Annotated in this window: 50 protein-coding genes, 2 tRNA genes and 1 riboswitch (1 of these 53 only partly in view); of the genes, 31 read left to right on the top strand and 21 right to left on the bottom strand. The window is 71.8% G+C overall.

Annotated features, from left to right (window positions below):
- Nucleotides 1-793: the 3' portion of an outer membrane protein assembly factor BamB family protein gene (locus tag BLV05_RS30140; RefSeq protein ID WP_152690998.1), read on the top strand. 1,427 nt of this gene lie to the left of the window's left edge; only the last 793 of its 2,220 coding nucleotides appear in the window; the start codon falls outside the window, past its left edge; its stop codon occupies nt 791-793.
- A gap of 3 nt (nt 794-796) precedes the next feature.
- Here BLV05_RS30140 and BLV05_RS30135 read toward each other — a convergent pair whose 3' ends face one another.
- Entirely contained in the window at nt 797-1,381 is a 585-nt protein-coding gene (locus BLV05_RS30135) for a helix-turn-helix domain-containing protein (protein WP_046771700.1), read from the bottom strand.
- Between the two features lie 66 nt (nt 1,382-1,447).
- Between BLV05_RS30135 and BLV05_RS30130 the strand changes: the two genes are divergently transcribed.
- Nucleotides 1,448-2,416, top strand: a complete 969-nt coding sequence (locus BLV05_RS30130; protein ID WP_046771701.1) for an NAD(P)/FAD-dependent oxidoreductase — start codon at nt 1,448-1,450, stop codon at nt 2,414-2,416.
- Here BLV05_RS30130 and BLV05_RS30125 read toward each other — a convergent pair.
- From BLV05_RS30125 to BLV05_RS30115, 3 genes are all read right to left on the bottom strand, one after another.
- Nucleotides 2,374-3,423 (bottom strand): iron-siderophore ABC transporter substrate-binding protein, encoded by a 1,050-nt coding sequence (locus tag BLV05_RS30125; protein WP_197683412.1) that lies wholly within the window; start codon nt 3,421-3,423, stop codon nt 2,374-2,376. The two genes, BLV05_RS30130 and BLV05_RS30125, sit on opposite strands and share 43 nt — an antisense overlap.
- Before the next feature lie 24 nt (nt 3,424-3,447).
- Nucleotides 3,448-4,152, bottom strand: a complete 705-nt coding sequence (locus tag BLV05_RS30120; protein ID WP_197683411.1) for a hypothetical protein — start codon at nt 4,150-4,152, stop codon at nt 3,448-3,450.
- Nucleotides 4,153-4,260: 108 nt separating this feature from the next.
- On the bottom strand, nt 4,261-4,965 hold the full coding sequence (locus tag BLV05_RS30115) for a phosphotransferase (RefSeq protein ID WP_046771703.1): 705 nt from the start codon (nt 4,963-4,965) through the stop codon (nt 4,261-4,263).
- 52 nt (nt 4,966-5,017) lie between these two features.
- On the opposite strand from BLV05_RS30115, the gene BLV05_RS30110 reads away from it, so the two are divergent.
- Nucleotides 5,018-5,479 (top strand): YdeI/OmpD-associated family protein, encoded by a 462-nt coding sequence (locus BLV05_RS30110; protein WP_160312807.1) that lies wholly within the window; start codon nt 5,018-5,020, stop codon nt 5,477-5,479.
- Between the two features lie 99 nt (nt 5,480-5,578).
- A complete protein-coding gene (locus tag BLV05_RS30105; protein ID WP_197683410.1) occupies nt 5,579-9,235 on the top strand; it encodes an outer membrane protein assembly factor BamB family protein in 3,657 nt (1,218 codons plus the stop codon).
- Nucleotides 9,236-9,739: 504 nt separating this feature from the next.
- Here BLV05_RS30105 and BLV05_RS30100 read toward each other — a convergent pair.
- Complete coding sequence (locus tag BLV05_RS30100; RefSeq protein WP_046771705.1) at nt 9,740-10,396, bottom strand: class I SAM-dependent DNA methyltransferase; 657 nt, start codon at nt 10,394-10,396, stop codon at nt 9,740-9,742.
- An 85-nt stretch (nt 10,397-10,481) separates the two neighbouring features.
- Between BLV05_RS30100 and BLV05_RS30095 the strand changes: the two genes are divergently transcribed.
- Nucleotides 10,482-10,706: a hypothetical protein gene (locus BLV05_RS30095; protein WP_046771706.1), complete on the top strand. Its 225-nt coding sequence runs from the start codon at nt 10,482-10,484 to the stop codon at nt 10,704-10,706.
- Nucleotides 10,707-10,708: 2 nt separating this feature from the next.
- Nucleotides 10,709-11,302: a Clp protease N-terminal domain-containing protein gene (locus tag BLV05_RS30090; protein WP_046771707.1), complete on the top strand. Its 594-nt coding sequence runs from the start codon at nt 10,709-10,711 to the stop codon at nt 11,300-11,302.
- On the opposite strand, the gene BLV05_RS30085 is transcribed toward BLV05_RS30090, so the two are convergent.
- Nucleotides 11,299-11,730 (bottom strand): nitroreductase family deazaflavin-dependent oxidoreductase, encoded by a 432-nt coding sequence (locus BLV05_RS30085; protein WP_046771708.1) that lies wholly within the window; start codon nt 11,728-11,730, stop codon nt 11,299-11,301. The two genes, BLV05_RS30090 and BLV05_RS30085, sit on opposite strands and share 4 nt — an antisense overlap.
- 18 nt (nt 11,731-11,748) lie before the next feature.
- Here BLV05_RS30085 and BLV05_RS30080 point away from each other — a divergent pair, with 18 nt between their 5' ends.
- Nucleotides 11,749-12,798 carry an alpha/beta hydrolase family protein gene (locus tag BLV05_RS30080; RefSeq protein ID WP_197683409.1) on the top strand — a complete coding sequence of 350 codons (1,050 nt, stop codon included), beginning with the start codon at nt 11,749-11,751 and terminating at the stop codon, nt 12,796-12,798.
- Here the strand turns inward: BLV05_RS30080 and BLV05_RS30075 are convergent.
- The gene (locus BLV05_RS30075) at nt 12,795-13,616 is read right to left on the bottom strand and encodes an alpha/beta fold hydrolase (protein ID WP_046771709.1); all 822 of its coding nucleotides are present in this window, start codon (nt 13,614-13,616) and stop codon (nt 12,795-12,797) included. The two genes, BLV05_RS30080 and BLV05_RS30075, sit on opposite strands and share 4 nt — an antisense overlap.
- A gap of 28 nt (nt 13,617-13,644) precedes the next feature.
- A riboswitch (TPP riboswitch) is annotated at nt 13,645-13,739 on the top strand.
- An 8-nt stretch (nt 13,740-13,747) separates the two neighbouring features.
- Here BLV05_RS30075 and thiD point away from each other — a divergent pair.
- The 4 genes from thiD to BLV05_RS30055 all read left to right on the top strand — a co-directional run bounded on the left by thiD (nt 13,748) and on the right by BLV05_RS30055 (nt 18,396).
- Nucleotides 13,748-14,560, top strand: a complete 813-nt coding sequence (gene thiD / locus BLV05_RS30070; RefSeq protein WP_046771710.1) for a bifunctional hydroxymethylpyrimidine kinase/phosphomethylpyrimidine kinase — start codon at nt 13,748-13,750, stop codon at nt 14,558-14,560.
- On the top strand, nt 14,557-15,252 hold the full coding sequence (locus tag BLV05_RS30065; protein WP_046771711.1) for a TenA family protein: 696 nt from the start codon (nt 14,557-14,559) through the stop codon (nt 15,250-15,252). Before thiD ends, BLV05_RS30065 begins: the two co-directional genes overlap by 4 nt.
- 136 nt (nt 15,253-15,388) lie before the next feature.
- On the top strand, nt 15,389-16,978 hold the full coding sequence (gene serA / locus BLV05_RS30060; RefSeq protein ID WP_046771712.1) for a phosphoglycerate dehydrogenase: 1,590 nt from the start codon (nt 15,389-15,391) through the stop codon (nt 16,976-16,978).
- Nucleotides 16,979-17,352: 374 nt separating this feature from the next.
- A complete protein-coding gene (locus tag BLV05_RS30055) occupies nt 17,353-18,396 on the top strand; it encodes a 3-isopropylmalate dehydrogenase (RefSeq protein WP_046771713.1) in 1,044 nt (347 codons plus the stop codon).
- 13 nt (nt 18,397-18,409) lie between these two features.
- Here the strand turns inward: BLV05_RS30055 and BLV05_RS30050 are convergent, their stop codons facing one another.
- Nucleotides 18,410-19,249 (bottom strand): alpha/beta hydrolase, encoded by an 840-nt coding sequence (locus BLV05_RS30050; protein ID WP_046771714.1) that lies wholly within the window; start codon nt 19,247-19,249, stop codon nt 18,410-18,412.
- Between the two features lie 175 nt (nt 19,250-19,424).
- Here BLV05_RS30050 and BLV05_RS30045 point away from each other — a divergent pair, with 175 nt between their 5' ends.
- The 4 genes from BLV05_RS30045 (at nt 19,425) to BLV05_RS30030 (ending at nt 25,453) form a co-directional block, all read left to right on the top strand.
- A complete protein-coding gene (locus BLV05_RS30045) occupies nt 19,425-21,308 on the top strand; it encodes a Xaa-Pro dipeptidyl-peptidase (RefSeq protein ID WP_052762970.1) in 1,884 nt (627 codons plus the stop codon).
- 147 nt (nt 21,309-21,455) lie between these two features.
- Entirely contained in the window at nt 21,456-23,357 is a 1,902-nt protein-coding gene (locus tag BLV05_RS30040) for a Xaa-Pro dipeptidyl-peptidase (RefSeq protein ID WP_197683408.1), read from the top strand.
- A gap of 158 nt (nt 23,358-23,515) precedes the next feature.
- Nucleotides 23,516-24,310 carry a glycerophosphodiester phosphodiesterase family protein gene (locus BLV05_RS30035; RefSeq protein WP_152690999.1) on the top strand — a complete coding sequence of 265 codons (795 nt, stop codon included), beginning with the start codon at nt 23,516-23,518 and terminating at the stop codon, nt 24,308-24,310.
- A gap of 48 nt (nt 24,311-24,358) precedes the next feature.
- Nucleotides 24,359-25,453, top strand: coding sequence for a branched-chain amino acid aminotransferase (locus tag BLV05_RS30030; RefSeq protein ID WP_046771718.1), 1,095 nt, complete (start codon nt 24,359-24,361; stop codon nt 25,451-25,453).
- A gap of 117 nt (nt 25,454-25,570) precedes the next feature.
- On the opposite strand, the gene BLV05_RS30025 is transcribed toward BLV05_RS30030, so the two are convergent.
- Entirely contained in the window at nt 25,571-25,891 is a 321-nt protein-coding gene (locus tag BLV05_RS30025) for an RNHCP domain-containing protein (protein WP_197683407.1), read from the bottom strand.
- Between the two features lie 589 nt (nt 25,892-26,480).
- Here BLV05_RS30025 and cimA point away from each other — a divergent pair.
- Entirely contained in the window at nt 26,481-28,070 is a 1,590-nt protein-coding gene (cimA, locus tag BLV05_RS30020) for a citramalate synthase (protein ID WP_046771720.1), read from the top strand.
- 16 nt (nt 28,071-28,086) lie between these two features.
- Here cimA and BLV05_RS36270 read toward each other — a convergent pair whose 3' ends face one another.
- From BLV05_RS36270 to BLV05_RS30000, 5 genes are all read right to left on the bottom strand, one after another.
- Entirely contained in the window at nt 28,087-28,242 is a 156-nt protein-coding gene (locus BLV05_RS36270; RefSeq protein ID WP_157524349.1) for a hypothetical protein, read from the bottom strand.
- A 163-nt stretch (nt 28,243-28,405) separates the two neighbouring features.
- Nucleotides 28,406-29,215: an alpha/beta fold hydrolase gene (locus tag BLV05_RS30015; RefSeq protein ID WP_046771721.1), complete on the bottom strand. Its 810-nt coding sequence runs from the start codon at nt 29,213-29,215 to the stop codon at nt 28,406-28,408.
- 43 nt (nt 29,216-29,258) lie between these two features.
- Complete coding sequence (locus BLV05_RS30010; RefSeq protein ID WP_046771722.1) at nt 29,259-29,777, bottom strand: SRPBCC domain-containing protein; 519 nt, start codon at nt 29,775-29,777, stop codon at nt 29,259-29,261.
- Complete coding sequence (locus tag BLV05_RS30005; protein ID WP_046771723.1) at nt 29,774-30,091, bottom strand: ArsR/SmtB family transcription factor; 318 nt, start codon at nt 30,089-30,091, stop codon at nt 29,774-29,776. Before BLV05_RS30005 ends, BLV05_RS30010 begins: the two co-directional genes overlap by 4 nt.
- Before the next feature lie 144 nt (nt 30,092-30,235).
- Nucleotides 30,236-31,237: a serine hydrolase domain-containing protein gene (locus BLV05_RS30000; protein WP_046771724.1), complete on the bottom strand. Its 1,002-nt coding sequence runs from the start codon at nt 31,235-31,237 to the stop codon at nt 30,236-30,238.
- 76 nt (nt 31,238-31,313) lie between these two features.
- Here BLV05_RS30000 and BLV05_RS29995 point away from each other — a divergent pair, with 76 nt between their 5' ends.
- Both BLV05_RS29995 and BLV05_RS29990 read left to right on the top strand, forming a co-directional pair.
- Nucleotides 31,314-31,838 (top strand): hypothetical protein, encoded by a 525-nt coding sequence (locus tag BLV05_RS29995; RefSeq protein ID WP_152691000.1) that lies wholly within the window; start codon nt 31,314-31,316, stop codon nt 31,836-31,838.
- Nucleotides 31,839-31,919: 81 nt separating this feature from the next.
- Complete coding sequence (locus BLV05_RS29990; protein ID WP_157524382.1) at nt 31,920-32,834, top strand: IS982 family transposase; 915 nt, start codon at nt 31,920-31,922, stop codon at nt 32,832-32,834.
- 18 nt (nt 32,835-32,852) lie between these two features.
- Here the strand turns inward: BLV05_RS29990 and BLV05_RS29985 are convergent, their stop codons facing one another.
- A complete protein-coding gene (locus BLV05_RS29985) occupies nt 32,853-35,375 on the bottom strand; it encodes a DEAD/DEAH box helicase (protein ID WP_197683818.1) in 2,523 nt (840 codons plus the stop codon).
- A complete protein-coding gene (locus BLV05_RS29980) occupies nt 35,341-36,030 on the bottom strand; it encodes a Pr6Pr family membrane protein (RefSeq protein WP_046772921.1) in 690 nt (229 codons plus the stop codon). The genes BLV05_RS29985 and BLV05_RS29980 overlap by 35 nt, the downstream gene beginning before the upstream one ends.
- Before the next feature lie 51 nt (nt 36,031-36,081).
- On the opposite strand from BLV05_RS29980, the gene BLV05_RS29975 reads away from it, so the two are divergent.
- Together BLV05_RS29975 and trxA are read left to right on the top strand one after the other, a co-directional pair.
- Nucleotides 36,082-37,128, top strand: a complete 1,047-nt coding sequence (locus tag BLV05_RS29975; protein WP_046772922.1) for a lipoate--protein ligase family protein — start codon at nt 36,082-36,084, stop codon at nt 37,126-37,128.
- A gap of 42 nt (nt 37,129-37,170) precedes the next feature.
- Complete coding sequence (trxA, locus tag BLV05_RS29970; protein ID WP_046772935.1) at nt 37,171-37,533, top strand: thioredoxin; 363 nt, start codon at nt 37,171-37,173, stop codon at nt 37,531-37,533.
- A 7-nt stretch (nt 37,534-37,540) separates the two neighbouring features.
- Here the strand turns inward: trxA and BLV05_RS29965 are convergent, their stop codons facing one another.
- Nucleotides 37,541-38,380, bottom strand: coding sequence for a hypothetical protein (locus tag BLV05_RS29965; RefSeq protein ID WP_046772923.1), 840 nt, complete (start codon nt 38,378-38,380; stop codon nt 37,541-37,543).
- Nucleotides 38,381-38,435: 55 nt separating this feature from the next.
- On the opposite strand from BLV05_RS29965, the gene BLV05_RS29960 reads away from it, so the two are divergent.
- From BLV05_RS29960 to gltX, 3 genes are all read left to right on the top strand, one after another.
- On the top strand, nt 38,436-38,963 hold the full coding sequence (locus tag BLV05_RS29960) for a hypothetical protein (RefSeq protein ID WP_052763197.1): 528 nt from the start codon (nt 38,436-38,438) through the stop codon (nt 38,961-38,963).
- Between the two features lie 228 nt (nt 38,964-39,191).
- Nucleotides 39,192-39,974: a fumarylacetoacetate hydrolase family protein gene (locus BLV05_RS29955; RefSeq protein ID WP_046772924.1), complete on the top strand. Its 783-nt coding sequence runs from the start codon at nt 39,192-39,194 to the stop codon at nt 39,972-39,974.
- 56 nt (nt 39,975-40,030) lie between these two features.
- Nucleotides 40,031-41,563, top strand: coding sequence for a glutamate--tRNA ligase (gene gltX / locus BLV05_RS29950; RefSeq protein ID WP_046772925.1), 1,533 nt, complete (start codon nt 40,031-40,033; stop codon nt 41,561-41,563).
- Nucleotides 41,564-41,977: 414 nt separating this feature from the next.
- Here the strand turns inward: gltX and BLV05_RS29945 are convergent, their stop codons facing one another.
- The 3 genes from BLV05_RS29945 to BLV05_RS29935 are packed head-to-tail and all read right to left on the bottom strand — an operon-like array spanning nt 41,978 to nt 43,418.
- Entirely contained in the window at nt 41,978-42,598 is a 621-nt protein-coding gene (locus tag BLV05_RS29945) for a dihydrofolate reductase family protein (RefSeq protein WP_046772926.1), read from the bottom strand.
- Nucleotides 42,598-43,074: an SRPBCC family protein gene (locus tag BLV05_RS29940; protein ID WP_046772927.1), complete on the bottom strand. Its 477-nt coding sequence runs from the start codon at nt 43,072-43,074 to the stop codon at nt 42,598-42,600. Before BLV05_RS29940 ends, BLV05_RS29945 begins: the two co-directional genes overlap by 1 nt.
- Nucleotides 43,074-43,418: an ArsR/SmtB family transcription factor gene (locus BLV05_RS29935; RefSeq protein ID WP_046772928.1), complete on the bottom strand. Its 345-nt coding sequence runs from the start codon at nt 43,416-43,418 to the stop codon at nt 43,074-43,076. Before BLV05_RS29935 ends, BLV05_RS29940 begins: the two co-directional genes overlap by 1 nt.
- Before the next feature lie 205 nt (nt 43,419-43,623).
- Here BLV05_RS29935 and BLV05_RS29930 point away from each other — a divergent pair, with 205 nt between their 5' ends.
- The 8 genes from BLV05_RS29930 to BLV05_RS29895 all read left to right on the top strand — a co-directional run bounded on the left by BLV05_RS29930 (nt 43,624) and on the right by BLV05_RS29895 (nt 55,688).
- Nucleotides 43,624-47,367, top strand: a complete 3,744-nt coding sequence (locus BLV05_RS29930) for a GH116 family glycosyl hydrolase (protein ID WP_046772929.1) — start codon at nt 43,624-43,626, stop codon at nt 47,365-47,367.
- Complete coding sequence (locus BLV05_RS29925) at nt 47,364-48,512, top strand: GTP-binding protein (protein ID WP_046772930.1); 1,149 nt, start codon at nt 47,364-47,366, stop codon at nt 48,510-48,512. The genes BLV05_RS29930 and BLV05_RS29925 overlap by 4 nt, the downstream gene beginning before the upstream one ends.
- Before the next feature lie 77 nt (nt 48,513-48,589).
- Nucleotides 48,590-50,104 carry a sugar ABC transporter ATP-binding protein gene (locus BLV05_RS29920; RefSeq protein ID WP_046772931.1) on the top strand — a complete coding sequence of 505 codons (1,515 nt, stop codon included), beginning with the start codon at nt 48,590-48,592 and terminating at the stop codon, nt 50,102-50,104.
- Entirely contained in the window at nt 50,101-51,135 is a 1,035-nt protein-coding gene (locus tag BLV05_RS29915; RefSeq protein ID WP_052763198.1) for an ABC transporter permease, read from the top strand. Before BLV05_RS29920 ends, BLV05_RS29915 begins: the two co-directional genes overlap by 4 nt.
- Before the next feature lie 20 nt (nt 51,136-51,155).
- Nucleotides 51,156-52,172 carry a substrate-binding domain-containing protein gene (locus BLV05_RS29910; RefSeq protein ID WP_046772932.1) on the top strand — a complete coding sequence of 339 codons (1,017 nt, stop codon included), beginning with the start codon at nt 51,156-51,158 and terminating at the stop codon, nt 52,170-52,172.
- A 7-nt stretch (nt 52,173-52,179) separates the two neighbouring features.
- Entirely contained in the window at nt 52,180-55,362 is a 3,183-nt protein-coding gene (locus BLV05_RS29905) for a glycoside hydrolase family 172 protein (protein ID WP_063932662.1), read from the top strand.
- Nucleotides 55,363-55,454: 92 nt separating this feature from the next.
- Nucleotides 55,455-55,526: transfer RNA gene (locus BLV05_RS29900), tRNA-Gln, on the top strand.
- 86 nt (nt 55,527-55,612) lie between these two features.
- Nucleotides 55,613-55,688, top strand: a tRNA-Glu gene (locus BLV05_RS29895).
- 12 nt (nt 55,689-55,700) lie between these two features.
- On the opposite strand, the gene BLV05_RS29890 is transcribed toward BLV05_RS29895, so the two are convergent.
- Entirely contained in the window at nt 55,701-56,921 is a 1,221-nt protein-coding gene (locus tag BLV05_RS29890; RefSeq protein ID WP_052763199.1) for a tyrosine-type recombinase/integrase, read from the bottom strand.
- Nucleotides 56,922-57,277 lie beyond the last annotated feature (356 nt).

Raw genomic sequence — 57,277 nt, 5'->3', positions numbered from 1 at the left:
CCGGCTGTCCGCGCTGTCGCTGTCGACCGGAGAGGAGCGGTGGAGCGTCGACGCCGGCGCGCCGGTGCTGTCCGCGCCGCTGGTGACGGTTCTGGGGTCGACGGAGGCGGTGGTGTTCGCCGCGGGCCGCACGCTGTTCGCCGTCGCGGCCGCGGACGGCGCCGAGCTGTGGCGGGCCGACCTCGGCGGGTTCTTCGCCGGCCGGGCCGCCTGCGACGGGGCGCGCGTCTACGCCGGGAGTGGCGACGGGTACGCGTACGCGTTCGACGCCGTCTCCGGGGAGCGGCTCTGGCGGTTCAGCACGACGACCCGCACCAATACGTACGGCCGGCTGCTCTACGGCGCCTGGGACGACACCGTCGAGCTGCTGCCCGGCGGCCTCGTGCTGTTCGCGACGGTGGCCTCGACGTTCGCCGTCGACGCCGCGACCGGGGTGCAGCGGTGGCAGGTGGCCAGCGGCTGCATGTACCCGCCGTCCGGGCTGACGCCGCACGGGCTGTTTCTGGTGGACGAGTGGGGCCGGTTCCAGCTGGTCGACCCGGCGACCGGGACGCGGCGCTGGTACGCCGAGCTGGGTGCCCGGACGCTGAACGCCGGCCCGGTGATCGCCGGCGACACCGCCTGGGTGGTCGCGACGACCGGGCTGCTGGCCGGCGTCGACGTCGCCACCGGGACGATCGAGCACCGGCTGCAGACCGGCCCGGCGAACACCTTCAGCACCCCGGTCGTCGTCGACGGCGTCCTCGTCTTCGGCGACCAGGACGGCGGGCTGCACGGCATCGACCTGCCGTGAGGGTCAGTGCTTCGGGCGGGCGCGGACGTGCATGCGCTCGCCCTGCGGGCCGTAGAGGCTGATCACCTCGGCCGGGCCGGGGCCGGGGTTGCCGAACCAGTGCGGCACGTGGGTGTCGAACTCGGCGACCTCACCGGCCGTCAGCGTGACGTCGTGCGGGCCGAGCCGCAGCCGGATGCGTCCGGACAGCACGTACATCCACTCGTAGCCTTCGTGGACCCGCTGTTCCAGCTCGGGTGACGGGACGCCCGGCGGGAAGATCTGCTTGTACGCCTGCACCCCGCCCGGGCGCCGGGTCAGCGGCACGTAGGTGATGCCGTTGCGCTGGAACGAGCGCTGCCGCAGCCGCGGGTCGCCGGTCTCGGGCGCGTCGACCAGCTGGTCCAGCGGCACCTGGTGTGCCTGGGCGAGGGGCAGCAGCAGCTCCAGCGTCGGCCGCCGCTGACCCGACTCCAGCCGCGACAGCGTGCTGACCGAGATGCCGGTGGTCTCGGACAGCTGGGCCAGCGTGACGCCGCGCTGCTGCCGCAGATCGCGCAGCCGCGGCCCGACGGCGTCGAGCACCCGGCCGAGCGACTCGTCCTCCACGCCTAGGAGTTTGCCAGATCGGCAACGAACCTTGCCATCGGAGCGGCGCAGGCGCACGCTGGTGACATGACTAATGAGAACCGTTATGACATAGTCGTGATCGGCGGCGGGGCGGCCGGGCTGAGCGGCGCGCTGACGCTGTCGCGGGCGCGGCGGTCGGTGCTGCTGATCGACGGCGGTGAGCCGCGCAACGCGCCGGCCGGCGGCGTGCACAACTACCTGGGCCGCGAGGGCACGGCACCGGGCGAGCTGTACCGCATCGGCCGGGCCGAGATCGAGGGCTACGGCGGCGAGTTCCGGCGCGGCGCGGTGGCCGAGGTGACCGGCGCGGCCGGCGACTTCACCGTCCGCCTCGAGGACGGCGACACGGTGCGGGCACGGCGGATCCTGCTCGCCACCGGCGGCGTCGACGAGCTGCCTGACGTGCCCGGCGTGCGCGAGCGGTGGGGCCGCGATGTCCTGCACTGCCCGTACTGCCACGGCTGGGAGGTGCGGGACCGGGCGATCGGTGTCCTCGCGACGTCGACCGCTTCCCTGCACCACGCGCAGCTGTTCCGCCAGTGGTCGGCCGACGTCACGCTGTTCGCGCACACCGCGCCGGCCCTGGACGACGCCCAGCTGGCCGACCTCGCCGCGCGCGGCGTGCGGGTGGTCGAGGGGACGGTCGCGGCGCTGCGGGTCGTCGACGACGCGGTGGCGGGGGTCGAGCTCGAAGGCGGCGTCGTCGTCCCGGTCGGCGCCGTCGTCGTCGCGCCGAAGCCGATCGCCCGCGTCGGCATGGTCGCCGGCCTCGGACTGACCGCCGTCGAGCAGGAGCGCGGCGGCATCATCGCCGGCACCGCGCTCACCGTCGACCCGATGGGCGGCACGTCCGTCCCCGGCATCTGGGCGGCCGGCAACGTCGCCGACGTGTTCGCGACGGTGATCAAGTCGGCCGCGGCCGGGGTGGACGCCGCCGCGATGATCAACATGGACCTGGTGGTCGCGGGGGTCTACTCCCCGGTGCCGGCCGCGGAGGCCGCCGCGGCGAGCTGAGGCAGGTAGTCGTCCAGCATCCACGGGATCGACAGCACCGACGGCGCCGAGCTGGCGGTCACGTAGTCCTCGCCGACGACCGGGGCGAACGCGCCCGCCGCCACGGCCGGGATCTGCGCGTACGCCGGATTCGCCGTGAACGCGTCGGCGGCCGCCTGGTCGTTGAACCAGGCGACGAACACGTCGGACTCGACGTCGCCGGCCAGCTCGGGCGACACGTAGTAATACACGGCGTCGCCCTCGGCATGCTCGTCGACGTACGGCGCCAGCGTCATGCCGAGGTCGGTGAGCAGCCGCACCCGCACGTCGTCGGACGTGTAGAGCGCGAGCTGCGCGCCGTCCTCGGCGCCGTAGGCGAAGGTCGTGCCGGCCAGCTCCGGGTACTCGTCGGTGCGGGTGGCGAGGTACTCCTCGGTGTCGGCGACCAGCTGCTCGGCCTCGGCGGAGCGGCCGAGCGCCTCACCGATGACCGTGGTCTGCTGCTGCCACGGCGTGCTCCACGGCGCGTCCGGGTAGGCGACCGTGGGCGCGATGGCGCTGAGCGTGTCGTACTCCTCCTGCGTGATGCCCGAGTACACGGCGATGATGACGTCCGGCTGCTCCTCGGCGATCGCCTCGTACGGGATCTCCTCGCCGGCCGCGTTCGGCAGCAGCGCCGGCAGGTCGGCGTCGCCCAGCTCCTCGCGCACCCACGGCAGCACGCCCTCGTCGTCGCCGCCGTAGTCGAAGACCGGCATCGCCACCGGCGTGACGCCCAGCGCCAGCAGCACGTCCTGGTTCGACGGCCCCCACGTGACGACCCGCTCGGGCGCCTCCTCGATGGTGGCCTCGCCGAGCGCGTGCTCGATCGTGAGGGGGAAGGCGCCGGCGTCCGCCGGGGCGGCGCTGTCGCCGCTCCCGCCGTCCGCGGCGTCGCCGCCGGTGTCGTCGTCGGAGCCACAGCCGGCGAGGGCTGTGCCGCCGAGCAGGAGGGCGAGCAGGACCATGGGCAGGCGTCGAGGACTCACCCGCCTAAGTTAGCTCAGGCAAACCTAACTCTGCACGTCGACCGTGCCCGTGAGCCGGCAGGCGTCGGCCCAGCGCGCCGGGTCGGTGCTGCCGCTCGGCTCGACCAGGTGGGCGCAGTCGGCGATGGTCAGCTCGAGCAGCCGGTGCAGCAGCGCGTCGGGGTCGGAGACGCAGGCGTTGGCGATGCCCTCGACGGCGCAGCGGACCGCCGTCGGCGCCGCGTAGCGCTGGAACCCCTTCATCGTGGTCTGCTCGCCCTCGGCGAAGTCGCGCGCCCAGCGGGCCGCCACCGGGACCTTGGCCAGCGCCTCGCGGCTGCGCTCGGTGAGCGTGCCGGCCGGCCGGTGGTCGAGGTCGTCGAGGATGCGCTCGGCCGACAGCACCGCGACGGCCAGCACCCGCTGCCGTTCGGCCGACGCGACCGGCAGTGCCGTCGCGGCGACCCGCAGCGTGATGTAGACGTCCATGCGCGGGTCGTCGGAGTCGACGCCGATGACCATGGGCACCAGCGGCGCCAGCTGTGGCCGGCGCTCGTCGGAGATGGCGTCGTTCACCAGCCGGGCGACCGCGGCCAGCAGCGGGTGCGTGCAGGACGGGTGGTCGCTCCATCGCTCGCCGGCGAGGTAGGACGCGAATTCCATGAAGCACGCGCCCTTGCGTGCGTTGCGGTGTTTGCCCTTCGAAAGCACCGGCAGCATGCCAGGTGCGTCGTTGTGGAGACCGGACATGGATGCACCCCGAGAGTCTTCGGCGGGTTGTGTGCTCACCATCTTGCTCCTGTTCACGCCTGGATTCCACTGCTTTGTGCCGAGCTTTTGGGCGGACGGACGGGGTGGTCAGGGGCTCTGCCGGGCACCCTCGGCGACCAGAGCGGCGGCCTCGGTGAGCTGCTCGCGCTCGGTCGTGGTCAGTTGCGGGTCGGCGCCGCGGCGGGCCGTCGCGGCGTCCAGGTGGTCCAGCGGCGCACCGCCGGCGGCGGCCAGGAACGGCCCGATCAGCGCCGCCGCGAGGGCCGTCAGCCCGGCCCCGGCATGGGCCTCGACCTCCGCGCCGACGGCGACCTGCGCCATGATCAGCGCCGAGAACGCGACGTCGAGGCCGGCTGGGCCGTCGGTGGCGTTGCGCCAGTCGATCAGCACCGGCCCGTCCGGCGTCATGACGACGTTGTCGGGGTGCAGGTCGAGGTGGACGACGGTGTCGGGCGGCGCCGCTGCGGGCGACCCACCAGCCGGTGGGACGGCGTGCAGCCGGCGGTGCAGCCCGGCCAGGACCTCGGCGGCGTCGTCCACGCTGCGGTCGCCGTCGAGCAGTGCCTGGAGCAGGGTCGGCCCGGCCAGCCGATCGAGCACGAGGTCCGGACCAGTGACGCGGTGGACGGCCGGCACGGGGAAGCCGTGCGCCCGGACGTGCGCCATGACGGCCGCCTCGGCCGCGGCGGACCGGCCGTCGCGGTAGCGGCGCAGCACCCGGGCGCCGTCGAGCGCGTAGACGTCGGCCGTGCGGCCGGTGCCGACCAGCTCGAGACCCGTCACGTCCGTCATGACTCCGAGATTAGGCGGGCCCACCGACATGGTCCGGGCGCACAATGGCGTGATGGCGACGGCGGAGTTCGAGGCGGTGCTCATCGGCGACGACGGTCCGGGCTGCGGCTTCGCGCTGCCGTTCGACCCGAAGGAGACGTACGGCAAGGCGCGCGCCCCGGTCCGGGTGTCGGTCAACGGCGCGCCGGCGTTCCGCACGACGGTGGCGGTTTACGGCGGCGCGGGCTGGATCGGCCTGCGCAAGGCCCAGCGCGCCGAGCTGAGCGTCGACGTGGGCGACACCGTGCGCGTCGCGATCGAGCCCGACGACGCGCCACGCCTCATCGACGTGCCGCGCGAGCTGTGCGCTGCGCTGGCGGCCGACCCGGCGGCGCTGCGGGCATACGAGGCGATGTCGTTCTCGCACCGCAAGGAGTACGCCGACTGGGTGGCCGAGGGCAAGAAGCAGCAGACCCGCGACGACCGTGCCGCGAAGGCGATCGCGATGATCACGGGCGGCGACGCCCGCCGGTGAGCACTCGGCGGCCGTCCGGGATGCGCCGCACGAACCCTGGGTGGCCATTGCCTGACAAGGGGTGACCCGCCCGGGCGGCCGCGGTTAGCGTCGCCGATCGTGGGCCGACTTGTGCGTTTCGCCGCGTTCGTCGCGGGTGTCGTGGCGGTACTCCTGGGCGTGTCGGCGGTGCCGGCTTCGGCCCATCTGACGCCGGAGCACGCCGACCTGGTGGTGACGACGTCCGGCGACTCCACGACCGGCCGGCTGGTCGTCCACCGTGACGTCGTCGCGCCGGACCTGGCCGGCGCGTGGGTGTCGGAGCGGCTCGGCGCCGCCTGCCCGGCCACCGGCCGCGGCGTGGCCGGTGACGAGGGCGGCATCCCCGACGGCGTGGTCGTCGAGCTCGCCTGGGACTGCCGGCTCGACTCCGTCGACCTGACGACCTTGATCGACGCCGCGGGGCTGGCCCAGCTGACCGTCGAGTTCGACGGCGCGTTCGACCTGGCGTCGGCGCAGCGGCCGATCGTCGACGCGTCCGGCGCGCACGAGCCGTCCTGGTTCGCCGGGCTGGCGCCGGTGGCCGTCCCGGTCCTCGCCGCGCTGGCCGCCGCTGGTGCCGTCATCGCCGTCGTCGTGCTGGTGCGCCGCCGAGGCGGTCGGACGCGCATCGCCGTCGGCCTCGGGCTGGTGGCGGCGCTGGCCGTGCCGGGGGTCGCGGCGGCCGCGCCGGGCGACAGCCTGTCGCTGGTGACGGCGAACCCGGTCGTCGGGCAGCCGCTGCAGTTCCGCTATGCGACCGCGACGCCGTCGGCGACCAACTGGGTCGGCATCTACGCACCCGGCGAGGTGCCCGGCCAGATCGCGTCGCGGACCTGGGCGTACACGCCGGCCGCCGAGGGCACCGTCACACTGGGCAGCGGCGCGCTCGAGGCCGGCACGTGGACCGCGCACTTCCTGGCCAACGACGGGTATGCGCCGCTCACCGACCCGATCACGTTCACGCTGGCCGGGACCGGTCCGGGCGAGACGATCGTCGTCGAGGGCAGCGTCTTCGTCGATGCCGACGGCGACGGCGTGCGCGACTCGGGGGAGGCGGGGCTGCCCGGCGTCTCCGTCACCGACGGCGCGGTGTGGACGACCAGCGGCGCGGACGGCGGGTACGAGCTGGAGATCGACGGCGGGCGGCGCGAGACCGACCTGGTCAGCGTCGTCTCGCCGGACGGGTACACGCCGGCGCTGCGCGAGGACTACGTGCCGCGCTACTTCGCGCCGGTGCCGGCGGGTTCGGGCCCGCGGACCGGCGTCGACTTCCCGCTGGTGCCGGACGCGAACGCGGCCAACCCGACGGAGACCTGGCTGATGGTCTCCGACACCGAGGTCGGCAACCGCGACGACGCCGAGGCGCGCCGTGCGCTGCCCACGTGGACCGGCCAGGTCGAGGCGATGTCCGAGGTCGAGGGCGCCACGATGGCGATCACGACCGGCGACCTCACCGTCACCGACTACGCCGCCGAGCCGCGCCGTCAGGGCGGGTACGACATCCTGCGGGCCGGCCTGACGGCGGGGGAGCTCGGGCTGCCGTTCTACCCGGTGATCGGCAACCACGACGTCGGCGGCACCGCGACGTCCACCGGCTACGGCGGCAGCCTGGAGTACTGGCGGCGCAACCTGGGGCCGGAGTGGTACTCGTTCGACCGCAACGGCCGGCACATCGTCGTCCTCGAGGACAACTACGACGCCCGCGGCCTCGCCCCGCAGCTGGACTGGCTGCGCGAGGACCTCCGCCGGCACGCCGACGGCAAGCAGGTGCTGGTGTTCGCGCACCGGTCGCTGTTCACCCGCTGGGGACCCGGCGCCGGCATGCAGCCCATCGTCGACGAGCTGGCTCGATACGACGTCCGCATGTTCGCCGCCGGGCACAACCAGCAGGCCGAGTTCCGCCGCGGCGCGTTCGACCGCTCCGTCGAGGTGAACAACATGGGCACCTACGGCATCGACGGCGCCCGGCCCGACTACAAGGTGCTCGACTTCTCCGCGATCACCGACGACCCGGCCACGCCGCGCGACGAGGACACCGGCTACGTCACCGGCATCCACCGCCAGTTCGACGTGGACGACGACGTCGCGCTGGTCAGCCCCGCCGAGGGCAGCGTGCACGCGGCGCGGACGGCGATCCCGGTCGAGATCTACGCCGAGGACGACGGCCGCACGCCGGCGACCGCGGCCCTGACCATCCGCTCCGCCGCCGGTGCCGTCGTCTGGTCGGACGCGTCGCTGTCGTTCGGCGGCGCCGTGGGCCGGAGTGGCATCGAGAACTGCTACCGGGCGCCGGGCGCGCGGAAGGCCGAGCCGTGCCCGGAGCGGCGGGTGTCGTGGACCCGCGCCCGCGCCTCGACCGGCGTGCTGCCGCCGGGCGACTACACCGCCTCGCTGGACGTCGTCGACACCGCGGGTACGGCGTGGCCGACGGTGACGACGTCGTTCCAGGTCGCGTCCGGCCGGTTCCCGCGGCCCGCCATCGGCCAGGACTGGGCCCGTCAGGGCGGCTCCGAGCAGGGCGCGTCGGCGTCGTCCGATGATCCGGGCGCCGAGCTGGACCTGCGCTGGACGGCGAACACCGGCGAGCAGCTGCACCTCAACGGCGCCGCGATCGTCGACGGCAGCGTGTACGTGGCGTCGCAGGCGTTCGACTCGCCGTACAGCATGGTGCTGTCGTACGACCTCGCGACCGGGCGGGAGCGCTGGCGCACGTACCTCGACGGCGACGCCGAGTCGTTCCCGACGGTGCACGACGGCAAGGTGTACCTGACCACCGGGAACGCGCGCGTGTACGCGCTGTCCGCGGCCGACGGTGCGGTCGAGTGGGAGGCGATCGACGCCGAGGAGCCGCAGCCGAACGGGACGGTGCGCCGGTACGGCCGTGCCGGCGGGCCGGTGTCCGTCTTCGACCTGCCGTCCGAGGACCGCGCGGTCGCCGTCTACCAGGAGTACAGCGGCGTCCGCTGCCGCGATGCCTCGACGGGGGAGCGGCTTCCGGGCGGATTCGGCGCGCCGGTCGGCTGGGGCGAGTTCCATAGCGCGGCCGTCCGCGAGCCGGGATCCTCCACCGCCTGGCTGCACTCGGGATCCAGCCAGTCGCTGATCGCGATGGACCTCACCACCTGCCGCCAGCTCTCCACCGTCGACACCGGCGGCGACCTGTTCAGCCAGTCGTCGCCCGCCTTCACCTCGCCTGCCGGCGGGGCCGCGCCGCAGCTGGTCACGTCGACCTGGACCGGGGTGCGCGGTCACGATCCGGCTGCCGGCGGTGCGGTGCGCTGGCACGCCGCGCTCGGCACCGGCGCCGCCTGCGAGCCCGGCCCGCCGCCGGTCACCAGCCCCGCCGTCTGGGGTTCGACGGCCTATGTGGCCAGCCAGGACGGCGTCGTCCGCGCCTACGACACGACGTCGGCGTCCGCGGCGACCCCGCTGTGGGAGACGCCGCTCGGCTACCTGCCCGGCGAGAGCCCCATGGACGACGCATGGCGGGTCGCCGCCGGTTGTGCCGCCGCCGGTGCCGGTTCGCCCGCGATGCACGCGCTGGTCACCGAGACGGTCGTGTACGCCGGGACGTGGGACGGGCGCCTGGTGGTCCTCGACCGGGCTTCGGGCGAAGTGGTCGCCGAGCACGACCTCGGGGGTGGCGTCGCGTCGGCGCTGTCCGTGAGCGGCGAGTGGGTGCTGGCGCTCAGCGACGACGGGACGGTGCACGCGTTCGCCGCCCAGCCTGCCTAGTTGGGCGTCCCCCTGCTGCCCATTTTCTTAGCCGCGCACCTGCGCCTCAAGCGGACTGATGGGCGCTTCGCGCCGTCGATGACCGCTTGACCCGCGGGCCCGCGGCCTAAGAACGGGCAGCTATCAGGGGACGGGGAAGAACCGGGCACAGCCCGTGCCCGATATGCACCGTTCGCCGGACATTGCGGCGTCGGCCTCCTGGGTGTGAGGCGCGTCCTGGGTGTGAGTCGCGCTGAACCGGCGAAACGGGCCCGGAAACGCGACTCACACCCAGGACGCGCTCCACACCCAGGTTGGTAGGCCGGGGTCCTGGTCTGCCGTGACGTCCTGGTCCCCGGTCACGCCACGAGCCCCGATTCCGTCATTTCGCGTCACGGCAGACCACGACGTAACGCCAGACCAGGACCCGCCCGTCGCCACACTCCCCCCGTCCCCCTGGTAGCTGCCCGTTCTTAAGAAAATGGGCAGCAGGGGGACGGCCAACTCGGCAACACCCCCGCCAACTCAGGCCAACAGCGTCTTCGCGATCAGATACGCCTGCGGCGTCTTCTCGGGCGGTTGCGACGCCCGGGGCTCGCGCACCAGCCGCGCTTCAACGGCGAAACCAGCGTCGACCAGCATCGAGGCGATGCCGTCGGGCGGCAGCCTGTAAGCATCGGCCGAGATGGAGTGGCCGTAGGCCTGCTCGACCCGCACGCGCTCGTCACCCACCTGGAACGCCAGCAGGAGCAGGCCGCCCGGGCGGAGGACGCGGCGGAACTCGGCGAAGACGCCGGGGAGCAGCTCGGGTGGGGTGTGGATGATCGAGTACCAGGCGACCAGTCCGGCCAGGCCGCCGTCGGGGAGGTCGAGGGCCGTCATCGAGCCGACGGTGAACCGGATGTCGGGGTGGGCGGCGCGGGCGACCTCGATCATCGCGGGGGAGAGGTCGATGCCGGAGATGTCGAGGCCGGCCTGGTGCAGGTACCCCGTGATGCGCCCCGGCCCACACCCGATCTCGACGACCGGCCCGGCCTCGGCGCCGACCAGCGACGTGAAGGCGTCGAGCATGGCGCGGTCGAACGGCTCGCCGGCGAGGTGGTCGCGCAGCGTCTCGGCGTAGGACACCGCGACCGTGTCGTAGGCGGCGCGAGTGGAGGTGAGGAAGTCGGGTTCGATCACCCCCGGACCGTACCGCCCGCCACCGACACCCCATCCTCGTCAACAAGAGTTGACAACCCAAGCCTGTCAACCTAAGCTGACACACATGACCGGATCGGAAGCACGAGAGGCGGTCGACGCCGCGGCTGGGGCCGTCGACGCCGACCCGAGGGTCGGGTTGCGGGCGGTCGCGGCGCTGCGCCGGCTGGTGGAGCGGCTCGAAGGCCTGCAGGTCGAGAGCGCCCGCCGCCAGGGCTGGTCCTGGGAAGAAATCGGGGCCGCCCTCGGCGTCAGCAGGCAGGCCGTCCACAAGAAGCACGCCAGGAGGTAGGGATGTTCGAGCGGTTCACCCAAGAGGCCCGCGACGTCGTGATCGGGGCCCAGAAGGAGGCCCGCGAGCTGCGGCACCGCTGGATCGGCACCGAGCACCTGCTGTTGTCGCTGCTCACCAGGCCGGACGCGCCGGGGGTGGCGACGCTGACGCGGCTCGGCGTGACGGCTGAGCGCGGTCACGAGGCGGTGGTCGCCGTGGCCGGCGGGGAGGATCTCGGCGAGGAGGACACGGAGGCGCTGAAGGCGCTCGGTATCGACCTCGACGAGGTGCGCAGACAGGCCGAGCGAGCGTTCGGCGAGGGCGCCCTGGACGCGCCGCTGGAGGAAGGCCGCGGCAAGCGGTTCGGCGTCCTCCGCCGCAAGCCGTCCGACGGGCCGGGGCACATCCCGTTCGCACCCCGGGCGAAGAAGGCGCTGGAGCTGTCGCTGCGCGAGGCGCTGGCGCACAAGGACAAGTTCATCGGCACGCAGCACCTCCTGCTCGGCCTGCTGCGCAGCCACGACCAGCAGACGCTGGCGCTGTTCGACCGGCTCGGCATCGAGCCGCGCGCGGTCCGTGCAGAGGTCCTGGCCGACCTCCGCAAGGCGGCCTAGATCCGCTCCAGCCGGAAGACGGGGTGCCGGCCGGCCTCCGCGGCGAACGCGGCCGGCGGGTCGGACGGGCGGGCGTCGAAGTAGGGACGGGTGATCGGCTCGACCCGCGCGTACGCCTTGAGCACCGGCCCGGCCTCCGCCGCCTCGACCTCGACGACGGCGTACGCGGTGGTCCCGCGCCCCCGCCGGAGCGTGACCTCGCCGGCGGCCCGGGCGTTGCGGGCCCAGTCGACCTCGCCGTAGGGCGCGACCACGTACTTCCACCCCTCGTGCGTCAGCACCCGCACCGGCGTGCTCCGCGGCTGCCCGCTCGTCCGGCCCACCACGGTGAGCAGCGCGTACGGCGGCACCAGGCCGGCCTTCAGCGCCGGCGCGAACAGCGCGTTGCCGATGCGCCGAACCAGTGTCGTCCGGTAGGTCTTCGCCATGGGTCCATCATGGTCGACGTGACCAGGTTCCGGGCCGCTGTCGTCGCGGCCGTGCTGCTCCTCTCCGGCTGTTCCGGCGACGACGAGCCCAGCGGCGCGCCCGCGCCCAGCCCGCCCAGCCCACCGGCCAGCGTGACGCCGACGCCGTCAGCCACCCCGAGCCCCACACCCACCCCCACGCCCACCCCGCCGCACCCGGTCTCGCTGCCGGCGCTGATGCAGCAGCCGTACGACGGCGGCGACCTGGCGCTGGGCGAGGTGCTGGAGACCGGCGACGGCTACACGCGGTACGCCGTCACCTACGGCGGCGCCGGCCTGACCGTCAGCGGGATCCTCAACCTGCCCGACGGCGCCGGCCCGTTCCCGGTGCTGGTCCTGGCGCACGGCTACATCGACCCCGACGTCTACACGACCGGCCGCGGCCTGCGCCGCGAGCAGGACTACCTCGCCCGTCAGGGGTACGCCGTCCTGCACACCGACTACCGCAACCACGCCGGCTCCGACGACGACCCGGCCAACGAGGTGCGGCTGCGCCTGGGCTACACCGAGGACGTCGTCAACGCGGTGCTGGCCGTCCGCAACAGCGGCATCCCGCAGCTCGACGGCGAGCGCGTCGGCCTGCTCGGCCGGTCGATGGGCGGCGGCGTCGCGCTGAACACGCTGGTCGTGCAGCCGGGACTGGTCGACGCGGCGGTGATCTACGCGTCGGTCAGCTCGAACACCGTCCAGAACTTCGACCAGTGGACCCGCGGCCAGCCGGGCGCCGAGGACCTCACCGCCGAGATCGTCGCCGCCTACGGCGCCCCGGAGGCGAACCCGGCGTTCTGGCGCGACGTGTCACCGGTGACGTTCTTCGACCGCGTCACCGAGCCGGTGCTGATCCACCACGGCACGGCCGACGACACCTGCCCGCCGCAATGGGCGCACGACACCGACGCCGCGCTGCGGGCCGCCGGCAAGGACGTCACGCTGCAGCTCTACGAGGGCGAGCCGCACGCGTTCGAGGCCGGCTGGCAGCTGTCGATCGAGCGGACGGCGGCGTTCTTCGCCCAGCACCTGGCGAGTTAGCGGCTCACCGAGTCGAGCCAGCGCTGCAGCGACGCCGTCAACGCCACGGGCGCGTCCAACTGGACGAGGTGACCGGCGCCCTCGAACAGCTCCAGCCGCGCGCCCGGGATCAGCGACGCCAGCCGGTGCCCGCGGTCCACCGGGATCCAGGTGTCGCCCGTGCCCCACGCGACCAGTGTCGGCACCCCCACCGTCGGGTACAGCAGCTCGATCTCGTCGGTGTGCGTCTGATCGGCCGCCGCGATCTGCCGGTAGAACGCCCGCTGCCCCTCCGGCCCGAGCCACGGCGTCACCAGCATGTTCAGCTCTGACGCCGTCAGCTCACTGCTCGCCGCGCCCGAGACGTACGCCCGCAGCAGCGCCTCGTGCAGCGCGGCCGGCAGTGCCTGGAACACCTCGGCGTTCTCGCCGACCAGCCGGAAGAACGGCGACCCCCACGGCGCCAGCGCGACGACGTCGACCAGCGCCAGCGATGCGACCGGCGCGCCGTGCAGCAGCAGCGCCCGCAGCGCCACCGCTCCGCCGATGTCGTGGGTCAGCAGGTGCGGCGGCGGTCCGCCCCAGTGCCGCAGCAGGTCGGCCAGCAGCTCGCCCTGCGCCGCCAGCGAGACGTCGTGCGCGTCGTCCTTGGACGAGCGCCCGTAGCCCGGCATGTCCCAGAGGTGGACGGTGTACTGGCTGCTCAGCGCATCGGCGAACGGCGCCCAGAGCGCCGACGACCAGGGCGTGCCGTGGCAGAAGACGACCGGGGGACCCGAACCGCGCCGGCTCCACTGGACCCGGCGGCCGCGCCAGGTGAACTCCTCGTGCGTTTCCATCGCCGACGAGTTTAGGATCGGTGACGTAACCGATCGGCCGGGGTGCCCCGCGAGGGGCTGAGATCACACCCGCCGAACCTGATCCGGGTCATGCCGGCGCAGGGAGACCGACGGAGGAGCTGACGCGACTCATGACACCCACCATCATCACCGTGGCTGGATCCGACCCGTCTGGAGGCGCCGGCATCCAGGCCGACCTCAAGACGTTCTCAGCGCTCGGCGCGTACGGCGGGGCCGTCCTCACGGCGCTGACGGCGCAGAACACCCGCGGCGTGACCGGCGTGCTGCCGGTGCCGGCGAACTTCGTCACCGAGCAGCTGGACGCGCTGTTCGCCGACCTCGACGTCGCCGCCGTGAAGACCGGCATGCTGGGCAGCCCGGACGTCGTCGAGGCGGTCGCCGACGCCGCCCGCCGGCACGGCGTCCGTCACCTGGTCGTCGACCCGGTCATGGTCGCGACGTCGGGGGACCGGCTGGTCGACGACGCGACCGTCGAGGCGATCCGCGACCGGCTGCTGCCGCTGGCCAGCGTCGTCACGCCCAACCTGCCGGAGACCGCGGCGCTGCTCGGCCTGCCCGCCGTCGCGCCCGAGGAGGCCGCCGACGCCGCCGCCGAACTGCACGCGAAGGGCCCGGCGGCACTGGTCAAGGGCGGCCACGCGACCGGGCCCGACGCCGTCGACGTGCTGGCCGACGACGACGGCATCCTGGAGCTGCGGGTGCCGCGGGTCGCGACGGAGAACACGCACGGCACCGGCTGCACCCTGTCGTCCGCGATCGCCGTCGGGCTGGGGCACGGCCGGCCGCTGCGCGAGGCAGTCGCCGACGCCAAGACGTACCTCACCGCCGCGCTGCGCGCCGCCGACCAGCTGCACGTCGGCGGCGGTCACGGGCCGGTGCACCACTTCCACGCCTGGTGGACGCCCGAAGGGACCCGCGCATGAGCCGACCGACTGATGTCGCGAGCTTCTCCGCCGACGCCTGGACCGCCGCGGCGCCCTGGTACGACGCGATCCGCGCCCACCCGTTCGTCACCGGCCTGGCCGACGGGACGCTGGAGCGGAAGGTGTTCCTCCGCTACATCGCCGACGACGCGCACTATCTCTCCCGCTACGCCCGCGCGCTGGCGACGACGGCCGCCCGCTGGCCGGAGCCCGAGCAGGCCGCCGTCCTCGCCCGGTTCGCCGCCGGCGCCGTCGACGCGGAGCGGCTGCTGCATGAGGCGCTGTTCGCCGAGGCGGGGTCGTCGCTGCACGACGCCGTCGGTGAGGTGGAGCCGACGCCGACCTGCCTGGCCTACGTCAACACGCTGCAGGCCGACGCGGCGCTGGCCCCCGCCGGGGTCGCGCTGGCCGGGCTGCTGCCGTGCTTCCGCGTCTACACCGAGGTCGGCCGCGAGCTGGTCACGGTCCTGTCAGACACCGATGCGCACCCCTATGAGGCCTGGCTGCGCACCTACGGCGACCCCGCGTTCGAGGCCGACACCCGGAGGGCGGAGTCGTTCGCCGACGAGCAGGCCGAGCGGCACCCCGGCACCGTCGCCGGCATGCACGACGCGTACGCGCGAGCGACCCGGTTCGAGTGGATGTTCTGGGACGCGGCCTGGCGTGGGGAGTCATGGCCAGAACCTGCGTAATCGGGATGTAATGAACCGACCACCGTATGTCGCGGTGGGTGCGCTTTGGGTTTACGTGGCGTTACACTCGGTCGCACCCGGGCCCAGTGTCGCGCTCGTCACACCACGCCCGACACACCCGGAGGTTCAGTTCGCCGTGACCAAGCCCGTCGTACTCATCGCCGAAGAGCTCTCGCCCGCCACCGTCGACGCGCTCGGGCCCGACTTCGAGATCCGCAAGGTCGACGGCGCCGACCGTACGGCCCTGCTGCCGGCCATCGTCGACGTCGACGCGATCCTGGTCCGCAGCGCCACCAAGGTCGACGCCGAGGCCATCGCCGCCGCCAAGAAGCTCAAGGTCATCGCCCGCGCCGGCGTCGGCCTCGACAACGTCGACGTCAAGGCCGCCACGCAGGCCGGCGTCATGGTCGTCAACGCGCCGACCTCCAACATCACGAGTGCCGCGGAGCTGGCCATCGGCCTGCTGCTGGCCACCGCCCGCAACATCGCCCCCGCCGACAAGGCGCTCAAGGGCGGCGAGTGGAAGCGCAGCAAGTACTCCGGCGTCGAGCTGTACGAGAAGACGGTCGGCATCGTGGGCCTGGGCCGCATCGGCGTGCTCGTCGCGCAGCGGCTGTCGTCGTTCGGCATGAACGTCATCGCCTACGACCCCTATGTGCCGGCCGCCCGGGCCGCGCAGATGGGCGTGCGCAGCGTGTCGCTGGACCAGCTGCTCGAGGAGAGCGACTTCATCACCGTCCACCTGCCGAAGACGCCCGAGACCGTCGGTCTCATCGGCGAGGCGGCGCTGCGCAAGGTCAAGCCGTCGGTGCGTGTCATCAACGCCGCGCGCGGCGGCATCGTCGACGAGCACGCGCTCGCGCTGGCGCTCAAGGAGGGCCGGGTCGCCGGCGCCGGCATCGACGTGTTCGCGTCCGAGCCGACCACCGAGTCGCCGCTGTTCGACTTCGAGTCGGTCGTCGTCACCCCGCACCTCGGCGCGTCGACCGACGAGGCGCAGGAGAAGGCCGGCGTGTCCGTCGCCCGGTCGGTCCGGCTCGCGCTGGCCGGCGAGCTGGTGCCCGACGCCGTCAACGTCAAGGGCGGCGCCATCGCCGAGGACGTCCGGCCCGGCATCCCGCTGGCCGAGAAGCTCGGCCGCATCTTCACCGCGCTGGCCGGTGGTGTCGCGACCCAGCTCGACGTCGAGGTCCGCGGCGAGATCACCGCGCACGACGTGAAGATCCTCGAGCTGGCTGCGCTGAAGGGGGTCTTCGCCGACGTCGTCGAGGACCCGGTCTCCTACGTCAACGCCCCCGTCATCGCCGGCGACCGCGGCGTCGAGGTCCGGCTGGTCACCGACGAGGAGTCGTCCGACTACCGCAACCTCGTGACGCTGCGCGGCGTCCTGGCCGACGGCCGGTCGGTGTCGGTGTCGGGCACGCTGTCCGGCCCCAAGCACGTCGAGAAGATCGTCGAGGTGCTCGGCTACGACATCGAGGTGGTGCCGGCCGAGCACATGGCGTTCCTGCGCTACACCGACCGGCCCGGCGTCGTCGGCACGGTCGGGCGCGTGCTCGGCGAGGCCGACGTCAACATCGCCGGCATGCAGGTCAGCCGCACCGGCAAGGGCGGCGACGCGCTGGTCGCCATGACCGTCGACCAGGCCGTCCCCGGCCAGGTGCTCGACGACATCGTCGCCGCCATCGGCGCCGAGTGGGGCCGCACCGTCGACCTCGACAGCTGACCACCCGCCCACTTCCTTGTTGATCATGGAGAAGGTCGGCTCCAGATCGCCGCCAGAGCCGACTTTCTCCATGATCAACCCGGTTTGGGTCTCGAATCATGAGATAGGCCGCCATTCCGCGAGACGGCGGCTGATGCGCTCCATATGCTTGGACGACCGAGTAAATCTATGGGGTGCACCATGACCGAAGAACAGCAGCAGGCGCAGGAAGCCCGGCACGCGTTGCAGGAGGCCATCGACCGTCGCGACAACGGCGGCGAGTCCGGCCAGGGCGATCTCGCCGTACGCACGCGCTGACCTCGGTCGACCCGCGCTGCGTCCGAATCGCGGGACGCGGGTGCCATCATGTGGACGACGGTCGTACGGTGTGGGCCATGTCGCGCAGTCTCAACCTGGCAGTCATCCCCGGTGACGGGATCGGTACCGAGGTCGTCACCGAAGGCCTGAAGGTGCTCGATGCCGTGCTGACCGGCACGGACGTCAAGGTCGGCAGCACCACCTACGATCTCGGCGCCAGGCGCTGGCACGCGACCGGCGAGACGCTGCCCGACTCCGTGCTCGAGGAGCTGCGCGGCCACAACGCGATCCTGCTCGGCGCCGTCGGCGACCCGGACGTGCCCAGCGGCGTACTGGAGCGCGGGCTGCTGCTGCGACTGCGGTTCGAGCTCGACCACTACGTGAACCTGCGCCCGTCCCGGCTGTTCCCCGGCGTGACGACTCCGCTCGCGAACCCCGGCGAAATCGACTTCGTCGTCGTCCGCGAAGGCACCGAGGGCCCGTACGTCGGCAACGGCGGCGCGCTGCGGGTCGGCACGCCGCACGAGGTCGCCAACGAGGTCAGCGTCAACACCGCGTTCGGCGTCGAGCGGGTGGTCCGCGACGCGTTCGCCCGCGCGCAGGCCCGACCGCGCCGCAAGCTCACGTACGTGCACAAGCACAACGTGCTGGTCCATGCCGGCCACCTGTGGCGGCGGACGGTCGAGCGGGTCGGCCAGGAGTTCCCCGAGGTCGCGGTCGACTACCTGCACGTCGACGCCGCGACGATCTTCTTCGTCACCGATCCGGGCCGGTTCGACGTCATCGTCACCGACAACCTGTTCGGCGACATCCTCACCGACCTCGCCGCCGCGATCACCGGCGGCATCGGCCTCGCGGCCAGCGGCAACGTCAACCCCGACCGCACCGCGCCGTCGATGTTCGAGCCCGTCCACGGCTCCGCGCCGGACATCGCCGGCCAGGGCGTCGCCGACCCGACCGCCACGGTGCTGTCGGTGAGCCTGCTGCTCGACCACCTCGGGCTGACGGAGCAGGCGGCGCGCATCACCGACGCGGTCGCGGCCGACCTGGGGGAGCGGGGGACGTCGACGCGCCGCACCGCCGACATCGGCGACGCCCTCGCCGCCCGCGTCACCGCCTGACGTCACACCACCGCTAGACGAAGCGCTTCAGGAACTCCAGCGACGTCTCGGCGACCTCACGCCAGCCGCTGTCGATCGTCAGCGCGTGTCCGCGGTTCGGCATCTTCTTGATCTCGGTCACGCCCGGGTTGCCCTGTTGGCGCTTGAACGAGGCGTTCGCGATCGCCCACGGGACGGTGTGGTCCTCCTCGCCGTCGATGATCAGCAGCGGCCCGCGGTCGGGGTTCTTCGTGTCGACCATCGCCTCGGTGAGGGGGTTCAGGTTGGCGAAGGCCATCTGCATCAACGCGACGCCCGGAGCGGCCACGTGGTAGGCCTCGTAGAGCTCCTTCGCCTCGTCCTCACTCAGAGCGTTGGCCCAGCCGTACTTGAACTCGTCGAACGTGAGCGTGACGGCACGCTCCCGGTTCGCGGGGTTCTTCAACACCGGCCACGACGCCCGCAGCGCCGAGATCGGCAGCGGCAGAACGCCGCGGAACGGCCCGGGGTCGATCGCCACCGTCGCCGCCGACAGGCCGCGTCCGGCGATGATCTGGGCGAGCAGCCCGCCGGTGGAGTGGCCCAGCACCACCGGCTTCCTGCCGAGCCCGCCGATCACCTCGGCGGTGTGGTCGGCGACCTCCCCGAGGTGCTTCTTCGCCAGGACCTCGGGGTTGGCCCTGGCCTGCTCGACCGTCTCCGGATCGCCCGGCCAGTCGGGAGCCACCGGGGCGTACCCGGCCTCCTCGAACAACGCGGACCAACGGTCCCAGCTGCTCGGCAGCAGCCAGAGGCCATGGATGAACACCGCGGGGGTGGCCCCGCTCGTGTTCGCCTTCTCGACCTGCTTCGCTTCTCGCTCGGAGATGGACATCGGCGGCTTCCTCTCGTCGGGGGAGTCTCCCCTCGCTATACCACTGACCGGACAGGCCGGGCCGTCGTGACAGCGTCCGACTTCTTGACACCCCGTTGTCACAGCCACTTGTATGTGACATGGCACATATCGGATCCTCCGGACAGGGGAGACAGGCGTGGTCAGAGCCCGCAGATTGCTCGCTGTACCCGTCGCGATCACGCTGACCGCGACCGCCGCGGTCGTCTCCAGCGTGGGCGCCGGCGCCGCCGACGAGCCCGGCATCGTGGTCGAGAACGGCGTGACCCAGCCGGTCTTCGGTTACGACGACGCGATCAGGGAGCGCGTCTTCATCACCTCGCCGTACGACTCCGACGTCAACGGTGAGGCGGACGTCATCGCCGTCGACATCATGCGGCCGGCCGCGAGCGAGCAGGGCCTCGACGTCCCGGTGATCATGGACCCGAGCCCCTACTACTCGACGCTGGGCCGGGGTAACGAGTCCGAGCTGAAGGTCGACCTGGACGGCGACGGGCTGCTGGACCGCTGGCCGCTGTTCTACGACAACTACTTCGTGCCCCGCGGCTACGCCGTGGTCCTCATGGACATGATCGGCACGAACAACTCCACCGGCTGCCCGACGGTGCACGACGCGTCGGACAACCTGTCGCCCAAGGTGGTCATCGACTGGCTCAACGGCCGCATCCCCGGCGTCGACGCCGACGGCAACGAGGTCGTCGCCGACTGGCACAACGGGAAGACGGGGCTCATCGGCAAGTCCTACGACGGGACGCTCGCCAACGGCACCGCGGTGTCCGGCGTCGAGGGCCTGACGACCATCGTCCCGATCAGCGCGATCTCCAGTTACTACGACTACACCCGCAGCAACGGCGTCGTGCAGCGCGGCAACAACTACCTCGCCAGCCTCGCCAACACCGTCACCAACCCAGAGCGCCGCGACTACTGCCGCCCGGTGCGCGACGTCCTGTCGGCCAATGACGGCGACGAGACCGGCGACTACACGCCGTTCTGGCACGTCCGCGACTACAACCGCGACGTCGACAAGGTGACGGCCAGCGTGTTCGTCGTGCACGGCCTGAACGACGAGAACGTCCGCCCTGACCACTTCAGCAAGTGGTGGTACGGCCTGGCCGAGAACGACGTCCCGCGCAAGCTCTGGCTGACCCAGACCGGCCACATCGACCCGTTCGACTTCCGCCGCGACGCGTGGGTCGACGAGATCCACAAGTGGTTCGACTACTGGCTGCAGGGTGTGGAGAACGGGATCATGGACGAGCCGATGGTCGACATCGAGCGCGCCCCCGACGTGTGGGAGACGGCGAACGACTGGCCGATCCCGGGGTCGCGGCCGACGCGGATCTGGCTGGAGCCGAACCCCGGCGCGTCCGGCGACCTCTCCGTCATCCCGAACCGCCCGCTCGACCCGGCGCTGAGCTTCGTCGACGACCCGAACCAGCGCGAGACCGCGATGGTGTCGAACGAGGAGACCGTGACGCCGAACCGGCTGGTCTACCTGTCCGACCCGCTGGAGGCGCCGCTGCACATCTCCGGCACGCCGACGGTGCGGCTCGAGGCGACGGTGAACGCCGCCGACACCAACTTCGGCGCGATCCTGGTGGACTACGGGCCGGCCGAACGGGTCCAGCGCACCGGCGACGGCATCGTCACCGGCACCGTCGAGGACTGCTGGGGCGCGACGGCGACGTGGGGCGGCTACGCGGAGGACGCCTGCTACCGGCAGGCCAGCAAGCGCGTCGCGCTCACCCAGCGTGAGGTGGTCACCAAGGGGATCGTCGACGGCGTCAACCTGTACGACTACAGCACGCCGACGCCGCTGGTCTCGGGCTCGCGGTACGACGTCAGCTTCGAGTTGCTGCCGGAGGACTACGTGTTCCCCGCCGGGCACCGGATCGGCGTCGTCATCGTCGGCAGCTACCGTGACTACGGCAGTCAGGCCGACCCGAACCGGGCCACGATCTCGGTGCTGCCGCAGCGCAGCCTCGTCGAGCTGCCGATCGTCGGCGGCCGGGCCGCGGCCGGCGCGGCCGGGCTGGAGTGACGGCGAGACGGGGGCGCCGGCGGGCAATGCGCCGGCGCCGCACCGTCGCTACGTTATGTCACTATTCGTCCCGATATTGACACGCAGTGTCACGGACCCCTTTCATGTCACATGGCACGTCGGACTCTTCGGACATGGGAGGCACACGTGGTCAGAGCCCGCAGGTTGCTCGCCGTCCCCGCCGCCCTCGCGCTGATCGCCACGGCGGCGGTCGCCACCAGCGCGGGAGCGGGAGCAGCGGACGAACCCGGCATCGTGGTCGCGGACGGGGTCACCCAGCCCGTCTTCGGTTACGACGACGCGATCCGGGAGCGCGTCTTCATCACCTCGCCGTACGACTCCGACGTCAACGGTGAGCCGGACGTCATCGCCGTCGACATCATGCGCCCGGCGGCCAGCGAGCAGGGCCTGAAGGTGCCCGTCATCATGGACCCCAGTCCGTACTACTCCACGCTGGGCCGGGGCAACGAGTCCGAGCTGAAGGTCGACCTGGACGGCGACGGCCTGCTCGACCGCTGGCCGCTGTTCTACGACAACTACTTCGTGCCGCGCGGGTACGCCATCGTGCTGATGGACATGATCGGCACGAACAACTCGACCGGCTGCCCGACCACCGGCGACGTCTCCGACAACCTGTCGCCGAAGGTCGTCATCGACTGGCTGAACGGGCGCACGCCCGGCGTCGACGCCGACGGCAACGCGGTCGTCGCCGACTGGCACAACGGGAAGACCGGCCTGATCGGCAAGTCCTACGACGGCACACTGGCCAACGCGACGGCCGCGTCCGGCGTCGAGGGGCTGTCGACGATCGTGCCGATCAGCGCGATCTCCAGCTGGTACGACTACACCCGCAGCAACGGCGTCGTCACCCGCGGGAACAGCTACCCGTCGTCGCTGTCCAACACCGTCACCAACCCGGCCCGGCGGGCGTACTGCCAGCCGGTGCGCGACGTGCTCGCCGCCACCGACGGCGACGAGACCGGCGACTACACGCCGTTCTGGCGCCTGCGCGACTACAACCCCGACGCCGGCAACGTCACGGCCAGCGTGTTCGTCGTGCACGGCATCAACGACGAGAACGTCCGGCCGGACCACTTCAGCAAGTGGTGGGACGAGCTGGCCGCGAACGACGTGCCGCGCAAGCTCTGGCTGACCCAGACCGGCCACATCGACCCGTTCGAGTTCCGCCGCGACGCCTGGGTGGACGAACTGCACCGCTGGTTCGACTATTGGCTGCACGACGTCGACAACGGGATCATGGACGAGCCGATCGCCGACATCGAGCGGGCGCCGGACGTCTGGGCCGAGTACAACGACTGGCCGGTCCCCGGCGCGCGCGAGACGCGGCTGTGGCTCAAGCCGGTCGCCGGCGCGGCCGGGCGGCTCTCCGTCACGCCGAACCGCCCGTCCGACCCCGCGCTGAGCTTCGTCGACAACCCCGACCAGCGCGAGACCGCGATGATCACCAACGAGCTCGCGGTGCAGCCGAACCGGCTGGCCTACGTGTCGCAGCCGCTGACCGCGCCGCTGCACATCTCCGGCACGCCGCGGGTGACGCTGGACGCGTCCGTCAGCACCACCGACACGAACTTCGCCGCGATCCTCGTCGACTACGGGCCGGCCGAACGGGTCCAGCGGGCCGGCGACGGCATCGTCCAGGGCACCGTCGAGGACTGCTGGGGCGAGACCGCGACGTGGGGCGGGTTCGCCGAGGACGCCTGCTACCGGCAGGTCACCAAGCGGGTCGCGCTGACCGAGCGCGAGGTCGTCACCAAGGGCATCCTCGACGCGGTCAATCTGGACGACTACAGCACGGCGACGCCGCTGGTGCCGGGGCAGTCCTACGACGTCGACTTCCCGCTGCTGCCGGAGGACTACGTGTTCCCCGCCGGGCACCGGATCGGCGTCATCATCGTCGGCAGCTACCGCGACTACGGCAGCCAGGCCGACCCGAACCGGGCCACCATCACGCTCGCGCCGGAGCGGACGCTGATCGAGCTGCCGATCGTCGGCGGCCGGGCGGCGGCCACGGCGGCCGGCCTGAGGTAGCCCCGCCGGCGTCGGCGTGGGCCCGCGACCCCTCCCGCGGGCCCACGCTGACCGTGCGGCCACCCGTGGTCGCCGCGCTGGTGAACGCTCTGTGAACCCTGCCCGGAACAGGCACTTCGCCATCGATCTTCGCGTTGAGGCCTGTCACCGTAAGGGTCGTGAGCCTGACTCGTTACGGAGTGGAGCCGCACGTGCTGGCGATCGCCCACCGGGGTGGGGCGGGGCTGGCTGCCGAGAACACCCTGGCCGCGTTCGAGCGCTCATACGCCCTCGGGCTGCGGTACCTCGAGACGGATGTCCGCATCACGTCCGACGGCGTGCCCCTCGCTTTCCACGACGCCAAGCTGAACCGGGTCACGGACGGGCGCGGCCTGGTCAAGCGGCGCACGTGGGACGAGGTGAGCCGCCTGTCGGTGCTCGAGTCGGAGCCGGTGGCCCGGCTGGACGACGTCCTCATGGCGTTCCCGGACGCGAAGTTCGTCATCGACGTCAAGGACGAGGAGTCGCTGGAGCCGCTGTCGCGCGTGCTGCGGGCGACGAACGCCGTCGAGCGGGTGTGCCTCGCCGGGGCGTGGGACGGGTGGCTGGCGGCGCTGCGGGCCGACCTCGGGCCGGGGCTGTCGTGCGCCCTGGGCTGGCGGTCGCTGGTGTCGTGGCTGGCCTGCTCGCACGGCCGGGTCGCGCCGCCGCGGCGGGTCGCCAACGGGGGCTTCGTCCACGTCCCGTTGCGCTGGGGTAGACTCCCGATATTCATCGACCGTCTGGTCGAAGGCGCCCATGACCTGGGGTTGCGCCTCATCGTTTGGACGGTTGACGACCCTGCCACGATGCATCGGCTGATCAACGCCGGCGTCGACGGCATCATCACCGACCGGCCCGACGTGCTGCGTGAGGTGCTGATCGCCGAGGGTCGTTGGCCACGCACCGTTTACGCAGACCGCGAGGATCGGTAACGTTGGTTGGACGTCCAACTATCTGTTCCTCGAAGGGAAACACGCGCCATGACCACGACCGCGCCCGCTCTGGAGTTCTCGACGACGATCACGTCGAACCCGGTAGCGCCCGAGCGGCGGTCCGAGATCCTGGCGAACCCCGGATTCGGCACCAACTTCAGCGACCACATGGTCACCGCCACGTGGACCCCCGACGGCTGGCACGACGCCGGACTGCGTCCGTACGCGCCGCTCGCGCTCGACCCCGCCACCGCGGTCTTCCACTACGCCCAGGCGATCTTCGAGGGGCTCAAGGCCTACCGGCACGCCGACGGCTCGGTCTGGACGTTCCGCCCCGAGGCCAACGCGGCGCGGATGATCCGCAGCGCGCAGCGCATGGCCCTGCCGCTGCTGCCGGCCGACTCCTTCGTCGAGGCCGTCGACCTGCTAGTCCGCGCCGACGCCGACTGGGTGCCGTCCGGCGGTGAGACCAGCCTCTACCTGCGTCCGTTCATGTTCGCCTCCGAGGTGTTCCTCGGCGTGCGCCCGGCCAAGCTGGTGACGTTCTGCGTCATCGCGTCGCCGGCCGGTGCGTACTTCTCGTCCGGGGTGAAGCCGGTCGACATCTGGCTGACGACCGAGTACACGCGCGCCGCTGCCGGCGGCACCGGTGCGGCGAAGTGCGCGGGCAACTACGCGGCCAGCCTCATCGCCCAGCAGGAGGCCATCGAGCACGGCTGCGACCAGGTCTGCTTCCTCGACGCGGCCGAGGGCAAGTGGGTCGAGGAGCTCGGCGGCATGAACCTCTACTTCGTGCACGCCGACGGCAGTGTCGTCACGCCCGAGCTGACCGGCACGATCCTCGAGGGCATCACCCGCGACTCCATCCTCGCGCTGGCCGCCGACCGCGGCTACAAGGTCGACGAGCGCCGCTTCTCCATCGACGAGTGGCGCGACGGCGTCGCGTCGGGCGACATCACCGAGGTGTTCGCCTGCGGCACGGCCGCCGCCATCACCCCGCTCGGCCGCCTCGCCTGGGACGGCGGCGAGCTGTCCATGGGCACCGAGCCCGGCCCGGTGACGTCCGAGATCCGCTCGGCCCTCCTCGACGTCCAGTACGGCCGCGCCGACGACCCGCACGGCTGGATGCACCGCGTCGTCTGAGCTCTGACCGAGCCTGCCCGCCCGTTCGCCGCCACCCCCGGCGTCGAGTTGATCATGGAGAAGGTCGGCTCAAAACCGTGGCGGGACCCTCCCTTCTCCATGATCAACTCGAGTTGCTCACGGGCTCCCTCCCATCAGTGCGATCAGCGCGTCGACGTCGTCGGGCTGGTCACCGTCGCGGGTGACGCGGTTGGCCCGGACGACACCGCACGCCGTGCAGCAGTGCACGATCTGCCAGCCCTTGCCGGGCCGGTCCCGCAGAGCGACCGGCGCCATCGGCGCGCCGCACGCGGCGGCGCGGTCGCCGGGACGCAGGTCGACGTGCCGGGACCAGAGGCAGAACGGGCAGTGGTTGCGGTAACTCCCATCGGTGGACCGCCGGACGGTCAGCCCGCAGTTCAGGCAGCCGAACCCGGCGTTCTCGGTACGCCGGCTCACCGTGCTCTCCATCGAGTCGAAGGACCTTCGATTCGGTGGAGCGCAGGGTTCCGTCAGTTCTCCCCGTCGCGTGCTCACGCGGCGGGCACCAGGCTTGATCGGGCAGGGACCGGTTCACCGCGCGGCCCTCGTCAGGCGTGGCGATTAGTTCCCGTTCCAGCATCACCGGGGGTGTCTCAGCCCCGGATCCGAACCTCGGCCGGTTTTCCTCCACGCAGAGCTTTCACGGGAGCTGTACCGGCCACTGTCGCCAAGGAAACCCCAGGCGCCACGGGTAGGTGTGCGTCCGATCGCACTGGCTGCGGCGTCGTCCCCTGTCAGCGGAGAGCGCGGCGGTGGTGCTGGAGCGTGATCATGCGCGCCATTGTGGCGGCACCGGCTGCGGGCCGCCAGCGATTATCGGGCGCGGCCGCGACGAGCCGGGCATCGTGTGCCATACTGCTGAACGATGACTTACTGCCTGATTATTACGTGAGCGCGCCGGCACCCAGCACAATGCCAGGCGCGCAGACCTCTCGCATTCCGCGAGGGGTCTTTTGTTTTGTCAGCAAGCATCGTGTTTGTCGGCCGACCCCGTGAGGACAGAGCAGTGACCGACCCCGAGCAGTTCCACGTCTACGACACCACGCTTCGCGACGGCGCCCAGCAGGAGGGGCTCTCGCTCTCCGTGCAGGACAAGCTCGCCATCGCGGGCCACCTGGACGAGCTCGGGGTCGGCTTCATCGAGGGCGGCTGGCCGGGCGCCGTGCCCAAGGACACCGAGTTCTTCCGCCGCGCCCGCACCGAGCTGAACCTGAAGCACGCCAAGCTGGCGGCCTTCGGCGCGACCCGGAAGGCGGGCACGACGGCGGCCGAGGACCCGCAGGTGCGGGCGCTGCTCGACGCCGAGACGCCGGTCGTCACGCTGGTCGCGAAGAGCCACGTCGGGCACGTCGAGCGGGCGCTGCGCACCACGCTGGACGAGAACCTCGCGATGATCGCCGACACCGTCGGCTTTCTCGTCCAGAACGGGCGGCGGGTCTTCCTCGACGCCGAGCACTTCTTCGACGGATACCGGACGAACCGCGACTACTCGCTGCGGGTGCTGCGGACGGCGACGGAGGCCGGCGCCGAGGTCTTCGTGCTGTGCGACACCAACGGCGGCATGCTGCCCGACGACGTCGGCACGACGGTGCGCGACGTGCTCGCGCAGACCGGTGCCCGCATCGGCATGCACGCCCACAACGACACCGGCTGTGCCGTCGCGAACTCCGTCGCCGCGGTCGACGCCGGGGCGACGCACGTGCAGGGCACCGTCAACGGGACGGGGGAGCGCACCGGCAACGCCGACATCATCACGATCGTCGCGAACCTGCAGCTCAAGCGCGATCTGACGGTCCTGCCGGCGGGCGCGCTCAAGGAGGCCACGCGCATCGCGCACGCCGTCTCCGAGCTGACGAACATCGTGCCCTACTCGCGCCAGCCGTACGTCGGCGCCAGCGCGTTCGCGCACAAGGCCGGCCTGCACGCCAGCGCGATCAAGGTCGATCCCGACCTCTACCAGCACACCGACCCCGCGCGGGTCGGCAACGACATGCGGCTGCTGGTGTCCGACATGGCCGGCCGGGCCAGCGTCGAGCTGAAGAGCCGCGAGCTGGGCTACGACGTCTCCGGCGACCGCGAACTGGTCACCCGGGTCACCCAGCGGGTGAAGGACCTCGAGGCCGCCGGGTATACGTTCGAGGCGGCCGACGCGTCGTTCGAGCTGCTGCTGCGCGAGGAGGCCGAGGGCCGGCCCAGCTACTTCGACGTCGAGTCGTGGCGGGTCATCACCGAGTCGCGCCCCGGCGGCGACGCCGTCAGCGAGGCGACGGTGAAGCTGCGGGCGGGGGGCGAGCGCGTCGTCGTCACCGGTGAGGGCAACGGTCCGGTCAACGCGCTCGACCACGGCCTGCGCACCGCGATCGGCGCGCTGTACCCCGAGATCGACAAGCTGGAGCTGATCGACTTCCGGGTGCGGATCCTCGACGCCGCCCACGGCACGGACGCGGTGACGCGCGTGCTCGTGGAGATGACGGACGGGAAGACGTCCTGGGAGACCGTGGGCGTCGGGGCCAACATCATCGAGGCCTCGTGGGAGGCGCTCGTCGACGCCGTCACCTACGGATTGCTGCGCCAGGGGGGCACCGCGATCAGCTGAGTGGGTGTGCCTCGTCTCAGCTGACGAGCTTGAACGCGCTGCTCATGACGGCCGAGGCGTCGGCCCATGTCGGCAGTGCGTCGATTTCGATGATGGTTCGGCGGAGAGGTTCGGTGTCGTACAGTTCGACCCGCCAGCCGTTGCTGCCGTGGTCGAGGATCCCCCGGATCACGCTTGGTCCCTTCTTATGACGGTGTTCGTTGTCGTGTGGCCAAAGTGAAGTCTGTCACTTTCGGGCCGGCATGTCGCATCGAAATACGGCGAGTCGACCAAGATCAGCCGTTCGGCCCATGATCGATTCGATCGAACCGACCATGGGCCGCCGTGTGTGGATGTCAGCTCGACGTCGCGCGCAGGGCCGTGACCAGGGAGGCCGCGACCGTGTCGGGGGCCGTCCAGAAGGCCGAGTGGTCCAGCCCGGGCACGGACTCGTACCTGCCCCGCGGCAGCTGGGTGAGCAGCGCCTGCGCGGCGGCGTGGAAGAACGGTTCGGAGTGCTCGGCCACGGCGACGACCGCCGGCCGGCCGACGCTCCACCGGTCGGTGGGCAGCGGCTTCCCGTCCTGGGTGCCGGCGAGGATCCGCCCGTCGTGACCCAGCGCGTGGGCGTACGCCGCCGAGGCCTCCCACGAGGGGTCGGCCTTCATCCCCTCGACGTACTCGGCCGGGACGCCGACGACCTGCGTCATGAACAGCTCGACGGCATCGCTGCGGCGGTCGGCGGCGACCAGCGCCTCGACCTGCTCCACCCAGTCGGCGGGGACGGGCGGGCGGGAGTCGTCGATGATGAACGGCGGCTCGAAGAGGTAGATCGCGTTCACCGCGTCGCCGAGCGCGGTCGCGGCCTCGAGGACCAGCCCGCATCCCCCGGAGCCGGCGGCCAGGGTGGCGGAGCCGCCGGCCGCCTGGATCAGCGCGGCGAGGTCCTCGACCTCGCGTTCGGGCGCGTACGGCCCGCCGGAACCGCTCTGCCCGACGCCGCGGCGGTCGTAGCCGACGACGGTGTAGTCGCTCGCCAGCGCCGCAGCGGTCGCGTCGAGGCCGTGGTGGTCGTCCATGCTCGTGCTGACGAGGATGAGTGCGGGTCCCGCGCCCTGGGTCGTGTACGCGATCGTGGTGCCGTCGGCGGAGGTGACCTGGTCCATGATGTGCTCCTGTTCGCGTCGTCGCGGTCGGTGCGGGGATGGCTCATCCGGCGAGCGGAGCGCCGGTCTCGAGCAGGCTCTTGAGGTCGCTGAGCACCCAGGCGTGCCCGCCGCCGGCGCCGCTGGCCTCGTTGTCGCCGTGCACCAACGCCGCCAGCAGCGGCGCGCCGGCGAGCTCGTGCGTCACCGTCAGCGAGCACGACTTGCCGTCCGGCGCGGGCGCGATCTCGTGGGTGAGGCGGGTGAAGCCCTCCTCGGCCATCCCCGCGTCCATCAGCATGCGGAACGTCGTGACCAGGCGCTTCGGCGGCTCGGCCTCGAGCACCTCGCCGTCGATGATGACGTCGGGGCACGGGAAGCCCTGCGCCTCGGCCGCGGCCTTGAACTCCGGCGTCGGGGCGACGGTGTAGGCGCCGCCCGGGCGCAGGTCGTAGTCGGCCAGGCCGGTGTAGCCGTAGCGCGCCGTCCACTCCGGCTTGGTGATGGCGTCCCAGATCGCCTCCGGGGTGGCCTTGATGTAGATGCGGTACACCTGCGTGGTCGTGTCAGTCGTGGTGGTCATGATTCGTCCTCCAGTTCGGCCTTGAGCTCGATGAGTGCGGTCGTGTGCAGCTCGGTGTACTTGTCGATCCACCGGTCGTGGATCTCCCGGATCGGGACGGGATTGAGGAAGTGCAACTTCTCCCGCCCCGACCGGCGGGTGACCACGAGGTTCGCTTCTTCCAGCACGCGCAGATGCTTCATCACCCCGAAGCGGCTCATCTCCAGCTCGGACTCCAGCTCGGTCAGCGTGCGGCCGTCGCGAGCGAAGAGTAGGTCGAGCAGGAAGCGCCGCGTCGGATCGGCGAGTGCCTTGAAGATCCGGTCGTCGGTCATAGCAGCGACGATAGGTGACCAAAAGGTCACATGTCAACGCCCAGCCCTCCACAGGCCCAAGTTGATCTTGGAGTTGTTCGCCGAATGCCGCCCGAATTGCCCGACAGATGGCCGCCTTTCTCCAAGATCAACTTCGGGGCGGCGTCAGTCGAAGAAGGGGGCGAGGGCGCGGACGACGGGCCAGGCGCCTTCGGAGGTGTTGCCGACGACGGTCGCGGTGGTCCGGGTCCGCGGGTCGTGCGTCGAGCGGAACGAGACGCCGGCGTCGTAGCCCTCGATGACCAGGGCCGGCCCGGTGCGGTGCAGCCAGAGGCCGAGGCCGTAGCGCAGGCCCTCGGCGGGCACGTCGTGGCGCGGCCGGGTCATCGCGGCGACCGTCGCCTCGGACACGATGCGGCCGGCGGTGAGCGCCTGCCAGAACGTGTGCAGGTCGCCGGCGGTCGTGTAGATGCCGCCGTCGCCGGTGCCGCGCACGGGCAGGTGCAGGACGTTCGTCCGGTCACCGGACTCCTGCAGGTAGCCGAGCGCGGCGTCGCCGGGCAGCTCGTCCGAGCGCAGGAACCGCGTCGACGGCAGGCCCGCGAGGTCGCAGACCTCCCGCTCGACCTGCTCGTGGAAACCGCGCCCGCCGACCCGCTCGGCCAGCAGCGCCAGGACGACGTAGCCGCCGTTGCAGTACGCGAACCGCTCGCCCGGCGGGAACGCCTGCGGGTACCCGTCCAGGACCGGCACGAACGCCTCGGTCTCGGCGAGCGTGTGCACCGGCACCGGCAGGACGTAGTCGGCGGCGTCCCAGTCGGCCTCCTCGTCGAGGTAGTCGCCGATGCCGGAGGTGTGCGTGAGCAGGTGCTCGAACGTCACGGCATCGTCGATCAGCGGCAGGTCGGCGCCGAGCAGCGGCCGGACGGGGTCGCCGAGCTTCAACAGGCCCTGCTCGGCCAGCCGGAGGACGGCGAGCGCCGTGAACGCCTTGCTGCCGCTGGCGACGGCGAACCGGGTGGCGGCGGTGTTCGGCACCTCCAGGGCGCGGTGGGCGTAGCCGTAGCAGCGTTCCATCTCGCGCCGGTCGCCGACGTCGACCGTCACCACGCCGCTGAACGACGCCCCGGCCGCCGCGTCGTCGAGCAGCTCGTCCGTGATCACCATGTCCGCCTCGATCCTTTCGCCGGTGCGCCTCGTACTAGTAGACGGTTCGTCGTCGACTCGCGAAAGGGATTTTCAGATGAAGCGCTTACCCGCAGCGGTGCTCGCGTCGGTCGCGACGGCGGCACTCCTGGCGTTGCCGGCCTCCGGTGGGCACGGGCACTCCGGCTCCAAGGGCCGGACGGTCATCGAGGCCGACACCATGGCCGCGGTCGACGGGGCGTTCGTCGGCTCGGCCAACCCGATCCGCGGCATCAACGGCGGCGGCCTGCCGTGGCAGATCGACGAGGCCGAGGTCGAACTGTCCAGCAACGGGCGCATCGAGGTCGAGGTGGACGACCTCGTCCTGCTCGAGGCGGCGCCCGTGCCCCCGGACCGGCAGGGCACCAACCCGGCCCCGAACTTCGTGGCGGTCGTCAGCTGTCTGACGACGGTCGACGGCGTCGCGACGACGGTCAACGTGGCCACCGACCCGTTCCCGGCGAGCACCCGGGGCGACTCGCGGATCAGGGACCGGATCGACCTGCCGGACGAGTGCATCGCCCCGATCGTCTTCGTCGGGCCGAACGCGACGACCTGGTTCGCGGCCACCGGCGTCGGCTGAACGCGCCTAGATGACCTATTCCAAGGGGTCGGGTGCGTGTCGTGAGGCAGTGGCATGGGCGAGGGTGTCCAAGATCGGTTTGTGAAGACAGACCTGGACACCCTCGCGACTGCACTGTACGTGACGGTCGATGACCTGTTGATCGAATCTCCGCACCGGTTGCCGTGGCGGCCGCGGGTGGGGATCGAACCGAAGATCAGCGACGCTGAGCTGGTCACGTTGGCGGTGATGCAGGCGCTGCTGGGCTTCACCTCCGAAGCGCGCTGGCTGCGTCATGCGCGCGCTCACCTGCGGCATTTGTTCCCGTGCTTGCCGCAGCAGCCCGGCTACAACAAGCGGCTGCGGCGGCTGGCCGACACGATCGGCTGGCTGGTCGGGGCGCTGGCCCGCGACACCAGCTTGTGGACCGATGACGTCTGGGTGGTCGATTCCACCCCGGTCGAATGCGGCCGGTCGAAGGAGACGGTGCAGCGTTCGGACCTGGCCGGGTGGGCAGAGTACGGCTACTGCGCCTCCCATTCCAGGTTCTTCTGGGGACTGCGGCTGCACCTGCTGTGCACGCTGCACGGGCTGCCGGTCGGGTTCGCCCTGACCGGCGCGAAGGCCGACGAACGCCAGACCCTGCTGGGCATGCTCGGCGCCGATCCCGACCTGAGCACCGCCCGCGTCGGGCAGGTCGTGATCGCGGACAAGAACTACTACGGCCGCCAGTTCGAAGCAGCGCTTGCCGAGGCCGGCCTGGACCTGCTGCGCCCGGCCCGCAAGGGCGAACGCCCACGCGCCGGAGTCCGCTTCTTCAAACCGTTGCGGCAGGTCATCGAGTCGATCAACGACACGTTCAAGGGCCAACTGGACCTGGAACGACACGGCGGGCACACCCCGACCGGGGTCTGGGTCCGCGTCGCGCAACGCGTCCTGGCACTGACCGCGGCGATCTGGCACAACGACCGCACCGGCCAACCGATCAAACGATCCCTTCTCGCATACGACCACTGACCCCTTGGAATAGGTCATCTAGAGGCGGCCCGCCTCGGTGACGGCCACGACGGGGTAGCCGGCGGCGTTGGACTCGGCGAGGTCGACGTCGGCGGTGAAGCCCCAGTCGTGGTCGCCGGCGGGGTCGTCGAGGATCTGCCGGACCTCCCAGCGGTCCGGGTGCTCGGTGACGATCAGCATCTTCGCGCTGCGGGCGTCCGGCCCGATGCCGATGTCGGCGTGCTCGTCGAAGTACGGGTCCAGCGCGTCGGCCCAGTCGTCGGCCGTCCAGTCGTCAGCGGAGTCGAGTGAGGCCAGCCCGGCCCAGTCGCGCCGGGCCGCCAGCTCGACCCGCCGGAACAGCGCGTTGCGGACGCTGACCAGGAACGCCCGCCGGTTCTCGGTGATCGGCCGGGGCGCGTTCTCGACCGGCACCGCGCCGCCGTCGCCGTCGGCCTCCAGCGCGGCCGGGTTGCGCAGCGCCTCCCACTCGTCCAGCAACGACGAGTCGACCTGGCGGACCAGCTCGCCCAGCCACTCGACGAGGTCGGCGACCTCCTCGGTGCGGGCCTCCTCGGGCACCGTCTGGCGCATCGCGCGGTAGGCGTCGGCGAGGTAGCGCAGCACCAGCCCCTCGGACCGGGCCAGCTGGTAGAACGCGACGTACTCGCCGAAGCTCATGGCGCGTTCGTAGAGGTCACGGGCGACGGACTTGGGCGACAGCTCGTAGTCGCCGACCCACGGGTGGCTCTGCTGGTAGATCGTGAACGCGGCGTCGAGCAGCTCCTCCAGCGGCTTCGGGTGGGTGACCTCCTCGAGCAGCTCCATGCGCTCGTCGTACTCGATGCCCTCGGCCTTCATCGCGCCGATCGCCTCGCCACGGGCCTTGTGCTGCTGCGCCGACAGCACCTGCCGCGGGTCGTCCAGCGTCGCCTCGACGACGGAGAGCAGGTCCAGCGCGTGCGTCGGCGACTCGGCGTCGAGCAGGTCGAACGCGGCCAGTGCGAACGGCGACAGCGGCTGGTTGAGCGCGAAGTCCGGCTGCAGGTCGACGGTGAGCCGCACCGTCCGCCCCTCCGCGTCGGGTGGGTCCAGGCGCTCGACGACCTGGGCGGCGACCAGCGCCCGGTAGATCGCGATGGCGTCGTGGACGTGCTTGCGCGTGCGCGACGGCGGCTCGTGGTTGTCGGTGAGCAGCTTGCGCATGTGCGCGAACGCGTCGCCGGGCCGGCTGATGACGCCCAGCACCATGGCGTTGCTGATCTCGAAGCTGGAGTTCAGCGGCTCCGGTTCGGCGGCGATGAGCCGGTCCATGCTGGCCTGGCCCCACGAGACGAACCCCTCGGGCGCCTTCTTGCGCACGACGCGCCGCAGCTTCTTGGGGTCGTCGCCGGCCTTCGCGACCAGCCGCTGGTTCTCGATCTCGTGCTCCGGCGCCTGGACGATGACCTCGCCCAGCGTGTCGTACCCGGCCCGGCCGGCCCGCCCGGCGATCTGGTGGAACTCGCGCGCGGACAGCTGCCGCGTCCGGACCCCGTCGTACTTGGTGAGGCCGGAGAAGACGACGGTGCGGATCGGGACGTTGATGCCGACGCCCAGGGTGTCCGTCCCGCAGACCACCTTGAGCAGGCCGGCCTGCGTCAGGCGCTCGACCAGGCGGCGGTACTTCGGCAGCATGCCGGCGTGGTGGACGCCGATGCCGGCCCGCACCAGCCGCGACAGCACCTTCCCGAAGCCGGAGCTGAACCGGAACCCGCCGATCTCCGCGGCGATGCGGTCGCGCTGCTCGCGGCTGGCGACGTTGACGCTGACCAGCGCCTGCGCCCGCTCGACGGCGGCCGCCTGGGTGAAGTGGACGACGTAGACCGGCGCGCGGTGGGTGGACAGCAGCTCGGCCAGCAGGTCGTGCATCGGCTCGCGCGAGTACTGGTAGGTCAGGGGCACCGGGCGCTGCGCCGACGTGACGACGGCGACGTCGCGCCCCGTCCGGCTGCGCAGGTCCTTCTCGAAGAACGCGACGTCGCCGAGGGTCGCCGACATCAGCAGGAACTGCACGTTCGTCAGCTCCAGCAGGGGCACCTGCCAAGCCCAGCCGCGCTGCGGGTCGGAGTAGAAGTGGAACTCGTCCATGACGACCTGGCCGACGTCGGCGTCGTTGCCGGTGCGCAGCGCGATGTTGGCGAGGATCTCCGCCGTGCAGCAGATGATCGGCGCCGACGGGTTCACGCTGGAGTCGCCGGTCATCATGCCGACGTTGGCCGCGCCGAAGATCTCGATCAGCGCGAAGAACTTCTCCGACACCAGCGCCTTCAGCGGCGCCGTGTAGAACGTCCGCCGTCCGTCCGCCAGCGCGGCGAAGTGCGCCGCGACCGCCACCAGACTCTTGCCCGACCCCGTCGGCGTGCTGAGGATGACGTGCGAGCCGGAGACCAGCTCGATCAGCGCGTCCTGCTGCGCCGGGTACAGGTCGAAGCCGCGCCCAGCGGCCCACTCGGTGAACGCGTCGTAGAGGGAGTCCGGATCGTGTTCAGCGCGTTCGAGGTAGGTCGGGAGATCCGGCACGGTCACCGAGCCTACGGTCGCCGAACGCGAACAGCCAGCCCACGGCCAGGAAGACGACCGTGATGCCGGCCGCGTTCAGCAGCACGCGCCCGTAGCCGTGTTCGATCACGTCGATGAACGGGTACGGGTACCAGTCGACGACCTCGCCGCGGATCAGCGTGTAGGCGAGCCAGGCGATCGGCCAGGCCAGGCTGAGGACGACGACGCGCAGGTCGATCCGTGGCCACGGGCCGAACAGCAGCCAGCCGACGACGCCGAGCAGCGGCGCCAGGTAATGGAAGCCGACGTTGGTGACGGCCGCGGCGCCCTCGAGGTCGACGACGTCGCGGAGCAGCGTCACGTACACGACGCCGGTGACGGCGATGCCGATGAGCCCGGCGATGCGCAGCACCCGGAAGCCGCGTCCGTCGGCGCGAGGGTTCAGGGCGAGGATCGCCGCGCCGATGCCCAGCAGGATGTTCGACTGCACGGTGAAGAAGCTGAAGAAGTTCACCACCCGCATGGCGGTGCCCGGTGCCTCCTCGCCGTCCTCGACCAGCACGTTGGTGCCCTGGAACACCAGCACCAGCTGCGTGATCAGTGATGCGGCGATGATCAGCACCGTCACGACATGCCACCAGCGCGCCGCCGCCGGGCTCGTCCGCCACCCCTGCATGCTCGGAGGGTAGCGGGGAACAGGCCTGTGGCCGGGGAGGTTGTTCGAATCATGCATGGTGAGTTCAAGGTGCCGGGCGGCAAGCTGGTCGTCGTCGACCTCGACGTCCTCGACGGCGTCATCCGGCACGCGCGCGTCAGCGGCGACTTCTTCCTCGAACCCGACGACGCGCTGGACCGCATCGACGCGGCGCTGATCGGCGCGCCGGTCTCGCTGTCCGCCGCCGAGCTTGCGGCGCGGGTCGACGCCGTGCTGGATGGCGTCGTCATGCTCGGGTTCTCGGCGGACGCCGTCGCGGTCGCCGTCCGCCGCGCGCTGACCGGTGCGACGTCCTGGACCGACCACGATTGGCACTTCCTGCACGAGGGTCCGCAGGCGCCGGCGCTGCAGATGGCGCTGGACCAAGTGCTGGCCGAGCAGGTCGGCGCGGGGGAGCGGCCGCCGACGCTGCGGGTGTGGGAGTGGGCGTCGAACGCGGTGATCATCGGCAGCTTCCAGTCGCTGCGCAACGAGGTCGATCTCTCCGGTGCGGAACGCCACGACGTGACCGTCGTGCGGCGCATCTCCGGCGGCGGCGCGATGTTCGTCGAGCCCGGCAACACCATCACGTACTCGCTGTACGTGCCCGAGTCGCTGGTCTCCGGCCTGTCCTTCGTCGACTCCTACGCCTTCCTCGACGAGTGGGTGGTGGCGGCGCTGCGCGACCTCGGCATCGAGGCGACGTACCAGCCGATCAACGACATCACCTCGCCGGCCGGGAAGATCGCCGGCGCGGCCCAGAAGCGCCTCGCCGGCGGCGTCGTGCTGCACCACGTCACCATGGCCTACGACATCGACGCCGCGAAGATGCTGGAGGTGCTGCGCATCGGCCGCGAGAAGCTGTCCGACAAGGGCACGAAGAGCGCCAACAAGCGGGTCGACCCGCTGCGGTCGCAGACCGGCCTGCCGCGCGCCGACGTCATCGACCGCATGGTGGGGACGTTCCGCGCCCGCTACGGCCTGACCGACGACGCGTTGGACGAGAAGACGCTGCGCCTGGCCGACGACCTCGTCGCGTCGAAGTTCGGCACCGAAGACTGGCTCGCCCGCGTCCCGTGACCGGGCCGGAACAACCCCGGCCCGGACCGGGTTGTGGTGTACATGAGCACGACTACTCTGACCAGCCAGACCTTCGCGCAGACCGTGGAGGACAACGACATCGTGCTGGTCGACTTCTGGGCCGCGTGGTGCGGCCCCTGCCGGATGTTCGCCCCCGTCTACGAGCAGGCGGCCGAGCAGCATCCCGAGATCGTCTTCGGCAAGGTCGACACCGAGGCGGAGCGCGATCTGGCGGGGTGGGCGCAGATCACCTCGATCCCCACGCTGATGGCCTTCAAGAAGGGCCACCTGGTCTTCGCCCAGCCCGGCGCGCTCCCGGCCGCCGCGCTGCAGCAGGTCATCGATGCCGTCGTCGAACTGGACGTCGACGCCGCCGTGGCCGCCGCGGAGAACCCGACCTCCTGACCGTCGCTCAGGCGACGGCGGCGAGCAGCCGCTCCCGGATGACGGCGCCGCGCTCGGCGAAGGCGCGCTGCTGTTCGACGTACTCGCGCTTGCCCTCGGTGGTCTCGATGCGGACCGGTTCGAACCCGAGGTCGGCGAGGTCGTACGGCGACGCGCGCATGTCGAGCTCGCGGATCTCCGTCGCCAGCTCGAACGCGTCGGCCACCAGCTCGGACGGCACCAGCGGGACGAGCTTGTAGGCCCACTTGTAGAGGTCCATCCCGGCGTGCAGACACCCCGGCTGCTCCAGCGACGACTGCAGCTCGCGCGTCGGCGCCAGCGCGTTCCGCGGCCGCGCCTCGTCGGTGAAGAAGCGGAACGCGTCGAAGTGCGAGCACCTGATCTGGTGCGCCTCGACCACCTCGTCGGTCCCGGAGTGGCCGAGCCGCAGCGGGTAGGCCTCGTGCCGGACGTCGCCGGGCCGCGTCCGGTAGACCATCGCCCACTCGTGCAGGCCGAAGCAGCCGGTATGGGCCGGCCGCGACGCGGTCGCGGCGAGGAGCGCCCGCACCCACTCGACGGTGGCCGCGCGCCGCTCGATGACGGCGGCGCTGACGCCGACGCCGTCCGGCCCGGCGGAGTACCCCGCCCACGACGCGTGCGGCGGCGACCCGCCGAGCAGCACGCCCAGCCCCGGGTGCCACCGCCGCAGCTGGGCCGGCTTGAAGCTGTAGTAGGTGAAGAGGAAGTCGTGGACGGGGTGCGCCCGGCCGGCCCGCCGCCGCGCTAGGTGCGCCCCCACCAGCGCGTCGACGCGCGCCTCGTGCGCCGCCTGCCGCGCCCGCCACTCCTCCTCGGCCAGGATCACCCTCCCAGCGTATTCGCCGGCACACGTTGTCGGCGTTGAGTCGTACTCTGCGGCAATGCCCCTCCATGCCTTCGCCGACGAGTCCAGCCGACAGGGGTATCTGCTGTGCGTGGTGACGATCCGGCCGGCGCACGCAGGCGAGGTCCGGCGAGCCATGCGGTCGCTCGTCGCGAAGGGAGCCGGGCGTCTCCACATGAACGACGAGTCGGATCAGCGGCGGCGACGGATTCTCAGCGTGGTCTGTGCGCAACCGGTCGAGGCGGTCGTCTACGTGACGCGGCGCAAGCCGATCCGCGACGGCCGGGCCGAGATCATCCGCACCCTCGTTCCTGACCTCGTCGCGGCGGAGGTCGAGCGACTCGTCCTCGAGGCGCAGGTGGGTCAGGACGTTCATGACCGGCGGCTGTTGTTCGACAGCCTGCAGAAAGCCGGGCGGCCTGGTGCGTTCGAGTACCTCCACGAGCGCCCGCACGCGGAGCCACTGCTCTGGATCCCGGACGCCGTCGCGTGGGCGTACGGTCGGCAGGGTGAGTGGCGGCCGAAGGTCGCCACCGTCGTGAAGCGAGTCGTGGAGGTCCTGTGAAGAGCGCGAAGCCCCGGCGCCTGGTCGTCCGGCCAAGTCCGGGGCTCACTTCTTCGGGCTACTGCCCTCAGCTGACCTAAGCCTATCGCCCTCAGCCGCCCGCTCACAACGGCGATCCCCGGTCGCGCCGTGAACTCACCAGGCAGGCGGGCGACGGCGCACAGGGCGCGCCCGGTTCATGGCTAGGGTCTCCGATGGGTGGTCCGCCGCCGAGATACCCTCACCAGCGTGCGTATCGCGAGGTTCACCACGGGGGACGACCCACGCTTCGGCGCGGTGGGGCAGGACGACAGCGGAGCGACCGTCATCGCGGTGCTCGAGGGCGACCCGCTGTACCGGACGCCGCAGCTGACCGGCGAGAAGCTGGCGCTCGAGGACGTCCGGCTGCTGGCGCCGGTCATCCCGCGCAGCAAGGTCATCGGCGTCGGGCGCAACTACGCCGACCACGCCGCGGAGCTGTCCAACCCGCTCCCGGAGGAGCCGCTGCTCTTCCTCAAGCCGAACACGTCGGTCATCGGGCCGGACGAGCCGATCGTGCTGCCGCCGCAGTCCAGCGAGGTGCACCACGAGGCCGAGCTGGCCGTCGTCATCGGGCGCATCGCCAAGTCGGTGCCGCGCGACCGCGTCGCCGAAGTGATCTTCGGCTACACCTGCGGCAACGACGTCACCGCGCGCGACCTGCAGCAGAAGGACAACCAGTGGGCCCGGGCCAAGGGCTTCGACACGTTCTGCCCGCTCGGCCCGTGGATCGAGACCGACCTCGACCCGGGCGACCTCGCGGTGCGCTGCCGGGTCGGCGGTGAGGAGCGGCAGAGCGGCCGCACGTCGCAGCTGATCTTCGACGTCGCGACGCTGGTCGAGTACATCAGCGCGGCGTTCACCCTGCTGCCCGGCGACGTCATCCTCACCGGCACGCCGGCCGGCGTCGGCCCGATCGTCGCGGGCGACCACGTCGCCGTCACCGTCGAGGGCATCGGCGTGCTCGCCAACCCCGTCGTCGCCGCGGAGTGACGGTAACCTGCGGTGCATCTCCTGCTCGAATCGAACAGAACCCAAGGTGATCTGCTGTGACTGACGGCGCCGGCTCGTCTGACGCTCTCGTTCTCGGTGACGTCGCACCCGCCGACGTCCGCGTGCGCTACTCCCCGTCGCCCACGGGCAACCCGCACGTGGGGGTGATCCGCACCGCGCTCTACAACTCCGCGTTCTCGCGCCACTTCGGCGGCACGTTCGTGTTCCGCATCGAGGACACCGACGCCGCGCGCGACAGCGAGGAGTCCTACGAGGCGATGCTCGAGGCGCTGCGCTGGCTCGGGCTGCACTGGGACGAGGGGCCCGACATCGGCGGGCCGTACGCGCCGTACCGGCAGTCGGAGCGGCACGACACCTACGCCTCCGTCGCGGCGAAGCTGCTCGAGACCGGGCGCGCCTACCACTGCTACTGCACGCCGGAGGAGCTGGACGAGCGGCGCGAGGCGGCCCGGGCGGCCGGGAAGCCGAGCGGGTACGACGGCAAGTGCCGCACGCTGACGGCGGAACAGGTGGCCGCCTACGTCGAGGAGGGCCGCCAGCCCGTCCTGCGGCTGCGGATGCCCGACCAGGACGTCACGTTCGTCGACCTCATCCGCGGCGAGATCACCGTCGACCGGTTCAACCTGTTCGACTACGTCATCGTCCGGGCCAACGGCCAGCCGCTCTACCCGCTGGTCAACCCCGTCGACGACGCCGTCATGGGCATCACCCACGTGCTGCGTGGCGAGGACCTGCTGTCGTCGACGCCGCGGCAGCTGGTGCTGCACCAGGCGCTGCGCGACATCGGCGTGGCGTCCGGGCCGCTGCCGCGGTTCGGGCACCTGCCGCTGGTCACCGGCGAGGGCAACCGCAAGCTGTCCAAGCGCGACCCCGAGTCGTCGCTGCAGCTCTACCGCGACCGCGGCTTCCTGCCCGAGGGCCTGCTCAACTACCTCGCCCTGCTCGGCTGGTCGATCGGCGACGACCGCGAGGTCTTCTCCATGGACGAGATGGCCGCCGCCTTCGACGTCACCCGCGTCAACTCCGCGTCGGCCCGGTTCGACCTCAAGAAGGCCGAGGCTATCAACGGGGTGTGGCTGCGGCGGCTGTCGCCGGACGACCTGGCGGAGCGGATGGTGCCGTACCTGCAGGCGGCCGGGGTGCTGGCGTCGCCCGTGCCGGCGGAGTCGATGGAGCTGCTGCGGGCCGCGACCCCGCTCGTCCAGGAGCGCATGACGGTGCTCGACGAGGCGGTCGGCATGCTCGGCTTCCTGTTCGCCCCCGGCCCGGTCGCCTTCGACGAGGACGCCGTCGCCAAGGTGCTGACGGCGGACGCCCGGCCCGTGCTGCGCGCCGCGCGGGACCGGCTGGCCGAGGACGAGAAGTGGACGACGGAGTCGATCGAGGCCGGGCTGCGGTCGGCGCTGGTCGAGGAGCTCGGCCTGAAGCCCAAGCACGCCTTCGGCCCAGTCCGCGTCGCCGTCACCGGCCGCCGGGTCTCGCCGCCGCTGTTCGAGTCGCTGGAGCTGCTCGGGCGCGACCGGACCCTCGCCCGGCTCGACGCGGCGCTGGCCCGCCTGCCTGGCTGAGCCGCCGTCGGGTGGGTCAGGCGACGGGCATACTCTCGTTGTCGCGGCCGCGGTTGCACACCGGGGAAACCCATGATCATCAACCGTTTGCTGGTGTGATGGAGACTGTTGCGCTTCCGGCTGTCGCCGGGCCGGGAGATTTTCCTGCGCGCTCCACGCGCTGACGGCTCGGCGCCGCCCTTGGCAAGGCTGGTCGTCGTGGCGGCGCCCGATATGCCCGGTCTCGTACGACGACCAGGCCTACCAAGGCGGTTGAGCGTCGCGGCGAGATCGACGGCCGCCGAAGATTCCTCACGGCTCCTTCCTGGCCATCCAGCAGGTGGGCTGGTCGTCCCGGCGGAGAAGCGCTCGCGTGAGGACCGCCTTCGTGCCAACCGCGTGGGTGTTCCTTCGCGTCCGCCGTCAGTCGGGCGCCTACCGCTCCCGGACGGCGTAGGTCAGGTGCGTCACCCTGGGGGAGGGCTCCGCGCCGACCGGCACCAGGGCCACGCGGCCCGCATCGACGCCCTCGAACAGGCGGATCCCGGCGCCGAACAGCACGGGTGAGAGCGCGACCGAGAACTCGTCGACCAGGCCGGCGTTCACGTACTGCAGGATCGTCGCGCCGCCGCCGGCGATGCGGACGTCACGGTCGCCGGCGGCCTCGCGGGCCAGGCCGAGCGCGGGCTCGATGCCGTCGTTGACGAAGTGGAAGGTGGTCCCGCCGGGCCGCTCCCAGGGGTCGCGCTTCTCGTGCGTCACGACGAACACCGGGGTGTGGAACGGCGCCTCCTCCGGCCACATCCGCTCGCCGGCGTCGAACATGCGCTTGCCCATGACGCTCGCGCCGGTGCGTTCGAACGTCTCGCGCGCGATGTCGTTGTCGCGCCCCTCCTCGCCGCCCTCGCCGAGCTTGAGGTTCTCCCGGAAGAACCGCAGCGGGAAGGCCCACCGCTGCAGTTCCACCCACTGCTGCCCCATCAGGTCCTCGAGGGACTCGGGCGCGATGTAGCCGTCCAGCGACATCGACACGCTGAAGAACACCTTCCCGGCCATCAGTCCTCCACTCCCTTGCGAACGTTCTCGGTGACGTAGGCGGCCAGGTTGCTCAGGGTCTGCCGGCCGCCCTCGATCGCGTGGTACTTCTCGACCGCCTCGTCGCGCTGTTCCTTGGTGCGGAACAGCGTGCGCAGCTCGATCCGGGTCGCCGCGCCGTCGGGCCGGAACGTCAGGGACGACTCGAAGGCGTTCGGGTCGTCGCGGGACTCGCCGTGCAGCAGCGCGATCCGCTCCGGCGGGGCGATCTCGGTCCAGGAGATCCACTCGGGGTAGTCGGTGCCGTCCGGTCCGTGCATCACGAAGGCCCACTCACCGCCGACGCGGAACTCGAACGCCTGCGTGGTCGTGCTGAACCCCGCCGGACCCCACCACCGCGACAGGTGCCGCACCTCGGTGAACGCCTCGAACACCAGCTCTCGCGGGGCGTCGATGACCCGGGAGATGACGATCTCGCGGTCGGCCGTCGCGCTCATCAGTACTCCTCCTGCCGTGCCTGCTTCAGGTCCTGCACGTACGCGTCCAGCCGGTCGAAGCTCTCGTTCCAGAACCGCTCGAACCCGCCGGCCCACTCGTGGACCGGCCGCAGCCCGCGGGCGTCGAGGCCGTACAGGCGCTGCTTGCCCGCCCTGCGGTCGCGCACCAGCCCGACCTCGCGGAGCACCCGCAGGTGTTTGGACGCCCCCGGCTGGGTCATCCCCAGCTCCTGGGCCAGCTCGGTCACCGGCCGCTCGCCCGCCCGCAGCAGCACCAGGATCTCCCGGCGCCGCGGCTCGGCGATCGCGTTGAAGACGTCCGACGTCGTCGCTGCTCGTGCCATGGCAGCATCGTATGCCCATATCGGCATGCGTCAAGCCGGGCGCGCCGGGCCCGATCCTGACCTCGTCCGTGACCTCTCTGCCGACACTGCCGCCGACGAGCTGACACCCCGCCTGTAATCCGCCATTGACACAAATGTCACGAACCCCCTAGATTACGCAGCAATCGATTTCTCAGCCGGCCGTCCCACCCCGCGGAGGACGCGAATGGGCATCGAGCTCACCCCGACGACACCGGAGTCCGCGGACTGCTGCGGCGGTGGTTCCTGCGAGCCGGACGGCCTGAGCCGGCGCTCGTTCATCGCGCTCTCGGCCGTCGGGGCCGCCGGCGCGGGCGCCGCCGCGCTCGGGCTCTGGCCGAACAGCGCCCAGGCCACCATGAACACCCGCGCCGTCCCGGCCACGACGCAGCTCGACCGGCGCTGGCTGGACGCCATCGCCGCGCGCGGCACGGCGACCGAGGTCACCGGCCCGGCCCTGCGCCGCGTCGGGATGCCGGTCGGCGGCGCGTGCACCGGCCAGGTGTACCTCGCGGGCGACGGCCGGGCCTGGCTGTGGGACATCTTCAACGCCGACAGCTTCCGCTACGGCGGCGACGACTGGCAGGGCCTGCACTACGCCGACCCGCTCGAGTTCGACCCGGTCTTCACCACCGGCTTCGCCCTGCGCTGGAGCGACGACGGCGACGCCTCCACCACGCGCAGCCTGGACGGCGCCGGCTTCGGCGACGTCCGGTTCAGCGGCCGGTACCCCATCGGCCACGTGGAGCTGCGCGACGACGACTGCCCGCTGGAGGTGGACCTCGACGCGTTCTCGCCGTTCGTGCCGACCAACGTCGCGGACTCGTCGCTGCCGGCCACCGTCTTCGAGTACACGCTGCGCAACCGGTCCGAGCGCACCGTCAGCGCGCAGCTCCTCGGCGTCGCGGAGAACCCGGTCTGCCTCGACAGCCGGCACACCCAGCCGATCCTGCTGCGGACCGGCGCCCTCACCGACACCCACGCCGCCGCCGGGCTCGTCCACTCCGCGGTCACCGATGACGGCCCGCAGCCGGAGCGCCCGGACGTCGTGTTCGAGGACTGGGAGCGCGACACCTACGCCCCCTGGACGGCCGACGGCACCGCGTTCGGCGCCGGGCCGGTCACCGTCGAACAACTGCCCGGGTACCTGCTGAACGGCGGCCCGATCGGCGTCAGCGGCGGCCGGTTCGTCACCTCGCACCACTTCCGCGACGGCGAGGACGTCTTCGAGGCCGACGCGCACCAGGGCCGGCTCACCAGCCCCGAGTTCACCGTCGAGCGCGCGAGCATCGTGGTCCGCGTCGGCGGCGGCGACCACGCGGGCGCCACCTGCCTGAACGTGCTGGTCGGCGGCGAGGTCGTCGCCTCGGCGGACGGCGCGAACGAGGAGCGGCTGCGCACCTACTGGCTGGACGTCGCCGCGCATCAGGGCGCCGCCGCCACCATCGAGATCGTCGACTCCGTCACCGGCGCGTGGGGCCACGTCAACGTCGACCGCATCGTCTTCACCGACCGGCCCGCGCCCCGCCCGGACGTCCTCGTCGAGGACTGGGAGCGCACCACGTACGCGCCCTGGACGGCTGCCGGCACCGCGTTCGGGTCCGGCCCGGTCACCGAGGCCGAGGCGCCCGCCTACTTCCGCCGCGAAGGCCCGCTCGGCGTCACCGGCCAGCGGTTCGTCACCTCGCACAACTGGCGCGACGGCGGCCCGCCCGCCGACGACCACATGGGCACGCTCACCAGCGCGCCGTTCACCCTCGAGCGCCGCTACCTGGCGGCGAACCTCGCCGGCGGCAACCGCGTCGACGCCGGCCTGAAGGTCATCGTCGACGGCGAGGTGGTCGCCCGGCTGAGCGGCCACAACTCCGAGGTCATGCGGGCCAAGGCCATCGACGTCAGCGCCTACGAGGGCCGCACGGCCGTCCTCGAGCTGCACGACGAGGGCGTCGGCGGCTGGGCGCACGTCAACTGCGACCGCATCTGGCTCTCCGACGTCCCCGTCAATGAACGCCCCATCGAGGAGCTGCCCGACGGCGGCAGCTTCGGCCTGGCTGTGTTCGGCCGGCCCGACGCCACCGTGCGGCCGTCCATCGCCGACTGGTCGAGCCCGGAGGCGTGGTTCGACTCCGCCGACGCCCCGCCCGAGGTCGACGGCGGCAGCGGCACGCTCGCAGGCACCGTCACCGTCCCCGTGACCCTCGAACCGGGGGACGAGCAGACCGTCCGCTTCGCCCTGACCTGGCACTTCACCAAGGTCGGCACCCGCTTCGGCTACATCGCCGGGTCCGCGGCGCTGCGCCGGCACTACGGCGAGACCTACGCCGACGCGGCCGCCGTCATCGACGATCTCGCGCAACGCGGCGACGATCTCGCCACCGCCACCCACACGTTCGCGACCACCTGGTACGACGACGCCACGCTGCCGGTCTGGTTCCTGGAGCGGACGCTGATCCCGGCGTCCACCGTGGCCACCGGCACGTGCCTGCGCTTCCACGACGGCCGGTTCTACGCGTGGGAGGGCATCTACTGCTGCGACGGCACCTGCACGCACGTGTGGAACTACGCGCAGTCCATCGGCCGGCTCTTCCCCGAGCTGGAGCGCGACGCCCGCGAGCGGGTCGACTACGGCATCGCCTTCCACGCCGACACCGGTGCCATCGACTACCGCGGCGAGGCGCACCGGCGGGTCGCGCACGACGGCCAGTGCGGCAACATCCTGCGCACCTACCGCGAGCACCAGATGTCCGCCGACGGCGCCTTCCTCGGCCGCATCTGGCCGCGGGTCAAGCAGGCCACCGAGTACCTGATCAGGCACGACGGCAGCACTCCGAACGGCGTGCTCGAGGACGAGCAGTACAACACGCTGGACGCCTCGTGGTACGGCGAGATCCCGTGGATCACCGGCCTGTACGTCGCCGCGCTGCGGGCCGCGGCGGAGATGGCCGACGACGTCGGCGACACCGCGTTCGCCGCCCGCTGCCGGACGCTCGCCGACGCCGGCAGCGCCCACCTGGACAGCGCGCTCTGGAACGACACTTATGGCTACTACGAGCACGTCGTCGACCCCGGCCACGCCGACGCCACCAACTCCAATCGCGGCTGCCACATCGACCAGCTGTTCGGCCAGACCTACGCCCACCAGCTCGGCCTGCCGCGCGTGTTCGAGGAGCAGCACACCCGCACGGCGCTGACGAACCTCATGCGCACCAACTACCTGCCGGACGCGCAGGCCTACCAGGACGAGTCCGGCATCGTCGGCGGCCGCACCTACAGCACCGAGGGCGAGGCCGGCACCGTCATGTGCACCTGGCCGTTCGGCGGCGCCGACACCGCGCCGGGCAACGGCGACCCCGGCCTCGTCGCCTACTTCAACGAGGTCTGGACCGGCCAGGAGTACCAGCTCGCGGCGCACCTGTTCGCCGAGGGCATGACCGACGAGGCGCTCGCGGTGACCCGCGCGGTGCACGACCGCTACACCGCCGAGCTGCGCAACCCGTACAACGAGATCGAGTGCTCCGACCACTACGCCCGCGCGATGATGAGCCACGCGGTCTACCTGGCCGCCACCGGCTACGAGTACCACGGCCCACGCGGCCACCTGGGCTTCGCGCCGCGGCTCGGCGACCCCGCCGACGTTGCCGCCGCGTTCACCGTCGCCGAGGGCTGGGGCCTGTACCGGCAGCAACGCACCGGGACGCGGCAGCGCAGCGAGGTCGACGTGCGCTACGGCCGGCTGCGGGTGCGCACGTTCGCCACCGAGGTGCCCGAACGGCCCGGCCGCCGGCAGGTCGTCGCCGAGGTGGTCACCGACCGGCGGCGGCGGAGGCTCGACGTCGACGGCGTCACGGCCGACGGCGGGCGGGTGCTGGTCACGCTTGCCGCCGACGTGGAGCTGACCACGGCGGACACGCTGGTGGTGACGGTCGTATGAGCACCCGGTTCATCGCGGTCAGCGGGTTCCTCGGCGCCGGCAAGACGACGACGCTCGGCGCGTTGGCGCGGACCCTGCAGGCGCGCGGCCGCCGGGTCGCCGTTGTCACCAACGACCAGGGCGAGCAACTGGTCGACACCAAGGTCGCGGCCGTGACCACCGGCGACGTCGCCGAGGTGACGGGCGGCTGCTTCTGCTGCCGGTTCGAGGACCTGGAGACGGTGGTGAGCGCGGCGATCGAGCGTGGCGCCGATACGGTCCTCGCCGAGGCGGTCGGCAGCTGCACCGACCTGCAGGCGACGGTGGTCCGGCCGCTGCGCGCGCGGTACGGCGCCGGGTTCACGGTGGCGCCGCTCGTGGCCGTCGTCGACCCGCTCCGCCATGGCGACCTCGGGCGGTCGCTGGGGCTGAGCGACGAGCGGTCCGACCTCGCCTACCTCTACGACCGGCAGCTCGCCGATGCCGACGTCGTCGCGATCAACAAGATCGACCTGACGCGCCCTGGCGAGACCGGCCGCATCCGGGCCGACCTGCGGCGACGCTGCCCGCATGCGCTGGTGCTGGAGTACTCCGCGGTGACGGGCGAGGGCCTGGCCGCTCTCGGGGACGTCCTGACCGGCGACGGCGGCGGTGTCCGGCCGCGCGACCTCGGGCTCGACTACGACCGCTACGCCGCCGCCGAGGCCCGGCTGGCCTGGCTGAACCACGCACTGCGGCTGGACCCGGCCGGCGCGGCGCCCGTCCCGCCGGCCCGCTGGGGCGAGGCGGCGCTGACCCACCTCGGCGCGTCGGCCGCCCGGCACGGCTGGACGGTCGGGCACGCGAAGGTGGCCATCGACACCGGCGGCCGGATCACCAAGCTGAGCCTGGTCGACGCGGCCCGCCGGCCCGTCGCGGACCTCGACGCGAGCCCGTACGCGACCGCCGCGCCGCCCGCCGCCGGGGTCCGGGTCCCGGTGACCGCCGTGCTCAACGCCCGCATCGCGTGCCGCCCGCACGAGCTCGACGCGGCGGTGACGGCGGCGGTCGCCGCTGCCGATGCCGCCACGGGCACGGTCTCGACCGCCGACGCCGGGCCGCCGTCGTCGTTCGCCCCGTCCTACCCGACCCCGACCCACCGCCTTCCGGCGACGGCCGGCGCATAGTCGTCCACCACGACGGCCGCGGGTCAGGCCGCACCGAGAGGAGAAATCGATTGCCCGCACCACCACCACTGCTCGTGATGCGCGGCATCGTGAAGCACTTCGGCGGCGTCCACGCGCTGCGCGGGGTCGACCTCACGGTCGGCGCCGGGGAAGTGCACGCGCTGCTCGGCGAGAACGGCGCCGGCAAGTCGACGCTGATGAACGTGCTGTCCGGGGTGGTCCGGCCCGACGGCGGGGCCATCGAGATCGCCGGCGAGCCGGTCGAGCTCTCGACCCCCGCCGACGCCCAGTCCGCGGGCATCGCGATGATCCACCAGGAACTCGACCTGGTGCCGCAGTCGACCGTCACCGAGAACCTCTTCCTCGGCCGCGAGCCGCGCACCCGCTTGCGCACCCTCGACCGCGCCGCGATGCGCCGGCACGCCCGCGAGCTGCTCGACGACATCGGCATCGAGCTGTCGCCGTCGCGCACGCTGAGCTCGCTGCGGGTCGGCGAGCAGCAGATGGTCGCGATCGCCAAGGCGCTGAGCCTGGAGGCGCGGATCCTGGTCATGGACGAGCCGACGTCGGCGCTGTCGGACTCCGAGGTCGAGCGGCTGTTCGCGATCATCCCGCGGCTGCGGCGCCGCGGCGTCGGCGTCGTGTTCATCTCGCACCGGATGGACGAGATCGCCGTCGTCGCCGACCGCGGCACCGTCATGCGCGACGGCGGCAACGCCGGCACGTTCGTGGTCGCCGAGACCGCACCGGCCGACGTCATCCGGATGATGGTCGGCCAGCCGATCGAGCAGCTCTTCCCCGACCGCGAACCGCCCCGCGACGACGTCCGGCTCGCCGTCCGCGGGCTCAGCGTCGCCGAGCACCCGGGCGGCGGGCGCACCGAGCCGCGCGACGTCGACCTGGAGGTGCGGGCCGGCGAGGTGGTCGGCCTCGCCGGGCTGCTCGGGGCCGGCCGTACCGAGCTGCTGGACGCGCTGTTCGGCCTGGCCGGACACCGGATGGCGGGGACCGTCGAGCTGGACGGCGTGCCGGTCCGGCTGGCCAGCCCGCGCGACGCCATCTCCGCCGGCGTCGGGTATGTGCCCGAGGACCGCCGGGTCAGCGGCCTGGTGATGATGGAGTCGGTCGCCGCGAACATCGTGCTCTCGGCGCTGCCCGCGTTGGCCCGGGCCGGCTGGCGGCGGGCCGCGCGCGAGCGGTCCGCCGTCGCGTCGTCGATCCGCGACCTGCACATCAAGACCGCGAGCGCCGAGTCCGCCGTCGGCACCCTGTCCGGCGGCAACCAGCAGAAGGTCGTGTTCGCCCGGCACCTGCTGCGCGAGCCGCGGCTGCTGCTGCTCGACGACCCGACCCGCGGCGTCGACATCGGCGCCAAGTCCGAGATCTACCGGCTGCTGGCCCGGCTCGCCGCGGGCGGCATGGCCGTGCTCGTCGCGTCGTCGGAGCTGCCCGAGCTGCTGGGCATCTGCGACCGCATCGCGGTCCTGCGCGGCGGCCGCATCGTCACCGTGCTCGACGGCGGGAGCGCCACCCAGGAGGCGATCCTCGCCGCGGCGAGCCTCGAACAGCACCCGACCGTGGAGGCCCGATGAGCGTCGACACCACCGAACCGACGGCGGAGCCCGCGGCCAAGCGCCGCCGGTTCGTCATCCCGGAGCGGTTCTTCACGCTGCAGAGCTACGTGGCGCTGATCCTGGTCTTCCTCGCCGCGATCGTGTTCTCACCGCGCCGCGGCGGCGAGATCGTCTTCCTGAACTCGGAGAACCTGCTCAACATCGTCCGGGCGGTCTCCGAGATCGGGATCCTGGCCATCGGGATGACGTTCGTGATCCTGATCGCGGGCATCGACCTGTCGGTGGGCGCGATCCTCGGGCTGGCCGCCACCGGGACCGCGAGCCTGCTCATGGTGCACGACTTCGGCGTCGCCATGACGGTCCTCATCATCCTGGTGATCGGCCTGACGTTCGGCGCGACGCAGGGCTACCTGTCGGCGCGGCTGGGCATCCAGGCGTTCATCGTCACGCTGGCCGGGCTGCAGGTGGCCCGCGGGCTGGCCCGCATCTGGTCCGGCGGGCAGGGCATCGCGCTGGCCTACGGCGACGGTCCCGACGTCGCTCCGGAGGCGTTCTCGCTGCTCAACTCGCGGACGTTCAACGGGACGGTGCCGATCCCGGCGCTCATCTTCGCCGGCGTCGGCGTCATCGCGCTGATCGTCGTCCGCAAGACGGTGTTCGCCCGGCACGTCTACGCCATCGGCGGCAATGAGCGGGCGGCCCGGCTCTCCGGCATCCCCGTCACCCGCATCAAGGTGACGGTGTTCGCGATCTCCGGGCTGCTGGCGGCGCTGGCCGGGATCATCCACGCCGGCCAGCTCAACCAGGGCAGTCCCAACGACGGCATGGGCTACGAGCTGGACGCCATCGCGGCGGTCGTCATCGGCGGCACCAGCCTCATGGGCGGGGTCGGGACCGTGGCGGGCACGCTCGCCGGCGCCCTGCTGCTCGGCATCCTCAACAACATCCTCGCCCTCAACAACATCGACTCGAACGTCCAGTTGCTGATCAAGGGCGTGATCATCGTCGCCGCGGCCGGCATCCAGGCCTTCCGGTCCCAGCAGAAATGACTCCCAGGAGAGGAACCCCCATGTCCAGATCCACCAGCACCATGGCCGCCCTGTGCGGCGCCGCGCTGATCATCACCGCCGCCTGCGGCACCGAGTCCGACGTCCCCGAGTCCGCCGGCGGCGACGCCACCGCCGACGAGGGCGCGGAGTGCGCCGGCGCCGACGGCGAGTACCTGATCGGCATGAGCCAGGCCAACGTCGCCGAGCCGTACCGGCAGCAGATGGACGACGACATCGAGGCCGCGGCCGGCGAGGTCGACCAGTTCGAGGTCGTGTTCGCCGATGCCGCTCAGGACAACGCCAAGCAGGTCGCCGATGTCGAGAACTTCCTCACCCAGGGCATCGATCTGCTCATCATCAGCCCCAACGAGGCCGCCCCGCTGACCGCCGTCGTCGAGCGCGCCTACAACGAGGGCATCCCCGTCATCGTCCTCGACCGCAAGATCGAGAGCGACGCGTACACCCAGTTCATCGGCGCCGACAACACCGAGATCGGCCGCGCCGCCGGCGAGTACGTCGCCACCGAGCTGCTGCCCGACGGCGGCACCGTCGCCGAGCTGCAGGGGCTGCCCGGGTCGACGCCGGCGCAGGAGCGGGCCGACGGCTTCCGCGAGGGCATCGCCGCCAACGCCGGCATCGAGATCATCGCCGAGGGCGTCGGCGACTGGCTGCGCGAGAAGGGGCAGAGCCAGTTCGAGGCGATCCTGCAGGCCAACCAGGGCATCGACGTCGTCTACGCCCACAATGACCCGATGGCCGAGGGCGCCTACCTCGCCGCCCAGGCCGCCAGCCGCGAGGCAGAGATGCAGTTCATCGGCATCGACGCGCTGCCGATCCCGTCCGGCGGCATCAAGGCGGTCGAGGAGGGCCGGCTGTCGGCGACCTTCGTCTACCCGACCGGCGGCAAGGAGGCCATCGCCACCGCGCAGCAGATCCTCGTCGAGTGCGCCGACGTCGACCAGGAGCAGATGCTCGAGACCGAGCTGATCACGCAGGAGAACGCCGCCGAGGTCTATGCCCGCAACGCCACCCAGTAGGAGTGACATGAAGCCGGCCCGACTGATCCTGATCACCGCACTCATCGCCACGCCGGCCGCGGCCGCACCCGCAGCGGCGGCCGCGCCCGACGCCGTCGACGCCGCACCGAACGGCGCCGTCGGGTGGGACGTCTTCGGGCAGCTGGACCGGCTGCCGGAGCTGCACACCGGCGTCGGCGCCGAGCAGTTCTCCAGCTACGACCGCGCCGGCGGCAACGACGACGGGTTCGTCGGCACGTACTCGTGCCTGCGCCAGGCCGAGCACGGCTGCGTCATCGCCGAGCACACCGGCGCCGGCGAGATCGACTCCATCTGGTTCACCCGCGACGGCGGCAACGTGTCGGCCACGGGCAACATCGTCATCGAGCTCGACGGGACGGTGGTGCTCGACGCCCCGGTCGAGGACGTCGTCGACGGCGAGCTGGGCGCGCCGTTCGTGTTCCCGCTGGTCGCGAACGCCGACCAGAGCTCCGGCGGCGTCACCATCAAGGTGCCGATGCCGTACCGCGAGTCGATGCGCGTCTCGACCACGAACAACCCGCTGTTCCACCACGTCACGCACCGCACGTTCGCGACGGCCGAGGGGGTGGACACGTTCGACCCGGACGAGGTGCCGGCCGACGTGTTGGCCACGCTCGAGGCGTACGGGACGGCGGACCCGAAGCCGGACCGCCCGGGTGCGCGGACCACGACTCGCGACTTCGCCCTCGAGCCGGGGGAGAGCCTGCGGCTGGGCCGGTTCGCCGGGTCCGGGCTGCTGACGGAGCTGGCCCTGCAGCTGCCGCAGGTGGTCGGCCCCGAGGTCGGCCCGGCCATCCGCGACGACGGCCGGGCTCACGTCGGCACCAGCACGTTCACCGTCGCCGTGGACCCGTCGAACGAGGGCGTGCGCCTGACCCGCCGGCTCGACACGCTGTCGAGCGACCAGCGCGCCACCATCGCCGTCGACGGCGTCGAGGCCGGGTCGTGGGAGCCGATCACCGGCAGCGGCGGGCAGTGGACCGACCAGACCGTGCTGCTGCCGGCGTCGGCCACCGCGGGCAAGTCCGAGATCACCGTCACCAACACGTTCGTCTCGGCCGGCATCGACTTCAACGAGTTCCGCTACTGGGTCGACTCGGTGGTCGGCGGCTCGGACGTCCGGACCGACGAGCTGGACGTCGGCGCGTCGCCGGCCGCGCTGGAGAGTGAGGCCGCGCACGATTACCAGATCGTGGAGCAGCGCTGGCAGGGCGAGCACACCTATACCTATCCGCCCGACCCCGGCCAGGAGCCCGTCGTCGCGGTGTCCGATGCGCTGCTCAGCGGGCTGCGGCTGCGGATCGAGTTCGACGGGGAGCAGACGGTGGACGCGCCGGTCGGCGAGTTCTACGGCTCCGGGCTCGGCGAGAACGACGTGCGGTCGCTGATGTACTCGATGGACACCGCCGACGACGGCTGGTACCGGTCGTGGTGGCCGATGCCCTACGGGCGGTCGGCCGAGGTGACGCTGGTCAACGAGTCCGACGTGGCGCTGGAGGCGGGGTCGTCGTCCATCACCTACGCGCGCGACCCGTCGATCGCGCGCGGGCTGCGGGGCGGGTCGCCGTCGCTGGGCTACTTCCAGGCCGAGAGCCGCCGCGGCGACACCGAGTTCGGCCGCGACTGGGTCTTCCTCGACGTCGTCGGCCACGGCAAGTTCGTCGGCGTCAACCACACCATGGAGGGCCGCATCACCGGCGGCAACATCCGCAACTACCTCGAGGGCGACGAGCGGGTGTACGTCGACGGCTCGCGGACGCCGCAGCTCAACGGCACCGGCTCGGAGGACTTCTACGAGGGCGGCTGGTACTTCAACCGCAACGAGTTCTCGAACCCGACCAACGGCGCGCCCGAGATGGAGACCCGCGGCTTCGGCTGCGAGCACCAGTGCGACGCCGCGTACCGGCTGCTCATCGGCGACGCGGTCGAGTTCCGTTCCGGGCTGCGGTTCGGCATCGAGCACGGGCCGACGGCGAACGAACCGGCGGTCTACGGCTCGACGGCGTTCTGGTACGGCCACCGTGACGCGTCCGCGCTGCGGGTGACGGACGTGGTCGCCGCCGGGTCGGGCGGTGCGTCGTTGACGTCGACCTTCGAGGGCGACGACGACGTCGTGCCCATGACGGCGACGGTCTCGTCGGTGACGGAGGCGACGACGTTCGACGTGGACGTCGACCGCCACAACGACGGCGTCCGGCTGCGGCGGCTGTCCGACCAGGCCGAGGCCGGCCAGGCCGTGACGGTCTCCGTCGACGGCGTCGAGGTCGGGGAGTGGCGCCAGCCGCTGGGCAACACGCACTCGCGCTGGCTGCACGACGAGTTCGAGCTGCCGCCGTCGGTGACGTCCGGGAAGTCGTCGGTCTCCGTTTCCTTGACGCCCGTCGACGGCGCGCCGGCCTGGACCGCGTCGTCGTACGAGGTGCTCTCGCACGTGCCGCCGTTCGCGGACGACACGCCGCCGGGCGCCGTGACCGGGCTGGTCGCGTCGGGCGCGGAGGAGAACGCCGTCTCCGTCCGCTGGGATCGCGCCGTCGACGACGTGTCGGTGGCTCGCTACGAGGTCCACGCGTCGCCCTCGCCGGACTTCACCCCGTCGCCGTCGACCCTGGTGGGGACGGTGACCTCGCCGGGCTTCGTCCATTCCGGGCTGGGGCTGGGGGAGACCTGGCACTACCGGGTGCGCGCGGTGGACTCGTCCGGGAACGCGGGCGCTTACTCGGACGTCGCGGCCGCGACCAGCGGCCGGACCCTGAGCGTCGAGGGAGAATCGCTGCTGCCGGCGGTGTCCGCCACGGCGCCGATCGAGCCGCAGGGCAACTGTTGCGGGGTGTCGTGGTCGGGCGGGGCGCAGCTGTGGTTCCGCGCGGTGTCCGCCTCGGATGTGGCGACCCTGTCGTTCGACGTGCCGGCGGCGGGCGAGTACGAGGTGTCGGCCGTGCTGACCCAGGCGATCGACTACGGCATCGTCCAGCTGTCGATCGACGGCTCGCCCGCCGGCCCCGCCTTCGACGGCTTCAACGACGGCGTCCGCGTCGCCGACCCGGTCTCGCTCGGGACGCACCAGCTGTCGGCCGGATCACACTCGCTGACGCTCACCCTGACCGGTCGGAACGCGTCGGCCACGGGGTACCTGGCCGGCCTGGACCGGCTGCTGCTGCGGCTCACCTGATCATGGATGGCGGTCGGGCGGCCGGTTTGGATCGAACCCCGTCCGACCGCTATCCTTACCGGGCGGTCGAGCGGGATACCCGCCCGATCCAGTGGGGTATGGTGTAATTGGCAGCACGACTGGTTCTGGTCCAGTTAGTCTAGGTTCGAGTCCTGGTACCCCAGCGCCCGGCACGGCTGGCACGATCTCCAGCGGGTTTGGAGTCATCGCGAGGCTCGGGTACAGTTTCACCTCGCGACCTCGGTCGCATGGCCCCGTTGTGTAGCGGCCTAGCACGCCGCCCTCTCAAGGCGGTAGCGCGGGTTCGAATCCCGTCGGGGCTACCAGTGAAGCGCCCCTCACCTGCGGAAACGCAGCTGAGGGGCGCTTTCGTGTGTCCGGCCGCTCACGGCTCCAGGCGGGTCTCTACGGCTGTTCTTGTCGAATACGTGTCGAAGTTTTCGCGGCCCGCGCTCGCGCCCGAGCGCGGCGTCGATCCGGTCGCGGTACAGCTCGTCGTCGCCGTCGGTGCACTTGGCGTAGATCTTGAGCAGCACTTCGACGGAGTGTCCGGCCCATGACGCCGCTTTGGTCGGTAGGACGCCGGAGTTGAGCCACGTCGAGACGCAGGCGTGGCGCAGGTGGTATGGCCGCAGGGCGATCAGCACACGTTCCGCCGCGGCACCGAACACGGCCTCGCGGGCCTTCCTCCAGACTCGGAAGACGGTGAAGGCGGGGAGGTGGCCGGTGCTGCGCTCGCAGACGAACAACCGGCCCTCGGGGGTGGTGCCGAAGGTGCCGAGATGGTGGTGCAGCAACGCGGTCAGTTCGGGTGGGGACGGGACCTTGCGGACTTCACCAACGTTGCGCTGTTTGAGCGGCCGGTCGTCACGCGCCTCGCCGGTGTTGGTCCAGTCGCTGCCGGCGTGTGGCTTGGCCGCGTCCAGGTAGATCCAGCCCCAACCCTTCTTCGGAAGATCGAGGTTGTCCCGGCCGAGGTCGGCCGCCTCTTCGGGGCGCATGGCGGCGTAGTACAGGCAGCCGAAGTAGGCCTCGAGCCGCTCGCCAGTCGGTCCTTGAGCCGCGACCGCGGCGAGCAGCTCGCGTGCCTGGGTCGGGTTCGCGACGGTGCGCGGGTCGACCTCGGCGATGCGTTGTGCCGGCTGCTTGACGGCGGGGAGCGGGTTGGCGATGAGGATCTTCCGGTCGACGGCGTGCTCGGCCAGGTTGTAGAGGATCTTCCGCCAGCGGGACGTGACGCTCGTGGCGCGGGCGCCGCCGTCGAGGCGGACCGCGATGCCGTCAAGCAACTGGCGGAGCACGTCGGTGTCGGCCAGGTCTGCGGCCGGCCTGGAATGGCTGGACGCCCAGCGCAGCGCATCGCTGACCCAGGCGGGCTGGTTGGGATCGTCGCGCCGGTTGGTGTTGAAGGCCCAGCGGGTCAAGGCGGAACGCAGCTGGACGCCATCGGGCATGCCGCGTTCGTTGGTGAACATCAGGCAGGTGGCAGCGGTGAGAGCTTCGGCGACCGTGCGGCGTGTCGTCGCCGCGGACTTCGCCCACTTCGCTTCGAGGAACACTATTCGCCATCTGAACCGGGGACGCGAGCTGCCCGTCGGAAACGATTCGTCCCCGTCGTAGTGCACCCACAGGAGGTCCGGGCGTCGGTCAGCGCCGGGGGCGGTGCCGCGGAGCCCGATCACGCTCGACGGCGGCGGGTTGCTGAGCGCCGGGTGCCGTTCGGGAGCATCGATGAAACCTTGATGACCGGAGGCTCCCCGGGTTCCGCGAGGATCGAGCCCGGCGCAGGGAACCGTCGGCGGGCCGGCGCAGCACCTCGAGGTCATCGACAGAGCCGCCTAGGAGCCCCCATCCGTCCCGTTGCGGACGCGCGCCGCCTCGGCCATGCGCCTTGATGCAGCCGGCGGTCTCTTGG

The organism is Jiangella alkaliphila (assembly GCF_900105925.1).
Classification (GTDB): Bacteria; Actinomycetota; Actinomycetes; order Jiangellales; family Jiangellaceae; genus Jiangella; species Jiangella alkaliphila.
The sequence above is the reverse complement of the archived record's forward strand: the minus strand, read 5'-3'. Positions and strand labels throughout refer to the sequence as shown.

Bases quoted from the DNA above. Each gene is read 5' to 3' on its own strand.
- BLV05_RS30130 (WP_046771701.1), top strand. From the start codon at position 1,448: ATGACTAATGAGAACCGTTATGACATAGTCGTGATCGGCGGCGGGGCG.
- BLV05_RS30000 (WP_046771724.1), bottom strand. From the start codon at position 31,237: ATGGTGATCACGGACGAGCTGCTCGACGACGCGGCGGCCGGGGCGTCG.
- BLV05_RS29940 (WP_046772927.1), bottom strand. From the start codon at position 43,074: ATGAGCGCGACGGCCGACCGCGAGATCGTCATCTCCCGGGTCATCGAC.
- BLV05_RS29995 (WP_152691000.1), top strand. From the start codon at position 31,314: ATGAAGCGCTTACCCGCAGCGGTGCTCGCGTCGGTCGCGACGGCGGCA.
- BLV05_RS30095 (WP_046771706.1), top strand. From the start codon at position 10,482: ATGACCGGATCGGAAGCACGAGAGGCGGTCGACGCCGCGGCTGGGGCC.
- BLV05_RS29930 (WP_046772929.1), top strand. From the start codon at position 43,624: ATGGGCATCGAGCTCACCCCGACGACACCGGAGTCCGCGGACTGCTGC.
- BLV05_RS30085 (WP_046771708.1), bottom strand. From the start codon at position 11,730: ATGGCGAAGACCTACCGGACGACACTGGTTCGGCGCATCGGCAACGCG.
- BLV05_RS30090 (WP_046771707.1), top strand. From the start codon at position 10,709: ATGTTCGAGCGGTTCACCCAAGAGGCCCGCGACGTCGTGATCGGGGCC.
- BLV05_RS29910 (WP_046772932.1), top strand. From the start codon at position 51,156: ATGTCCAGATCCACCAGCACCATGGCCGCCCTGTGCGGCGCCGCGCTG.
- BLV05_RS29905 (WP_063932662.1), top strand. From the start codon at position 52,180: ATGAAGCCGGCCCGACTGATCCTGATCACCGCACTCATCGCCACGCCG.
- BLV05_RS30005 (WP_046771723.1), bottom strand. From the start codon at position 30,091: ATGACCGACGACCGGATCTTCAAGGCACTCGCCGATCCGACGCGGCGC.
- BLV05_RS30110 (WP_160312807.1), top strand. From the start codon at position 5,018: ATGGCGACGGCGGAGTTCGAGGCGGTGCTCATCGGCGACGACGGTCCG.
- BLV05_RS29960 (WP_052763197.1), top strand. From the start codon at position 38,436: ATGCCCCTCCATGCCTTCGCCGACGAGTCCAGCCGACAGGGGTATCTG.
- BLV05_RS30115 (WP_046771703.1), bottom strand. From the start codon at position 4,965: ATGACGGACGTGACGGGTCTCGAGCTGGTCGGCACCGGCCGCACGGCC.
- BLV05_RS30065 (WP_046771711.1), top strand. From the start codon at position 14,557: ATGAGCCGACCGACTGATGTCGCGAGCTTCTCCGCCGACGCCTGGACC.
- BLV05_RS29975 (WP_046772922.1), top strand. From the start codon at position 36,082: ATGCATGGTGAGTTCAAGGTGCCGGGCGGCAAGCTGGTCGTCGTCGAC.
- thiD (WP_046771710.1), top strand. From the start codon at position 13,748: ATGACACCCACCATCATCACCGTGGCTGGATCCGACCCGTCTGGAGGC.
- BLV05_RS29980 (WP_046772921.1), bottom strand. From the start codon at position 36,030: ATGCAGGGGTGGCGGACGAGCCCGGCGGCGGCGCGCTGGTGGCATGTC.
- BLV05_RS30030 (WP_046771718.1), top strand. From the start codon at position 24,359: ATGACCACGACCGCGCCCGCTCTGGAGTTCTCGACGACGATCACGTCG.
- BLV05_RS30015 (WP_046771721.1), bottom strand. From the start codon at position 29,215: ATGGACCAGGTCACCTCCGCCGACGGCACCACGATCGCGTACACGACC.
- trxA (WP_046772935.1), top strand. From the start codon at position 37,171: ATGAGCACGACTACTCTGACCAGCCAGACCTTCGCGCAGACCGTGGAG.
- BLV05_RS29935 (WP_046772928.1), bottom strand. From the start codon at position 43,418: ATGGCACGAGCAGCGACGACGTCGGACGTCTTCAACGCGATCGCCGAG.
- BLV05_RS30055 (WP_046771713.1), top strand. From the start codon at position 17,353: ATGTCGCGCAGTCTCAACCTGGCAGTCATCCCCGGTGACGGGATCGGT.
- BLV05_RS29915 (WP_052763198.1), top strand. From the start codon at position 50,101: ATGAGCGTCGACACCACCGAACCGACGGCGGAGCCCGCGGCCAAGCGC.
- BLV05_RS30050 (WP_046771714.1), bottom strand. From the start codon at position 19,249: ATGTCCATCTCCGAGCGAGAAGCGAAGCAGGTCGAGAAGGCGAACACG.
- BLV05_RS29920 (WP_046772931.1), top strand. From the start codon at position 48,590: ATGCGCGGCATCGTGAAGCACTTCGGCGGCGTCCACGCGCTGCGCGGG.
- BLV05_RS29945 (WP_046772926.1), bottom strand. From the start codon at position 42,598: ATGGCCGGGAAGGTGTTCTTCAGCGTGTCGATGTCGCTGGACGGCTAC.
- BLV05_RS29925 (WP_046772930.1), top strand. From the start codon at position 47,364: ATGAGCACCCGGTTCATCGCGGTCAGCGGGTTCCTCGGCGCCGGCAAG.
- BLV05_RS30075 (WP_046771709.1), bottom strand. From the start codon at position 13,616: ATGGAAACGCACGAGGAGTTCACCTGGCGCGGCCGCCGGGTCCAGTGG.
- BLV05_RS30010 (WP_046771722.1), bottom strand. From the start codon at position 29,777: ATGACCACCACGACTGACACGACCACGCAGGTGTACCGCATCTACATC.
- BLV05_RS30120 (WP_197683411.1), bottom strand. From the start codon at position 4,152: ATGTCCGGTCTCCACAACGACGCACCTGGCATGCTGCCGGTGCTTTCG.